General features: G+C 66.1%; 66 protein-coding genes and 1 pseudogene (2 of these 67 only partly in view). 21 read left to right on the forward strand and 46 right to left on the reverse strand.

All coding sequences use genetic code 11. The features are described from left to right. Positions 1 to 486, reverse strand: the 5' portion of a protein-coding gene (modD, locus tag V5F59_RS20920; protein WP_509211132.1) for a ModD protein. The gene continues 357 nt to the left of window position 1, outside the view; only the first 486 of its 843 coding nucleotides appear in the window; the start codon lies at positions 484 to 486; its stop codon lies beyond the left edge, outside the window. 361 nt (positions 487 to 847) lie between these two features. Here modD and V5F59_RS20925 point away from each other — a divergent pair, with 361 nt between their 5' ends. Further along, positions 848 to 1,402, forward strand: coding sequence for a redoxin domain-containing protein (locus V5F59_RS20925; RefSeq protein WP_509211133.1), 555 nt, complete (start codon positions 848 to 850; stop codon positions 1,400 to 1,402). Between the two features lie 14 nt (positions 1,403 to 1,416). Further along, the gene (gene ahpD / locus V5F59_RS20930) at positions 1,417 to 1,962 is read left to right on the forward strand and encodes an alkylhydroperoxidase, AhpD family (RefSeq protein WP_509211134.1); all 546 of its coding nucleotides are present in this window, start codon (positions 1,417 to 1,419) and stop codon (positions 1,960 to 1,962) included. 70 nt (positions 1,963 to 2,032) lie between these two features. On the opposite strand, the gene V5F59_RS20935 is transcribed toward ahpD, so the two are convergent. The 4 genes from V5F59_RS20935 to V5F59_RS20950 form a co-directional block, all read right to left on the reverse strand. Continuing rightward, on the reverse strand, positions 2,033 to 2,824 hold the full coding sequence (locus V5F59_RS20935; protein ID WP_509211135.1) for an ankyrin repeat domain-containing protein: 792 nt from the start codon (positions 2,822 to 2,824) through the stop codon (positions 2,033 to 2,035). Positions 2,825 to 2,897: 73 nt separating this feature from the next. Further along, positions 2,898 to 4,562 carry a nitroreductase family protein gene (locus tag V5F59_RS20940; RefSeq protein WP_509211136.1) on the reverse strand — a complete coding sequence of 555 codons (1,665 nt, stop codon included), beginning with the start codon at positions 4,560 to 4,562 and terminating at the stop codon, positions 2,898 to 2,900. A gap of 3 nt (positions 4,563 to 4,565) precedes the next feature. Beyond that, positions 4,566 to 5,003: an ArsC/Spx/MgsR family protein gene (locus tag V5F59_RS20945; protein ID WP_509211137.1), complete on the reverse strand. Its 438-nt coding sequence runs from the start codon at positions 5,001 to 5,003 to the stop codon at positions 4,566 to 4,568. Positions 5,004 to 5,010: 7 nt separating this feature from the next. Further along, the gene (locus V5F59_RS20950; protein WP_509211138.1) at positions 5,011 to 5,445 is read right to left on the reverse strand and encodes a response regulator; all 435 of its coding nucleotides are present in this window, start codon (positions 5,443 to 5,445) and stop codon (positions 5,011 to 5,013) included. Between the two features lie 578 nt (positions 5,446 to 6,023). On the opposite strand from V5F59_RS20950, the gene nifH (V5F59_RS20955) reads away from it, so the two are divergent. From nifH (V5F59_RS20955) to V5F59_RS20990, 8 genes are all read left to right on the forward strand, one after another. Then, positions 6,024 to 6,902, forward strand: coding sequence for a nitrogenase iron protein (gene nifH, locus V5F59_RS20955; protein ID WP_393981063.1), 879 nt, complete (start codon positions 6,024 to 6,026; stop codon positions 6,900 to 6,902). A gap of 590 nt (positions 6,903 to 7,492) precedes the next feature. After that, a complete protein-coding gene (locus tag V5F59_RS20960; protein ID WP_393981181.1) occupies positions 7,493 to 8,341 on the forward strand; it encodes an electron transfer flavoprotein subunit beta/FixA family protein in 849 nt (282 codons plus the stop codon). 37 nt (positions 8,342 to 8,378) lie between these two features. Continuing rightward, positions 8,379 to 9,488, forward strand: coding sequence for an electron transfer flavoprotein subunit alpha/FixB family protein (locus V5F59_RS20965; RefSeq protein ID WP_393981065.1), 1,110 nt, complete (start codon positions 8,379 to 8,381; stop codon positions 9,486 to 9,488). A gap of 23 nt (positions 9,489 to 9,511) precedes the next feature. After that, on the forward strand, positions 9,512 to 10,819 hold the full coding sequence (locus tag V5F59_RS20970; protein ID WP_393981067.1) for an FAD-dependent oxidoreductase: 1,308 nt from the start codon (positions 9,512 to 9,514) through the stop codon (positions 10,817 to 10,819). A 79-nt stretch (positions 10,820 to 10,898) separates the two neighbouring features. Next, entirely contained in the window at positions 10,899 to 11,189 is a 291-nt protein-coding gene (locus V5F59_RS20975) for a ferredoxin family protein (RefSeq protein WP_393981069.1), read from the forward strand. A 171-nt stretch (positions 11,190 to 11,360) separates the two neighbouring features. Continuing rightward, a complete protein-coding gene (locus V5F59_RS20980) occupies positions 11,361 to 12,128 on the forward strand; it encodes a 4Fe4S-binding leucine-rich repeat protein (RefSeq protein ID WP_393981071.1) in 768 nt (255 codons plus the stop codon). Positions 12,129 to 12,408: 280 nt separating this feature from the next. Beyond that, a complete protein-coding gene (locus V5F59_RS20985) occupies positions 12,409 to 13,170 on the forward strand; it encodes a dienelactone hydrolase family protein (protein ID WP_393981073.1) in 762 nt (253 codons plus the stop codon). A 201-nt stretch (positions 13,171 to 13,371) separates the two neighbouring features. Continuing rightward, entirely contained in the window at positions 13,372 to 13,695 is a 324-nt protein-coding gene (locus tag V5F59_RS20990) for a hypothetical protein (RefSeq protein WP_393981075.1), read from the forward strand. Positions 13,696 to 13,768: 73 nt separating this feature from the next. Here the strand turns inward: V5F59_RS20990 and V5F59_RS20995 are convergent, their stop codons facing one another. Then, positions 13,769 to 14,254: a hypothetical protein gene (locus V5F59_RS20995; protein WP_393981077.1), complete on the reverse strand. Its 486-nt coding sequence runs from the start codon at positions 14,252 to 14,254 to the stop codon at positions 13,769 to 13,771. Positions 14,255 to 14,511: 257 nt separating this feature from the next. Between V5F59_RS20995 and V5F59_RS21000 the strand changes: the two genes are divergently transcribed. Next, the gene (locus tag V5F59_RS21000) at positions 14,512 to 14,757 is read left to right on the forward strand and encodes a hypothetical protein (RefSeq protein ID WP_393981079.1); all 246 of its coding nucleotides are present in this window, start codon (positions 14,512 to 14,514) and stop codon (positions 14,755 to 14,757) included. Positions 14,758 to 14,865: 108 nt separating this feature from the next. After that, positions 14,866 to 15,108 (forward strand): hypothetical protein, encoded by a 243-nt coding sequence (locus V5F59_RS21005; protein ID WP_393981081.1) that lies wholly within the window; start codon positions 14,866 to 14,868, stop codon positions 15,106 to 15,108. Positions 15,109 to 15,178: 70 nt separating this feature from the next. Here V5F59_RS21005 and V5F59_RS21010 read toward each other — a convergent pair whose 3' ends face one another. The 4 genes from V5F59_RS21010 to V5F59_RS21025 form a co-directional block, all read right to left on the reverse strand. Beyond that, positions 15,179 to 15,613, reverse strand: coding sequence for a group II truncated hemoglobin (locus tag V5F59_RS21010; RefSeq protein WP_393981083.1), 435 nt, complete (start codon positions 15,611 to 15,613; stop codon positions 15,179 to 15,181). 103 nt (positions 15,614 to 15,716) lie between these two features. Beyond that, a complete protein-coding gene (locus V5F59_RS21015) occupies positions 15,717 to 15,884 on the reverse strand; it encodes a hypothetical protein (protein WP_393981085.1) in 168 nt (55 codons plus the stop codon). Positions 15,885 to 15,922: 38 nt separating this feature from the next. After that, positions 15,923 to 16,246: a DUF6156 family protein gene (locus V5F59_RS21020; protein ID WP_393981087.1), complete on the reverse strand. Its 324-nt coding sequence runs from the start codon at positions 16,244 to 16,246 to the stop codon at positions 15,923 to 15,925. 51 nt (positions 16,247 to 16,297) lie between these two features. Continuing rightward, the gene (locus V5F59_RS21025; RefSeq protein ID WP_393981089.1) at positions 16,298 to 16,750 is read right to left on the reverse strand and encodes a Rieske (2Fe-2S) protein; all 453 of its coding nucleotides are present in this window, start codon (positions 16,748 to 16,750) and stop codon (positions 16,298 to 16,300) included. A gap of 201 nt (positions 16,751 to 16,951) precedes the next feature. Between V5F59_RS21025 and V5F59_RS21030 the strand changes: the two genes are divergently transcribed. Together V5F59_RS21030 and V5F59_RS21035 are read left to right on the forward strand one after the other, a co-directional pair. Beyond that, entirely contained in the window at positions 16,952 to 17,611 is a 660-nt protein-coding gene (locus V5F59_RS21030; RefSeq protein ID WP_393981091.1) for a glutathione S-transferase family protein, read from the forward strand. Positions 17,612 to 17,689: 78 nt separating this feature from the next. Continuing rightward, positions 17,690 to 17,974 (forward strand): aldehyde dehydrogenase, encoded by a 285-nt coding sequence (locus V5F59_RS21035; protein WP_393981093.1) that lies wholly within the window; start codon positions 17,690 to 17,692, stop codon positions 17,972 to 17,974. A 104-nt stretch (positions 17,975 to 18,078) separates the two neighbouring features. Here V5F59_RS21035 and V5F59_RS21040 read toward each other — a convergent pair whose 3' ends face one another. The 3 genes from V5F59_RS21040 to V5F59_RS21050 all read right to left on the reverse strand — a co-directional run bounded on the left by V5F59_RS21040 (position 18,079) and on the right by V5F59_RS21050 (position 19,948). Next, complete coding sequence (locus tag V5F59_RS21040) at positions 18,079 to 18,474, reverse strand: DUF59 domain-containing protein (protein ID WP_393981095.1); 396 nt, start codon at positions 18,472 to 18,474, stop codon at positions 18,079 to 18,081. Positions 18,475 to 18,553: 79 nt separating this feature from the next. Beyond that, positions 18,554 to 19,033 carry a tetratricopeptide repeat protein gene (locus V5F59_RS21045; RefSeq protein ID WP_393981097.1) on the reverse strand — a complete coding sequence of 160 codons (480 nt, stop codon included), beginning with the start codon at positions 19,031 to 19,033 and terminating at the stop codon, positions 18,554 to 18,556. A 48-nt stretch (positions 19,034 to 19,081) separates the two neighbouring features. Then, the gene (locus V5F59_RS21050; RefSeq protein WP_393981099.1) at positions 19,082 to 19,948 is read right to left on the reverse strand and encodes a xanthine dehydrogenase; all 867 of its coding nucleotides are present in this window, start codon (positions 19,946 to 19,948) and stop codon (positions 19,082 to 19,084) included. 332 nt (positions 19,949 to 20,280) lie between these two features. On the opposite strand from V5F59_RS21050, the gene V5F59_RS21055 reads away from it, so the two are divergent. Both V5F59_RS21055 and grxD read left to right on the forward strand, forming a co-directional pair. Next, positions 20,281 to 20,514, forward strand: a complete 234-nt coding sequence (locus V5F59_RS21055; RefSeq protein WP_393981101.1) for a BolA family protein — start codon at positions 20,281 to 20,283, stop codon at positions 20,512 to 20,514. Between the two features lie 62 nt (positions 20,515 to 20,576). After that, on the forward strand, positions 20,577 to 20,909 hold the full coding sequence (gene grxD, locus V5F59_RS21060) for a Grx4 family monothiol glutaredoxin (RefSeq protein ID WP_393981103.1): 333 nt from the start codon (positions 20,577 to 20,579) through the stop codon (positions 20,907 to 20,909). 275 nt (positions 20,910 to 21,184) lie between these two features. Here grxD and V5F59_RS21065 read toward each other — a convergent pair whose 3' ends face one another. From V5F59_RS21065 to V5F59_RS21145, 17 genes and pseudogenes are all read right to left on the reverse strand, one after another. Next, entirely contained in the window at positions 21,185 to 21,403 is a 219-nt protein-coding gene (locus tag V5F59_RS21065; protein WP_393981105.1) for a hypothetical protein, read from the reverse strand. Positions 21,404 to 21,747: 344 nt separating this feature from the next. After that, on the reverse strand, positions 21,748 to 22,062 hold the full coding sequence (locus tag V5F59_RS21070) for a ferredoxin (protein WP_393981107.1): 315 nt from the start codon (positions 22,060 to 22,062) through the stop codon (positions 21,748 to 21,750). Positions 22,063 to 22,114: 52 nt separating this feature from the next. Further along, a complete protein-coding gene (locus tag V5F59_RS21075; RefSeq protein ID WP_393981109.1) occupies positions 22,115 to 23,314 on the reverse strand; it encodes a DegT/DnrJ/EryC1/StrS family aminotransferase in 1,200 nt (399 codons plus the stop codon). Next, positions 23,314 to 23,577: a DUF6129 family protein gene (locus V5F59_RS21080; RefSeq protein ID WP_393981111.1), complete on the reverse strand. Its 264-nt coding sequence runs from the start codon at positions 23,575 to 23,577 to the stop codon at positions 23,314 to 23,316. Before V5F59_RS21080 ends, V5F59_RS21075 begins: the two co-directional genes overlap by 1 nt. 90 nt (positions 23,578 to 23,667) lie before the next feature. After that, positions 23,668 to 23,997, reverse strand: a complete 330-nt coding sequence (locus tag V5F59_RS21085) for a DUF3024 domain-containing protein (RefSeq protein WP_393981113.1) — start codon at positions 23,995 to 23,997, stop codon at positions 23,668 to 23,670. Between the two features lie 46 nt (positions 23,998 to 24,043). After that, complete coding sequence (locus tag V5F59_RS21090; protein WP_393981183.1) at positions 24,044 to 24,283, reverse strand: nitrogen fixation protein NifZ; 240 nt, start codon at positions 24,281 to 24,283, stop codon at positions 24,044 to 24,046. Positions 24,284 to 24,303: 20 nt separating this feature from the next. Continuing rightward, positions 24,304 to 24,621, reverse strand: coding sequence for a nitrogen fixation protein NifZ (locus V5F59_RS21095; RefSeq protein WP_393981115.1), 318 nt, complete (start codon positions 24,619 to 24,621; stop codon positions 24,304 to 24,306). After that, entirely contained in the window at positions 24,618 to 25,397 is a 780-nt protein-coding gene (locus V5F59_RS21100) for a 4Fe4S-binding leucine-rich repeat protein (RefSeq protein WP_393981117.1), read from the reverse strand. Before V5F59_RS21100 ends, V5F59_RS21095 begins: the two co-directional genes overlap by 4 nt. Next, on the reverse strand, positions 25,390 to 25,929 hold the full coding sequence (locus tag V5F59_RS21105) for a hypothetical protein (RefSeq protein ID WP_393981119.1): 540 nt from the start codon (positions 25,927 to 25,929) through the stop codon (positions 25,390 to 25,392). Before V5F59_RS21105 ends, V5F59_RS21100 begins: the two co-directional genes overlap by 8 nt. Before the next feature lie 97 nt (positions 25,930 to 26,026). Then, positions 26,027 to 26,341 carry a HesB/IscA family protein gene (locus V5F59_RS21110; protein WP_393981121.1) on the reverse strand — a complete coding sequence of 105 codons (315 nt, stop codon included), beginning with the start codon at positions 26,339 to 26,341 and terminating at the stop codon, positions 26,027 to 26,029. A gap of 11 nt (positions 26,342 to 26,352) precedes the next feature. Beyond that, the gene (locus V5F59_RS21115) at positions 26,353 to 26,577 is read right to left on the reverse strand and encodes a 4Fe-4S binding protein (protein WP_348842286.1); all 225 of its coding nucleotides are present in this window, start codon (positions 26,575 to 26,577) and stop codon (positions 26,353 to 26,355) included. 28 nt (positions 26,578 to 26,605) lie between these two features. Then, entirely contained in the window at positions 26,606 to 28,168 is a 1,563-nt protein-coding gene (nifB, locus tag V5F59_RS21120) for a nitrogenase cofactor biosynthesis protein NifB (RefSeq protein WP_393981123.1), read from the reverse strand. 337 nt (positions 28,169 to 28,505) lie between these two features. Then, a complete protein-coding gene (locus V5F59_RS21125) occupies positions 28,506 to 29,384 on the reverse strand; it encodes an SIR2 family NAD-dependent protein deacylase (RefSeq protein WP_393981125.1) in 879 nt (292 codons plus the stop codon). Positions 29,385 to 29,390: 6 nt separating this feature from the next. Further along, a complete protein-coding gene (gene nifT, locus V5F59_RS21130; RefSeq protein WP_393981127.1) occupies positions 29,391 to 29,606 on the reverse strand; it encodes a putative nitrogen fixation protein NifT in 216 nt (71 codons plus the stop codon). A gap of 186 nt (positions 29,607 to 29,792) precedes the next feature. Next, positions 29,793 to 30,995 carry a cysteine desulfurase NifS gene (nifS, locus tag V5F59_RS21135; RefSeq protein ID WP_393981129.1) on the reverse strand — a complete coding sequence of 401 codons (1,203 nt, stop codon included), beginning with the start codon at positions 30,993 to 30,995 and terminating at the stop codon, positions 29,793 to 29,795. Between the two features lie 133 nt (positions 30,996 to 31,128). Further along, positions 31,129 to 31,395 (reverse strand): annotated as a pseudogene (locus V5F59_RS21140) (NifU family protein); the annotation flags it as partial. 74 nt (positions 31,396 to 31,469) lie between these two features. Further along, a complete protein-coding gene (locus tag V5F59_RS21145; protein ID WP_393981131.1) occupies positions 31,470 to 31,790 on the reverse strand; it encodes a HesB/IscA family protein in 321 nt (106 codons plus the stop codon). 489 nt (positions 31,791 to 32,279) lie between these two features. On the opposite strand from V5F59_RS21145, the gene V5F59_RS21150 reads away from it, so the two are divergent. After that, positions 32,280 to 32,867: a hypothetical protein gene (locus tag V5F59_RS21150; protein WP_393981133.1), complete on the forward strand. Its 588-nt coding sequence runs from the start codon at positions 32,280 to 32,282 to the stop codon at positions 32,865 to 32,867. A gap of 368 nt (positions 32,868 to 33,235) precedes the next feature. On the opposite strand, the gene V5F59_RS21155 is transcribed toward V5F59_RS21150, so the two are convergent. Then, a complete protein-coding gene (locus V5F59_RS21155; protein WP_393981135.1) occupies positions 33,236 to 33,703 on the reverse strand; it encodes a Rieske (2Fe-2S) protein in 468 nt (155 codons plus the stop codon). Positions 33,704 to 33,714: 11 nt separating this feature from the next. Beyond that, positions 33,715 to 35,352 carry a flavin monoamine oxidase family protein gene (locus V5F59_RS21160; protein ID WP_393981137.1) on the reverse strand — a complete coding sequence of 546 codons (1,638 nt, stop codon included), beginning with the start codon at positions 35,350 to 35,352 and terminating at the stop codon, positions 33,715 to 33,717. Positions 35,353 to 35,656: 304 nt separating this feature from the next. Here V5F59_RS21160 and V5F59_RS21165 point away from each other — a divergent pair, with 304 nt between their 5' ends. The 4 genes from V5F59_RS21165 to V5F59_RS21180 all read left to right on the forward strand — a co-directional run bounded on the left by V5F59_RS21165 (position 35,657) and on the right by V5F59_RS21180 (position 37,731). Beyond that, entirely contained in the window at positions 35,657 to 36,115 is a 459-nt protein-coding gene (locus V5F59_RS21165; protein WP_393981139.1) for a hypothetical protein, read from the forward strand. 154 nt (positions 36,116 to 36,269) lie between these two features. After that, the gene (locus V5F59_RS21170) at positions 36,270 to 37,127 is read left to right on the forward strand and encodes a sulfurtransferase (protein ID WP_393981141.1); all 858 of its coding nucleotides are present in this window, start codon (positions 36,270 to 36,272) and stop codon (positions 37,125 to 37,127) included. A 19-nt stretch (positions 37,128 to 37,146) separates the two neighbouring features. Beyond that, positions 37,147 to 37,407, forward strand: coding sequence for a hypothetical protein (locus tag V5F59_RS21175; RefSeq protein WP_393981143.1), 261 nt, complete (start codon positions 37,147 to 37,149; stop codon positions 37,405 to 37,407). 6 nt (positions 37,408 to 37,413) lie between these two features. Further along, a complete protein-coding gene (locus V5F59_RS21180; protein ID WP_393981145.1) occupies positions 37,414 to 37,731 on the forward strand; it encodes a hypothetical protein in 318 nt (105 codons plus the stop codon). Between the two features lie 223 nt (positions 37,732 to 37,954). Here V5F59_RS21180 and V5F59_RS21185 read toward each other — a convergent pair whose 3' ends face one another. The 14 genes from V5F59_RS21185 to sufB all read right to left on the reverse strand — a co-directional run. Next, a complete protein-coding gene (locus V5F59_RS21185; RefSeq protein WP_393981147.1) occupies positions 37,955 to 38,614 on the reverse strand; it encodes a nitrogen fixation protein NifQ in 660 nt (219 codons plus the stop codon). Between the two features lie 86 nt (positions 38,615 to 38,700). Further along, on the reverse strand, positions 38,701 to 38,997 hold the full coding sequence (gene fdxB, locus V5F59_RS21190) for a ferredoxin III, nif-specific (protein WP_393981149.1): 297 nt from the start codon (positions 38,995 to 38,997) through the stop codon (positions 38,701 to 38,703). Positions 38,998 to 39,044: 47 nt separating this feature from the next. Next, positions 39,045 to 39,245, reverse strand: a complete 201-nt coding sequence (locus V5F59_RS21195; RefSeq protein WP_393981151.1) for a CCE_0567 family metalloprotein — start codon at positions 39,243 to 39,245, stop codon at positions 39,045 to 39,047. Positions 39,246 to 39,268: 23 nt separating this feature from the next. Beyond that, positions 39,269 to 39,739 (reverse strand): NifX-associated nitrogen fixation protein, encoded by a 471-nt coding sequence (locus V5F59_RS21200; RefSeq protein ID WP_393981153.1) that lies wholly within the window; start codon positions 39,737 to 39,739, stop codon positions 39,269 to 39,271. A gap of 9 nt (positions 39,740 to 39,748) precedes the next feature. Further along, entirely contained in the window at positions 39,749 to 40,147 is a 399-nt protein-coding gene (gene nifX / locus V5F59_RS21205; RefSeq protein WP_393981155.1) for a nitrogen fixation protein NifX, read from the reverse strand. 110 nt (positions 40,148 to 40,257) lie between these two features. Continuing rightward, a complete protein-coding gene (nifN, locus tag V5F59_RS21210; protein WP_393981157.1) occupies positions 40,258 to 41,670 on the reverse strand; it encodes a nitrogenase iron-molybdenum cofactor biosynthesis protein NifN in 1,413 nt (470 codons plus the stop codon). A 9-nt stretch (positions 41,671 to 41,679) separates the two neighbouring features. Next, positions 41,680 to 43,578, reverse strand: a complete 1,899-nt coding sequence (nifE, locus tag V5F59_RS21215) for a nitrogenase iron-molybdenum cofactor biosynthesis protein NifE (RefSeq protein ID WP_393981159.1) — start codon at positions 43,576 to 43,578, stop codon at positions 41,680 to 41,682. 144 nt (positions 43,579 to 43,722) lie between these two features. Beyond that, complete coding sequence (gene nifK, locus V5F59_RS21220) at positions 43,723 to 45,282, reverse strand: nitrogenase molybdenum-iron protein subunit beta (RefSeq protein ID WP_393981161.1); 1,560 nt, start codon at positions 45,280 to 45,282, stop codon at positions 43,723 to 43,725. A gap of 85 nt (positions 45,283 to 45,367) precedes the next feature. Then, a complete protein-coding gene (gene nifD / locus V5F59_RS21225) occupies positions 45,368 to 46,873 on the reverse strand; it encodes a nitrogenase molybdenum-iron protein alpha chain (protein WP_393981163.1) in 1,506 nt (501 codons plus the stop codon). A gap of 85 nt (positions 46,874 to 46,958) precedes the next feature. After that, entirely contained in the window at positions 46,959 to 47,837 is an 879-nt protein-coding gene (gene nifH / locus V5F59_RS21230; protein WP_393981063.1) for a nitrogenase iron protein, read from the reverse strand. Positions 47,838 to 48,371: 534 nt separating this feature from the next. After that, positions 48,372 to 49,634, reverse strand: coding sequence for a cysteine desulfurase (locus V5F59_RS21235; protein WP_393981061.1), 1,263 nt, complete (start codon positions 49,632 to 49,634; stop codon positions 48,372 to 48,374). Next, positions 49,635 to 50,966, reverse strand: a complete 1,332-nt coding sequence (gene sufD / locus V5F59_RS21240) for a Fe-S cluster assembly protein SufD (RefSeq protein ID WP_393981059.1) — start codon at positions 50,964 to 50,966, stop codon at positions 49,635 to 49,637. It lies immediately after the preceding gene. 4 nt (positions 50,967 to 50,970) lie between these two features. Beyond that, positions 50,971 to 51,732: a Fe-S cluster assembly ATPase SufC gene (sufC, locus tag V5F59_RS21245; RefSeq protein WP_393981057.1), complete on the reverse strand. Its 762-nt coding sequence runs from the start codon at positions 51,730 to 51,732 to the stop codon at positions 50,971 to 50,973. 51 nt (positions 51,733 to 51,783) lie between these two features. Further along, positions 51,784 to 52,543, reverse strand: partial view of a Fe-S cluster assembly protein SufB gene (sufB, locus tag V5F59_RS21250; RefSeq protein ID WP_393981055.1) — the 3' portion only. It continues 725 nt past the right edge of the window; the window shows 760 of its 1,485 coding nt (coding positions 726–1,485); the start codon falls outside the window, past its right edge; the stop codon is at positions 51,784 to 51,786.

The following is a 52,543-nucleotide window of genomic DNA, read 5'->3' on the forward strand; positions in this document are numbered from 1 at the left end:
GAGCGTCTCCGACAATCCCAGCCGATGGGGAAAGGCGCCGCCGGCGCGGATGGCGGCGATCATCTGCGCCTTGGCGCCGGGGAAGGTCTTCCGGGTTGTCACCACCGCCACGTCCGGAGCCACGGCGCGGGCTGCCGCGACGATGCCGGCGGTGAGGGTGGCGATGCCGGAGAGATATTCCACCAGCGTCTGCGCCACCTTCCAGGCCCGGAAGATGGGGCCGGCCTCGCCCTCGGCCATGAGGATGGTCTCGCCGGCCGGAACCCGCTCGCCCGAGGTCGCCAGCAGATTGGCGGTCGCGCCGGCGGTGCGGAACAGGGCCTCGGCCACCTCCGTCCCGCAAACCGTGGCATCCGCCCGCATGGCCATGGTGAGGCGCGCGGCGGCGCCGGTCAGGGCGAGAGCCTCGGTGGTGAGGTCGCCATAGGGCGCGTCTTCCGCCAGCAGTTCGTCCAGCGTCGCCTGCGTCCACCACCTGTAGGTCATGCTACGCCCCCTGCCCGCGCCCCGGGCCCTGTGCCGGACCCGATACAGCTCGAAGCCTTAGCCCGTGCGGATCGGCCGGTCCATCCGGGAAAATCGCCGCACGCCATCCGGGACGAAAGCGGCATTGCGCCGCACGCGCCTCACCTCGCGACGCAGCAAATTGCGATTAACTTGCGACCATGGATGGGTGGGGTTCCGCCCCGGTCACGCGTCGCAAAGGCGACAGGTGCGCGGACAGGGACAGCACCCATTCTGGAATGGCTCGCATTTCCGCGGGCGGCCGCCACTGGCGCGCCGCTTGCATCCGGTGCGGGGACCGCACGTTCCAAGCATCCCACATTCCTTTTCGGAGACCACATTCATGCTCGGCATCGGCAGCACCCTCCCGGCCTTCTCCGTCACCGGGGTGAAGCCCGGCTTCAACAGCCACGAAGAGAACGGCGTGTCCGCGTTCGAGGAGATCACGGAAGCCAGCTTCCCCGGCAAGTGGAAGATCATCTTCTTCTACCCGAAGGACTTCACCTTCGTGTGCCCCACCGAGATCGCCGAGTTCGCGCGTCTCGCCGAGGACTTCGAGGACCGCGACGCGGTCGTGCTCGGCGGCTCCACCGACAACGAGTTCGTGAAGCTCGCCTGGCGCCGTGACCACAAGGACCTGAACAAGCTCCCCATCTGGTCGTTCGCCGACACCAACGGCTCGCTCACCGACGGCCTCGGCGTGCGCTCGCCGGCGGGCGTGGCGTTCCGCTACACCTTCGTCGTGGACCCCGAGAACGTCATCCAGCACGTCTACGCCACCAACCTGAACGTGGGCCGCAACCCGAAGGACACGCTCCGCGTGCTCGACGCGCTGCAGACCGACGAGCTGTGCCCCTGCAACCGCGAGGTCGGCGGCGACGTCCTCAAGGTGGCCTGAGGCACGGGATCGACATGTCCATCGATGCCCTGAAGGACCGGATCCCGGCCTTCGCCAAGGATGTGAAGCTCAACCTCTCGGCCCTGCCCCGGGAAGACAGCCTCACCCCCCAGCAGCTCTACGGGCTGCTGGTGGCGTGCGGGATCACCACCCGCAATCCCGACGTCGCCCGCGCCCTCGAGGCCGAGGCGACGCCGCACCTGACGCCGCAGGCCCTGGACGCGGCGAAGGCCGCCGCCTCCATCATGGCCATGAACAACGTCTACTACCGCTTCACGCACCTCGCCTCGAACAAGGCCTACGAAACCCTCCCTGCCAAGCTGCGGATGACCGTGATCGGCAATCCGGGAGTGGACAAGGCGGACTTCGAGCTGTGGTCGCTGGCGGTGTCGGCCATGAACGGCTGTGGCCGCTGCATCGACTCCCACGAGAAGGTGCTGCGCGACGCCGGCATCCGTGAGGACCAGATCCAGGCCGCGGTGCGCATCGGCGCCGTCGTCGCCTCCGCCGCCGTGGCGCTGGAGGCTGCGAGCCTGGGCCTCCAGGCGGCCGCCGAGTAGTCGTTTCCGCTGGAATGAAGACCGAACGGGCCGGAAGCGATGCTTCCGGCCCGTTCCTGTTTAGGGGTTCTCAGGCGGTCACCGCCTCGCGCTTGCGGGCATGGCGCAGCAGCTTCAGGCATTCGATGGTCGAGGCAAGGTCCAGGGCGGAAAAGCCCTCGGGGGTCTCGGGCTCCGGGTCCGCGCCACGGGCGAGCAGCTTTTCCACCACCTCCGCCTTGCCGGCGGACGAGGCATACATCAGCGACGTGGCACCATTGTCGTTGCGGTTGTCGATGGCGATGCCCGCATCCACCAGCCGGTCAATGATATGGAGGTGACCGCCCACGCAGGCGAGCCACAAGGCCGTATTGCCATCCCCATTACGGGCTTCGAGGTTCGCGCCGGCGGCGATCAGCCGCTCGACCATCTCGGCGAGGCCTTCACGGCAGGCCTTCATCAGCGGCGTCATGCCGTTCTCGACCGTCGCGTTCACGCCGTCCGCCGGGAAGCCCAGGCTGGCGAGCCAATTGGCAAGCGCCTCGTCCGGCGTTGCCGCAGGCCCCCGCGCGCTGGTGAAGCTGCGCCAGGCCTCGAAGCCGCCGTCGAGGCTCATCACGTCCGCGAAGCCGAAGTCGGAGAGGGTCTGCGCGTACTCGCGGCTGGCATGCCCGTGGTAGCAATAAATCAGCACCGGCGCCGACTTGGAGGCGCCGCCGATGATCTCGGACAGGCCGGAGAAGGTGATGTTCCGCGCCCCCTCCACATGGCCGGCGCCGTAGGAATTGGCATCCCGCACGTCAAGCAGCAGGGCCGTGCCTTCGGCGACGATGGCGCCCGCCTCCTCCACGCCGATGCAGCGGAAGGGAATGCGCTGTCTCATGCCGTCCTCCAGAAACGATCCCGGGCGAAAGAACTGCCCGCGCCAATAATGAACCGATACGAACCGGGAGCGGTCAGGCCGTGCGGCCGGGATAGGCCGGCTCGGTGCTGATGCGCGTGTCGCCGGCCGGCCGCCCCACCGTGAAATTATAGAGCGACTGGAATCTCAGGCTTTCGAGGCCCAGCAGCCGGTGCAGATCGTCGTCGAAATAGCAGCCGATGCCGGTGCCGCGGAATCCCGCGGCCTCCGCCTCCAGATACAGGACCTGCCCGAGAAGCCCCGCCTCCCAATGCAGCTGGCGATAGCGCCAGGCATCATGCGCGACGGTGTCCTCGAACTCGCTCAGCAGCGTCAGTGCAAAGCTCGAATCGCTGGCGATGGCCTGATGGCAGCTCACGGTGCGGGCGATAGCGCGGCAGTCGGTCTCCACCAGCGTGTAGAGCGGCAGATGCTCCGGGCACCCCTCCGGCGTCGTCCACTGGAAATCGCTGCGCAGGGCCGCACGCAGGGGCTCCACCACGCCGGAGCGGCGCGGCAGGGCATAGAGCCCGGGGACGAGCCCCTCCACCCGGTGCACGAACAGCAGCGGATGCACCCGCGGCGCATAGGTCCAGGCGTCGAAGGGCGCGGCGGGTCGCGCCAGAAGGGCGTCGAGGAGGCCGAAGAACACCGTCTTCGGCATCGTCCCGTCTTTCGCCAGGAAACGCTGGGCGCTGCGCCGGCCGAGGATGACCGCGGAGGCCGGTGCTTCCCCCGCCACATCCCGCGCGGGCAGGTCCGGCGCGACCTCCGGCGCATCCGCCTCCACCGCCTCACCGCCATGGGTCGCGGCGCTCACCTGGTCGATCACCGGCCAGCGGTAAAGGGGATGGCGGTCGAGCACATTGGCGCGGCCGGCCCAGCGCGCGGCCTCCGGCGTCGCCGGCGGCGCCAGCGGGGACTGGGCGATGGCGATGAGGATGTCGGGATCCTCACGTTCCGCCCCGGCGAAATCGGACGCGCGGTCCGCTCCGGTCAGCCGGGCGATCTCGGCGCTGCCGACGCCCTCCACCATGCGCGCCGTCCAGCCGAGGCAGGCGGCAGCATAGCGTACGGCGGCCAGCGCATGGCCGAGGTCCAGCTGGCAATAGCGGAAGGCCCGCTCGCCATATTTCCATGCCTCGCGCCAATGGATCGAGGTGAGGGCCAGCCACACGCCGGCGGGCCCCTCCGCGGCAGGGCCGAACTGCTGCTCATAGGCAAAGCCCGACGCCCCGGCCACCGCGACCGAGGCCCGGGGCGGCGGCGAGCGGCGCTGCTCCAGCACGTGGTCGCGGCTCACATAATGGTGGACGCCATCCGGCAGACCCGCGACGCCCTGCGCCACCACATAAGCCTCGGTGGGGTGAAGATTGCCGCTGGAGGGATTGCAGCGCAGCGCCCAGCGGTCGGGCCCGAACTGCTTCCAGGCCGCCAACCCGAAGGACAGCTCCAGCAGCAGCGCCACGCCCGCGAGGTCCAGCGCCGCCGGCGACACGGAACCGGGCGTGACCATGTCGCGATAGCTGACGCCCAATTGCTCCGCCGCCAGCGGCAGCGACAGGCGCGGCGCACCTTCGAACGTGCGGAAGGGATTGGGCTGCAGGTCCCAATCCAGGGTCTCCGGTCCGGCGGCATAGGCCTTCAGGCTGTGTTTCGTCCGGGCATGATAGGCGAGCGCCACATCGGCGGAACGCGCGGGGGGCAGCGGCGCGTTCATGGTTCAGGACGCCTTCCGTTCGGCAGGCGCCGGGCAGGGATTCGGCTCGTTGGGATGCGAGCAGCCCTCGAGCGGCCGCGCGCCGGGCGCGGCCGGCCCGAGCAGGGAGAGCACCGGCTCCCGATCGAAGCCCGCGCAGCGCGCGCCCTCCACCTCCACCAGCGGGCGGCGGATGAGCAGCGGCTCGGCGAGCATCATGGCGATCGCGTCCTTGGCGTCGACGGAGGCGGGATCCACCGCGCCGGACTTCACCCTCGGCGCGGCGGGGTTGAACCAGGTCGCCACCGGCGTGTCGCCGAAGAAGCCCATGAGCCGCTCGGCCGTCCAGGGCTCGGCGAGCAGGCTCTTCACCACCAGCGCATGGCCGGCATTGGCGAGGGCGAGCTTCTGCCGGGCGTTGGTGCCGCAGCCGGGCTTCTCGTAGAAAGTGACGGTCGCCACGGCCGGATTACTTCAGGACCGAGAGCTGCACGAGCGGCGCGGCGCCGCCGCGGCCGAGCACGGTATCCACCTTCTTGCGCACGCCCTCAAGGGTCAGGGGCTTGACCACCGCGCCGTGGGCGCCGGCCTTCATCCCGCTCACCGCCACCGCCTCGTCCTCCTTGCCGGTGACGATGAGGATGCGCACGTTCGGGAACTTCTCCTTCATCTCGGCGATCAGCCCGTCGCCATGGGTCTTGAGCAGGGACACGCCAAGCAGGATCACGTGCGGCATCAGCCAGCCGGTTCCCTTCTCGTAGGCCTCCTCGGGGGTGGCGAGCTCGTGGGTCTCGATCTCGTCGTGCAGCATGAACTGGAGCGCCGCGCGCGTGATCTCATCCTCATCCACCACGAAGACGCGCCGCTGGTCCACCGCCTTGGAAGTCTCAACGCCGATCTGCATCTTAACCCTCGCTCGTCTTCCCCTCGCGGGGCGTTCACCCGTTCGCTCGCCCGCCCGTTCGCTCGCCCGCATGGGACCATGCGGGCCGGGCGCGCAAAGAACGCGTCAAGCAAGTTCCGTTCCTGCGGCATCCGACCGCCATTCTGGTCCCGCCGCGCGGCATTGTTCACCCTGTGTTTCAACGCCCGCGCACGCGCGAACGCATCCGGACGCCGGCGCCCGTCCGCATGCGCGCGACGGTTTTCAGACACGCGTCCGCCTGCATGCGCCCGCGTTGTTTCGATTCCGACACAGCAAAGGCCGGCTGTCATGTTCGACACAGCCAGGCCTCACCCCGCCCAGCCGCCCGGATTTTGATGCAAATCAAAGATTTGCGGGTCATCGGGGCGAATGGCACGCTGGTTGCTCCTCCTGCTGCGCAACAGCGAGTGAGGGCTGAGTGCACGCCTAGGCCGATCTGCCAGCGATGCGCTCCTTCCCGTAACCCGCGGGGCGTTTCCGACCGATATTGCTGACGAGAGAAACGGCCTCGCGCCAATCGCGCGGTGGTCTTCTGAATAGGTTCGAAGGAGAGCAAGATGTCGCTGCGACAGATCGCGTTTTACGGCAAGGGTGGCATTGGCAAGTCCACCACGTCCCAGAACACCCTGGCTGCGCTTGCGCAGATGGGCCACAAGATCCTCATCGTGGGCTGCGACCCGAAGGCGGATTCGACTCGCCTGATCCTGCACGCGAAGGCCCAGGACACCATCCTCTCGCTGGCCGCGAACGCCGGCTCGGTTGAGGACCTGGAGCTCGAGGACGTGATGAAGGTGGGCTTCGAGGACATCCGCTGCGTGGAGTCCGGCGGTCCGGAGCCGGGCGTGGGCTGCGCCGGCCGCGGCGTGATCACCTCGATCAACTTCCTTGAGGAGAACGGCGCGTACGAGGACATCGACTACGTGTCCTACGACGTTCTGGGCGACGTGGTGTGCGGCGGCTTCGCCATGCCGATCCGCGAGAACAAGGCCCAGGAGATCTACATCGTCATGTCGGGCGAGATGATGGCCATGTATGCGGCCAACAACATCTCCAAGGGCATCCTGAAGTATGCGAACTCCGGCGGCGTGCGCCTGGGTGGGCTGGTGTGCAACGAGCGCCAGACCGACAAGGAGCTCGAGCTGGCGGAGGCCCTGGCGGCCAAGCTCGGCACGCAGCTGATCTACTTCGTGCCGCGCGACAACATCGTGCAGCACGCCGAGTTGCGCCGCATGACGGTGGTCGAGTATGCCCCGGATTCCGGGCAGGCCCAGCACTACCGGAACCTTGCCAACAAGGTTCACAACAACGCGGGCAACGGCATCATCCCGACCCCGATCACCATGGACGAGCTCGAAGACATGCTCATGGAGCACGGCATCATGAAGGCCGTCGACGAGAGCCAGGTCGGCAAGACCGCCTCCGAGCTCACCGCCTGAGCCTCAGACTGACGCAATCCCGGCGGGCCGCACCCCGGCCCGCCGGCCCAAGACGCCCGGCCACGCGGATCTTCCGCGCATATTTCAGACGGCTGCGGCGTGACCTTTTCGATACGCCTTTTCAATCGACGTACCGTCGAGACTTCTCAAGCGTCACGGTCCCTCGCCGCAAGGCGGGGGACCATTGCTGAGAGGCCCCCGCTGCCGCGGCACCCCTTTCGACATTCTCCCCGATCCGGATCGCGCCGACCTTCCGCCGGCCTTGGCTTCTCTTCATATCCATGGACGGGCGACGTCGCGCTTGCGACGTTCTTCTTGTCGGAAGGCGCGCCTCAGCGACAAACACATGGCCACGTCTTGGCCATAACCGACATTCGCGCAGATGCGACGCAATCGCAGCCCTCGACCTGTCGCCTTCCTGACAAGAACGCGGCTGGCCCGCCGCGAGCCCCCGCCAGCCCCCTTGGCGCAGATCCGACAAAAATTTGCAATCGACTGATTTCAAATATCTTTCAGCCCCGCGCCCGGCTTGGTACGCGCTTTGCTAGTCAAGTTCGCAGGAGCCCCGTTGAATGGCTCGGAGCGAATTCATGCATATCGTCGTCTGCATCAAACAGGTCCCGGATTCGGCGCAGATCCGCGTCCATCCCGTCACGAACACGATCATGCGGCAGGGCGTGCCGACGATCATCAATCCCTATGACCTGTTCGCCCTCGAAGAGGCGATGCGCCTGCGCGACAAGTTCGGCGGCGAAGTCACCGTGCTGTGCATGGGGCCGCCCTCCGCCGAGGACAGCCTGCGCAAGGCGCTCACCTTCGGCGCCGATCGTGCGGTGCTGCTGACCGACCGCTTCTTTGCCGGTTCCGACACGCTCGCCACGTCCTTTGCTCTGGCCACCGCCATCAAGAAGGTCGCCGACACCTGGGGCCAGCCGGACATTGTCTTCACCGGCAAGCAGACCATCGACGGCGACACCGCCCAGGTCGGCCCCGGCATCGCCAAGCGCCTCGGCCTGCTGCAGATCACCTATGTGGCGAAGATCGCCGAGTTTGATCAGGAAGGCCGCAGCATCACCCTGGAGCGCCGCGCCGAAGGCGGGACCCAGGTGCTGAAGACCCAGCTGCCGTGCCTCATCGCCATGCTTGAGGGCACCAACGAGATCCGCCGCGGCACCATGATGGATGCCCTGCGCGCCGCCCGCGTCGAGGTGGTGAAGTGGAGCGCCAAGGACGCCGGCGTGGAAGACCTCAGCAAGTGCGGCCTCAAGGGCTCGCCCACCATCGTGAAGCGCGTGTTCGCGCCGAGCGCCAGGGCCGAGAAGGCCAAGTTCGTCGAGGCCCCCGAGGGCGGAAACCTCGCCGAGGCGCTGATCGCCGAGGTGTTCACCCGCCAGCCCGCCCTCGAAGCCGACCTGACCGCGCTCGCGCGCGGCTTCTGACGGCCCCGCGGAACCCAGGAACAGAGAGCCGACCATCATGAGCGAGCCGAAGACACCCCCAGCACCCGCCGCCGGTGGACGCGCGTCCACCAAGAAGGAGCTGCCTGAACACTTCAAGGCGTACAAGCACGTCTGGGTGTTCATCGAGCAGGAGCGCGGCCAGGTCCATCCGGTCTCCTGGGAGCTGATGGGCGAAGGGCGCAAGCTCGCCGACAAGCTGAAGGTGGAGCTCGCCGCCGTGGTGCTCGGCGCCGAGGGGGAGACGGTGCGTGACGCGGTGGCGGAAGCCTTCTGCTACGGCGCCGACCTCGCCTATGTGGTGGCCGACCCGGTGCTGACCGACTATCGCAACGAGTCCTATACCTCGGCGATGACGGATCTGGTGAACACCTACAAGCCGGAGATCCTGCTGCTGGGGGCGACCACCCTCGGCCGCGACCTCGCCGGCTCCGTGGCCACGACCCTGCTCACCGGCCTCACCGCGGATTCCACCGAGCTGGACGTGGACGCGGACGGCTCGCTCGCCGCCACCCGGCCCACCTTCGGCGGCTCCCTGCTCTGCACCATCTACACGCTGAACTACCGCCCCCAGATGGCCACCGTCCGTCCGCGCGTGATGTCCATGCCGCTGCGGGTGGAGAAGCCCATCGGCCGCGTGGTGGAGCACAAGCTCGGCGTCGTGGAGGCGGACATCGTCACCAAGATCCTGAACTTCATCCCGGACCGCGATTCCAACAAGGCCAACCTCGCCTACGCCGACGTGGTCGTGGCGGGCGGCATCGGCCTCGGATCGCCGGAAAACTTCCAGCTGGTGAAGAATCTCGCCAAGGCCATGGGCGCCGAGTTCGGTTGCTCGCGGCCGCTGGTGCAGAAGGGCTGGGTGAGCTCCGACCGGCAGATCGGCCAGACCGGCAAAACCATCCGGCCGAAACTGTATATCGCCGCGGGCATTTCCGGCGCCATCCAGCATCGCGTGGGCGTGGAGGGCGCGGACATGATCGTCGCCATCAACACCGACAAGAACGCCCCCATCTTCGACTTTGCCCATGTGGGCATCGTGACCGACGCCATCCGCTTCCTGCCGCTGCTGACGGAAGCCTTCGACAAGCGCCTGTCCGCCCATTCCCGCGACAAGCTTGCCAGCTGAAGCCAGAGACGAGGAGAGCTCCGATGATCGACGAAAAGTTCGATGCGATTGTCGTCGGCGCCGGCATGGCCGGCAATGCGGCGGCCTACACCCTTGCGACGCGCGGCCTGAAGGTGCTTCAGCTGGAGCGCGGCGAGTATTCCGGCTCGAAGAACGTGCAGGGCGCCATTCTCTATGCCGATATGATGGAGAAGATCATTCCCGACTTCCGGGAAGACGCTCCGCTTGAACGCCACCTGATCGAGCAGCGCTTCTGGATGATGGGCGAGCACTCCCACACCGGCCTGCACTACCGGTCCGACGACTTCAACGAAGAGAAGCCGAACCGCTACACCATCATCCGCGCCCAGTTCGACAAGTGGTTCAACAAGAAGGTGCAGGAGGCCGGGGCCCTCACCGTCTGCGAGACCACGGTGACGGAGCTGGTGCAGGACGCCTACGGCAAGGTGATCGGCGTGAAGACCGATCGCGGCGGCGGCCAGATCCATGCGGACGTTGTCGTGCTGGCGGAAGGCGTCAGCGGTCTTCTCGGCACCCGCGCCGGCCTGCGCAAGATTCCCAAGCCCACCGAGGTCGCCCTCGCGGTGAAGGAAATGCACTTCATGCCGCAGGAGGTGATCGAGCAGCGCTTCAACATCAAGGGCAACGAGGGCGCGGTGATCGAGGCCGCCGGCACCATCTCCGAGGGGATGACCGGCATGGGCTTCATCTACACCAACCGGGAGTGCATCTCGCTCGGCATCGGCTGCCTGGTCTCCGACTTCCAGAAGACCGGCGAGAGCCCCTACCAGTTGCTCGAGCGGTTCAAGAAGCACCCCTCCGTCGCCCCCCTCATCGAGGGCTCCGAGGTGAAGGAATATGCCGCGCACCTCATTCCCGAGGGCGGATACAAGGCGATCCCCCAGCTGTTCGGCGACGGGTGGGTGGTGGTGGGCGACGCTGCCCAGCTCAACAATGCCATTCATCGCGAGGGCTCCAACCTCGCCATGACGTCGGGACGCATCGCCGCGGAAGCCATCTTCCAGGTGAAGTCCCGCAAGGACCCCATGACCTCGGCCAACCTCTCGCTCTACAAGAAGATGCTGGAGGAAAGCTTCGTCATGAAGGATCTGAAGAAGTACAAGGACATGCCGCAGCTTCTGCACGTCCAGTCGCAGAACTTCTTCCTCACCTATCCCCAGCTGGTCAACAAGGCCATGGAGAACTTCGTGCGCGTCGACGGCACGCCGAAGAAGGACAAGGAGAAGATGACGGTGAGGTCCTTCACCTCCGCGCGGTCGTGGGCGGGCCTGTTCGGCGACGCCTTCAAACTCGCCCGCGCCTGGCGCTGACGGCCCTTTCGTCAGGCACAGCGTTCGCAAATCGCGGCGGATCGAGGTCCGCCGCCGCCAACCTTACGGGAGTCACCCCATGGCCGAAGCCGTTCGCGTCGAGGACAAGCTCTTCCAGAACCGTTACCTGGTGGATGCTGGTCGCGCTCACATCAAGGTGCGCCCGCACACCACCCCCTCCCCGGCCCTCAAGACCCTCCTCACCGCCTGCCCGGCCCGCTGCTACGAGCTGAACGACAAGGGCCAGGTGGAGATCACCGCCGATGGCTGCGTGGAATGCGGCACCTGCCGGATCATCGGCGAGCCCTCCGGCGACATCGAGTGGAACTATCCGCGCGGCGGGTACGGCGTGCTTTTCAAGTTCGGTTGAGCAAGAAGCCTCCTGGATTACCGCCCCGCTTTGAATCCGAAGCGGGGCGGACAGCCTTTTGGCGGCACGCTGCGGCGCCACAACAGATGGCGCAGTGCAAATAAGCTCGTCGCGCCGGACGACTGGAATGGTCGCGCCTTCGCTCCTACATTGGACGCGGGAGGTGTGCTTATGTCCGCACGCATGGTTGCAGAGCCTGAAGCACCGATCGAAGCCTTGGACTGGCAGGGACGGCCCCTGCGCTGCCAGGACTGCCCGCACGAGGATATGCACGCCGAGGGGCGTTGCGACCTCGGAAAGGTGTGCGTGGCCGACCGGCGCCGAAAGCGCATCGACCGCTTCTTTTCCAACAATGCTGCGCTCGCCGCGCGCTATCTGTGCCATCCCTATTTCGAGGTGCGCGCCCTCGCCGCCAAGCACGCCAGCATCTTCCTCCTCGCCCCGCTCAAGGACGATCCGGAAGCCGATGTGCGGGTGACCGTCGCCTACCGCCTCCCCCTCGCCCGTGTGAAAGACCTGCGCTTCGATCCGGAGCCGCGGGTGCGGATCGCGGTGATGGATCGGCTGGACGGGGCCGAGATCGTCCCGTTCTTCTCCGACACGGACTACAATGTGCGCGTCGCTGCCACGCGGCGCGCCCCGCCCGATTCTCTCGTGCTCCTGATGCACGATCCGGAGCCGGACGTCCGCCGGGCCGTGGCGCGCAGGCTGCCGCAGCAGCATCTGTCCCGCATGGCTGCCGATGCCGACCCGCTCGTGCGCCTCGAGGTGGCGGGACACCTGACACCGGAAGACCTGAAGATCCTCGCCCAGGATGACGACATGCGCGTGCGCTTCGCGGTGGCGGAGCGGATCGACCCGAAATTCCTCGCCCCCCTGGCCAATGACGAGGTTGCCCCCATCGCCGAGGTGGCGCGCCAACGCCTCTCCCTGGCCTGATAGCGCTTCGACTTCATCGATCACCGAGCCGGCGGGACGCTCCCCATGCGTTCCGCCGGTTTTCTTTTGACCGCCGCCGCGAGTTCCTGCCCGCGAGCTGAAAATCATTCGCAAATATTATCTCATATCTTCCAATTTTTATTTTGCACCGCATCATTTCTCTGAAAATAACTTCAAGCGCCGAAATAAATGGCATCCATCGTGCATGGTAAAGCTGTTGATGAATGGCAGAGCGAGCGCCCCTGCCCCCTTGATCCAGCGCTCGAGAATCGAGGATGCCATGATCGAAGTCACAGCAAACAACGTGAAGTTTTCCGCTTACAGAGCGGATCCGGAAGGCCCGCCCAAGGGTGCCGTGGTGGTTCTCCAGGATGTGTTCGGCGTGACCGCGGACATTCGCAAGATCGCGGACGACTTTGCCGCCGCGGGCTATGTGGCCGTGGCCCCCGCCCTGTTCGACAAGGTGAAGTCCAATATCGAGCTCGATACATCCGCCGCCGAGGAAGGGCGCGGCATCACCACCGAGCTCGGGCGCGAGTGGCCGCTGGAAGCCATCCAGGCCACGGTGGACACGGTGAAGGACGCCGGCAAGGTGGCGCTCGTCGGCTACGCCTGGGGCGGCTACCTGGCCTATATGGCGGCCAACAAGGTGCAAGGTCTCGCCTGCGCCATCGGCTACCACGCCGATGGTCTCCTGGAGGGTGTCCGCGAGAAGCGACGGGTCCCCACCCTGATCCACTTCGCCGAGCAGGACCCTGCCATTCCGGAGGAGGAGATCATCCAGTTCCGGGCCTGGCGGCCGGATGTCTCCGCCTTCTTGTATCCGGGCGCGACCCGCGGCTTCGTCTATTCCGCCGCCCCGACCTACAATGCGGAAGCCGCCGAGAAGGCCAAGGAGCGCACGCTTTACTGGCTGTCCCAATATGTGGTGGGGCAGGGCCCGGTTCAGATGAAGAACGCTGGCGCCTATGCCCAGGCCAAGACCGAGAAGAAGGGCAAGAAGAAGCCCGAGGCCGACGACATGGGCCCGCCCGTCGACTGACACAGCTGGCCGGCGCGCATGGGCCCTTGGCCCGCGGGCCGGCCGCCTTCATTGCCGGACATCTGGTCTTTACCGCAAGTCTCGCCGCTCCCGGCTCCCTTGGCCCGGGGGCGAGCGCTACGGATTTGTAGCTGGATTGATGCCCCCGACTGGTTCAATCTGATAAATACTTCATCGGATCCGGTTCAGCGGGAGAACGCCATGAGCGTGATCGAGCATGACTTCGGCGCGGGCACGCGGAAGAAGGAGCGCAGGTTCCGCAAGCTGCTGAGCCTGGATGCCCTGCACGAACAGAATGTCCGCGCCAATCCGCTGCCTTATCTCGAACGGGCGAGCGAACGGATCTTCCAGCTTGAAAAGGCCATTTTCGAGGCCGCCCTCGCTGGCCGGCCGCCCGCCAGCGGGGAGCTGCAGGACGATGCGGTGACCCTCTCGAAGGCGGAACTCGACAGGCTGCTGGCCTGCCGCGCCATTGTCGACGCCACCTTTGCCCAGATTCAGGCACGAGACGACGAGACCGACTGAATCGGCAGCGGGACGGGCGGAGGGCGGAACCGCGCTTCGATCCCGCCCGCGCCTCACTGCAGGCGCTTCGCGCTCAATTGTGGACGGACGCGGGCGGCATCCATTGATAGAGATCGCCCCACCCGCTGGCCGCCTTCACCTCATGGGTGAAGCCGAGTTCGCCGAGGGCTGTCGCGAACCCCAGTTGCTCCCCGCTCTTCACGCTGGCGAGGAGAGGAACCTTTCTGTCCTGCAGTTCGCCAAGCAGCGCCGGCAGAACCTTTTCCTCCTTCGCCTCGGGCGAGACGGCGGCATAGGCGACGTGGATCGTCTCGCCGTTGCGAAAGCACCATTCGAAATCGTCACGACGCGCCAGCAGCGCGCCGACGATGCCCTTCTCATTGTCCACCAGCAAAGGGGACAGGCCGGAGGTGCAGCAGGCCATGAGCTCGGAGAGAATGCCCTCCTGCTCGCGCTCGTCATCCATCTTGAAGGGGATTTCCGCGGACACCTGGCGGATGAGGCCCCAGATGCCCTGCACATCGTCCAGCGATGCCATGCGACGGGTCAATTCAGACATAACATCAACTCCATTGAATGAAAAAAATATCTTGCGCACTCTAAATGATCGTCCAGAATTTTCAATATTCGTACTCGCTTTTCGCGACTTCACTTGAATGTCGCGAAGCATACGAACGACCTGCTACGCCTGTCGCGGGACCGACACTGTCGCCAGACGAACAGGGACGGTCGCCCGGCCGCGTCTGGCAAGAACCTTGCTCGTCTGCAGTGAGCGGGGGGCCGCGGCGCCTTCCGCCAAACCTGCTGGAGCAAGTGATGTCGGATACACAAGGGTTCTTCATCGACTGGGATGGAAACGCACGGAGCGTTTCGGATCCCGGCGGCGGCTACCTGTGCGAGACGGACCGGGTCGCGAAATACGTGGCTGTGACCACCAAGACCGGCACCCTGGTCCACGAGGGCACGTTCTACAAGACCATGGACGACATCGCGAAGGCCGGCATCAAGGCGGGCTTCGTGCCGGGCTCCCATCCCTGGGGCTCCAAGGAAGACGGCTTCTGATGGGGATGGCGGGCATCGACCGGCCCGCATTCCGCGGCCGCGGCTGCCACCCGGCAGCCCGGCTCGCGCATACTCAAAGACACACGGCACCTACATAGGAGATCGGCGATGCTCCCGACGACGATTCTCATCGACGAGGCCCCCCGCTGCGTCGTGCGCCCCAACGACACGAAGGCCCTCAACCGCTTCCTGCGCAACGCGAAGGATTATCTGCTGGCCGAGAAGCCGGAGGGCAAGATCAGCCACCGCAACGCCTCCGACGAGGAAATGGCCAAGTGGCGCAGCGCCCTTGCCCTGCACCAGGCCTGGGGCGGATCGGACGAGGATTTCTTCGGCGTGCCCCTGTTCTAGCCGAACGCAGGTAGCTCCCCATATATCTCCCGAGACGGCTCCTCCGCGCCCGGCGGCCGAGCCGCGGCCCTCAGGGACGCGCGGCGTGACCCACCGTGTCGTGGGGATTGCCGGCGGTGTTCCGCATCCAGTCAGCGAGCTTCGCCATGGCGGCGAAGACCTCCTCCCGCGCCTGCGCGTCGGCCACCGTCTCGTCGAGCGCCCAGCGCATGCAAAGCAGCCAGGCGTCCCGCTCTCCATTGCCGATGGCAAAGCCCATGTGGCGCTGGCGCAGGCGCGGATGGCCGCGCTCCACGGAATAGAGCTTCGGCCCACCGGTCCACTCGGTCAGGTACCGCTTCAGCACATTCTTGGTGCTGGTCAGGTCGTCCGCATGCATCACGCGGATGCCCTCGGCCTGCGGCAGGGTATCCATCCGGGCATAGAAGGCCTCCACCAGCCGGTCGATGACGACCGCGCCGCCCAGGCGCTCGAACATGGTTACCGTCTCGACGACTTCGGACATCTTCCACCTCGCGGGCTGATCCGGGACACAGGCCGTTCCGGAGGGCGGTGTTAGCGCTTTGCGCCGGGAAAGCCATCCGGACGAATACTGAACGGTGGCCTGCCTACTCTTCCATGTTCGGCAGCAGGATCACCTCCGCCGGAGCGCCGGCTCCCTGCGCCTCCACGAAATCCAGCGCGGAGACCAGCGAAAGACCACCATCGGCCTCCATCAGCACCACCGCCTCCGCCGGCATCCTGCCGAGCGCCTCGATCAGCTGCGCGACCGTCATCGGCCTCTTCTCCTCATGGGCGGCGTCCCGTCGTTCGCTCAGGCGGTGGCCAGCGGCGCACCGGCCTCGTCGAAGGCGACCACCACGGTATCCTCGTCCACCATGGACACCTCTGCGCGTCGCAAGGCACCGTTGGCGTGATACGCGTAGCGGTGCGCCAGCTCCACCTCGCCATAGACCATCTTGTCGAAGCCCGTCAGCTGGCCCGCCCCATCGAAATAGGCGCGGATGAAGGTGTTCCGGTGGTTCAGCTGCTCCGCCGGAATGGCCTCCACCAGCCGGAACGGCATCTTGACCCCCGTGTAGGTCACGAAGAAGCGGCAGTCCGCTTCGTCGCCATCCGAGATCGCTTCACCCGTCATGCACCGCCTGCCATGGAAAAATGCCGTTGCCGCTCCGAAAGACCATGCCGTTCAATCGGGGGAGATCATGATCTCCATGGTGTCGTCGAGATCATCATAATAGGGAAACGGGCGCTCCTCTTCCTCCACCAGCGCGACCCCGCACAGGCACACGTCGTCGCCGACCACGGCGAGGGCGATGGGCTCGAGGCTCTTGCCCTCGCAGGGCCCGTCCACACACGAGCCGCTCTCGATGTCGAACAGGGCGCCATGCCGGCCGCAACGCAGACGCGTTCCGTCCTTGTTGAAGAACTCGCCGCCGCCGATGTTGAGCCACGTCCCCTGGTGCGGGCACGCATTCACATAGCCCACGAAATCCCGAGCCCCCGTGCGCACCACGACGATGCGGAAGGGCCGCGCCCCGCCGTCCTCGGTGATGCGGGAAAGATCGAACGCCTTCGCCTCGCCGGGATCGAGGAAGTCAGTTTCGCAGATCGCATATACTTCGATTTCTTCGGCAGACATCCCGCTTCAGCTCCTCGCCCGGCCCTCCCGAAAAGCGCCGGCTCTGTCGCAAATGGTACAGACCTGTCGGATGCGCCGGCGGTGACCGACGAAACGAACCGAACTGCCCCGATATTTGCATGAAGCATGCCGAGCGGCCGCCTCCCGCCGGCACAGGGCCGGCGCATCGCCGGCCTGCCGCGCCGCAGCCGGACAGACACCATGCCCGCACTGAAGCTCTACATGACGCCCGGTTCCTGCTCGACCGGCATCCACATCATCCTCGAGGAGCTGGAGGAGGCCTTCGAGGCCCATATCGTGAACCTACCGGCGGGCGAGCATTTCAAGCCGGAGTATGTGGCGGTCAATCCCAAATCCACCATTCCCGCGCTGGTGCGGCCGGACGGCACCGCCCTGACGGAGGTGGTCTCCATCGCCTACTGGCTCGCCCGCACCCTCGGCCGCGGCCGGCTCTGGCCCGCGGAGGCGGAGCAGGAAGCCCGCGCCCTGGAGACCATGGTCTATGTGGTCTCGACCGTTCACGGGCAGGGCTTCGCCCGCATCTTCGCGACGGCGAGCTTCGCCGCCAGCGCCGCGGACCGCGCAAGGGTCGATGCACTCGGGCGGGATATCATCAACCAGGGCTTCTCGATCCTCGATCGTCAGCTTGCCGGCCGGGACTATGTGGCGGGGACCTTCTCGGCCGCCGACCCCATCCTCTTCTACGTGGAGTTCTGGGCGGAGAAGACCGGAATTCCGCTCCCGGCGAACCTTGGCGCGCACTATCGTCGCATGCTGCAGCGGCCGGTGGTGCAGCGCGTGCTGCGTGAGGAAGGCTACAATCTGGCGCTGCTGGGCGTGGCGCAAAGCCGCCCCAACTGAACCCACCGTCTCCGCACGCTTCTTGCAGGGCCATTCCCGGATTTCAGGGTGCCCCTGGATGACTCGTGGAGCGATGGCATGGCCGAGATGTTCGTGGTCACCGAGGAGAACCGGGACGACCTCTCCCGCAAGGCGGGGATATTCCTCTACACGGACACGAAAATCTGGATCGAGGACGCGCAGGTGCATCGCGCCGACGGCCCCGCCATCGTCTTCCCGGACGGGGTGGAACGCTGGTACGTGCGCGGCTCGGAAATGACCCGCGCCGTGAAGGCCTTCTTCGCCGAGAACAAATGGCCGCTCACCGCGGGCCTGGACAGCGCGGAAAAGATGACCCGCTTCACTGCGCAGTTCTTCGGCTGAGCGCGGCGCCGGCCCGGGCGACCGCCTCGGGCACGATGCGCCGAAACAGAACGGCCGGCCCCATGGCCGGCCGTTCTTCTTGGCGATGCGCCGCGCCTGACCGTTCAGATAAGGCCAAGCTCCAGCTGCACCTCGTCGCTCATGCGCGATTTATCCCATGGCGGATCGAAGACAAGCTTCATCTTCACGTCCGACACGCCGGGCACGACGCACACCGCCTGCTGCACCCAGCCAAGCATTTGCCCGGCCACCGGACAGCCCGGCGCGGTCAGCGTCATGTCCATTTCCACCACGCCCTCGTCCTTGACCTCAATCCGGTAGATGAGGCCAAGATCGTAGATATTCACCGGAATTTCCGGATCGTTCACCGTCCGGAGCGCGGCGATGATGGCGTCCATGAGAACAGCCTCATCTTCCGCAAACTCGTCGAAGCTCCGCACTTCACCATGGAAGATCATCGTGGTCGGAGCGGCAATGCCGTGATCACTGGAGTGCGTCATGTGGCCCACTGCCTCCTGCCCCCTTATCGTACATCCGAATAGCAAGCAGGATGCCAACGTCAAATGGGGAGCTGTGCGATCAGTCCAATCCCTCGGCCAGCGCCGCCACCACCGGCCAGCCGACGGCCCCGGTCGGATCGAGCACCTTGAGGGCGTCCAGCTTTTCCGCCGCCTCATCCGGCCGGCTCTGGCGCAGGTGGATGAAGGCGAGGGCCTTCAGCGTGTAGAGCGCGAACCGCCCCGCCCCGTCAGGCAGAATGTCGTAGGGAACCCACTTGCGCCAGTCGGGATCCCAGCCGGCCTGGCTCGCCGCCTCCCTCAAGCCACCCTCGGCCGCAGCCTCCGCCTCGTCCAGGTTCCCCTGGTAGGTGTGGATCTTGTAAAGGCAGAAATAGACCGGCAGCTCGGTAGGCGCCGTGGCGAGGGCCTGGCGGAAGAGCGCGTCCGCCCGCTGGCGGTCCCGCCGATAGGCGATCACCCCCTGCTGCAGCAAGGCGTTCACGGTGTCGGAGACTTCGCCGAAATTGATGACATCCGTGTTGGGTAGCAGATCGATCATGGAGCGGCGCCCTTCGGTGGGGCAGGCGAAAGGCCGGGTCGGCTCCTCTCACCAGGTGGGGATGGTGGGGATGGATTGGATTTCGGCGGGCCGGGCGCTGCGGAAGGTCAGCGCCCGGCTCACCGCCTTGGCGATGACCAGAGCGCGAGCGTCGAGCCCGGTCCAGTCGGCGCCGCGGCCGCGGGGATCGATTTCCAGCAGCTTCACGCCCGCCGGCACTTCCGTCCCATCACGCACGATACCGCGGACGATGCCGTCGAACGGCGCGCAGATGGGATCGTTGCCGAGGAAGCCCAGGTGAAAATCCTTGTAGACGCGCGTGCCGATCTCAATGGCCGTGTGCCAGCGGCCCGGCAGCTGCGAATGCACGAAACGCTCTGCCGTCACCGGACCCAGGGGCCGCGCCACGCCATCGGGCGCATCGGTGGGGCCATGCTGGATGATCTGGCCTTCCTTGCCTGGGCGCGTCTCGATGGCGAGATCGCAATTGTTCCCGCCGCTGAAGCCCGGTCCGAGGCCGATGGTGAGCTTGGCCAGACGGCGCAGGTCCGGCGTCACCTGGTACTTATTCATGCGCGCATCGACCAGAAGGTCGATGGCGCCGATGACGATGAGATCCAGAAGCCCCAGGTTGGTCACCATAACCCGATTATGCGACAGACCAGCTCGGATCTCGAGCCCGGTGTCCACCCGCTCGGCGCGCACCCCGTCGACGGTCGCCGCATCCTCGAACAGGGCATCATGGAATGCCATCTTGCGCCGGATGACCGGCGGCATGGGATCATGGGAGAGGACGACGCCGTAGCCACCCCGATGCAGCTGCACGGCAACGGCCGACGCGATCTCGTTGGTGCCGAGAATCGTCGCGAATGCGGGGCGATGCCGCTCTCGGCCCTGCTGTTGGAAATCGCTCATGTTCGGTCTCGTCCTCGTCGGGGCGAACTGGGGAAAGCAAGAGCCGGGCCGATTGGAGACATCCAAAGGTAATGGGGGCTGGAACGGGAGAAACCCGTTGTTACCAGGCGGGAATAGGAAAAAGGCGCGTGCACCTGGCGGGAGACGACGCGCCAATCCGGACGTCATGTGGAGCGCAGCGAAAGGTTCGAGACGCCCGCCCGCCCATGCTGTCGTAAACGCGACAGCATGGGCACATGCGCGCGGCAGCGGTGGCCACATCGGCGAAGGTGTCCAGACCGCAGTTGGTGCCGACCTTGCATGGTGCGCCGCCGAAACGAAGGAGACACACCATGGCCATGGCTGCATCGGAGATCGAGCGCCTTCTCAAGGAGGCGCTGCCGGACTCCCAAGTGGTAATCATCGATCTCGCCGGGGATGGGGACCACTACGCCGCGCGGATCACCTCGGAAGCCTTCAAGGGCAAGAGCCGCGTGCAGCAGCATCAGATGGTCTATGCCGCGCTTCAGGGGCACATGGGCGGCACGCTCCACGCCTTGAAGCTCGAGACCCTGGTCCCGAAGTAGGCCCCGGCGTCCACCGAGGAAAACCGCTTTCATCTCGTCATTTTTCAACCGGAGTTCGTGCCATGTCCAATTCAGCCGAGCGTATCGAGGATATTATTGCTTCGAGCGATGTGGTGCTGTTCATGAAAGGGGTGCCTGCGGCTCCGCAGTGCGGCTTCTCGGCGGCGGTGGTGCAGGTTCTCGCCCAGGTGGGCGTGCCCTACCGCGCGGTTGATGTCCTGCAGGACCTGGCCATCCGCGAGGGGATCAAGGCCTATTCCAACTGGCCGACGATCCCGCAGCTCTACATCAAGGGCGAATTCGTGGGCGGCTGCGATATCGTGCGCGAGATGTTCCAGTCCGGAGAACTCACCGCAATGCTCGCCGAAAAAAGTGTGGCCGCGCCGGCCGCCTGATCCTCCCCGGGAGGACACTCCCCGCAGCGCGACGAAACAGCCAACACCAGGAGCCCGGGCCGCGTCAGCATCCCGGGCTTTTGCGTTCCATGCGCCACCCTCCACCGCTCCAGCCGCGTCCCCTCGCCCCTCATCTTGATTTCAGGAAACAATATTACGCACATACGCAAACACAACCGGCCGCCTCCCGCAATTATTCTGCAGAAGTCGGCCGGTTACGTATTTGACCGGATTGCGCCAGCTCCATCGTCCGGCTTCAATGCCGGGGGTGGTTTTCAGGCGGCCTTGGCGGTTGCGTCAGCCTTGAAGGCGTCGATATCGGCGCGGGAGAGGCGGAACACGCCGCGGCCACCGGCCAACGCCTGATAGCTGTCCGCCGCACGGTAGGAGAGGAAATCGAACCAAGCCTGCGGGTCGAGGCCCGTGGGACGTTCGCTGATCTCGACGATCGTTCCGTTGGGAGCGAACCGCGCATGAATGATAACCGTGTCCATCTTGCTCCTCCTCGTTAACCTTCGCCGCGCCGACAGATCCCCATCCTTAGGTCGCAGCGAACCATGAAATCCTTCGCGAGACGCCAATCCGTGGAGGATCGACGGCAGGCGCAACACCTCAAGCCTTCCGCCCATGGCGGGAGGCTTCCATCCGGACAATCGCTGCACAGAGGCAGGCCGGCTGCCGGATCACCAATTGATCCCTGACCTGTAATGCGCCGCCGCCGCGGCGCCCGCAGGCGCGTGCCCGGTGGCCGAGCGGTGCAGGCCCTGATCCCGAGCCAGCTCCCTCCACGCTCCGCAGACGGGAGGCGCCCCGCATGGAGGCGCCTCGCCTATACGGATCAGAGCCCGGAGAACTCGCCCAGGAGCTCCACCGTCACGTTCTCGGTGCCGAGCACCGTGACATAGGCCGCCAGCCGGGACTTGGAGCCGACGCCCACGATGGCATCGAGCTTCTCGTTTTCCTCACGGCTGGTCTTGGACAGGCCCTTGCGGCCTTCCTGAACGAAGACGTGGGAAGCGCTGCCGTCCTTGTCGCTCTTCTGCTTGTCGGCCAGGCCCGGAGCGACGGTGATGAGCGCCTCAAGGAGGTTCGTCCCTTCCGCGACCTCGATCGTCTTGTCGACGGGCAGGATCTTCAGCGTAACCGTGGACATCAAGAACTCCTGTCGTTTCTGCTTTGTGGTTGGGGTGCGATCTTGTTTGCCTTCAGTAGATGGCGGCGCCCGCCCCTACATTGATCGAGGCATCCTTCATCGTTGCAACGATGAACTCGATTTCGTCCTCACTGAGATGCGTGTGGAACGGAAGGGCGACAGCACGATCCGCCACCTTTTCCGTCACCAGGAAATCGCCCCGGCGATACCCGAGGTCGAAATAATGGCGCTGCAGGTGCAGCGGATTGCTGAAGGCGGCGGATTCGACATTCTCCACCTTCAGATCCTCGACGATGGCGTCGCGGCTCGACTTGGAGAACCGCGTGCCCAGATGCACCACGTAGAGGAACCAGTTCACCTCGGTCACGTCCGGCCCGATGAACGGATCCTTGATGCCCTCGAAAGACTGGACATACTTGAGATAGAGGTGCTCGACGGTGCGCCGCTGCTCCAGGATCTCCTCCAGGCGGCGCAGCTGGGTCAGGCCCAGGGCGGCCGTCACATCGCTCATGGCGCCCTGGTAGGGGGCGCTCATGCTCACCACCACCGACGAGCGCTCGTCGAGCTTGTGCGAGCGGAAGCGGCGCAGCGCCACCGCCACGTCGATATCGTCCGTCACCACCATGCCGCCTTCCCCGCACACGATGGGGAAAGGCTGTGAGAAATCGAACACCGACGTGTCGCCGAAGGAACCGACCAGCGCCCCCTTGTAGCGGGAGCCGATGGCCTCGGTGGAATCCTCGATGAGGGCGAGGCGATGGGCGCGGGCCAGCTCCTGAAAGGCGGTCCACGGCGCGGGATGGCCGTTGGTGTTGCCGGCGACGATGGCCCTGGTCTTCTCGGTGATCTTGGCGGCCGCCTTGTCGGGAACCAGCGTCCCGGCCCAATAGTCGATGTCGGCGAACACCGGGCGCGCGCCGGAGAGGCTGACGGCGTGCACGGTCTCGCGGAAGGAGTACGGCGAGCAGATCACCTCGTCGCCCGCCCCGATGCCGTAGGCCTTCAGGGTGTAGAGCAGCCCGAGGGTGCCGCTTGGCACCGCCACGGCATATTTGCGGCCGAGATAGGCTGCGAACTCCGCCTCGAACGCTTCCGCGGCAGGCCCGCTCGACAGGCGCGGCGCCTGCAGCGCCTCGGCCACCGCCTGCAGCTCGATGACGGTGATGTCGGGATCCGACAACAGGATGCCGGTGGCTTCGCCGCCCTCGTCCTCGGTCAGCTCGGCGTCCAGCAGGAGGTCGGTCTCGCTCATCATGCGCTCCGCCGGGCCAGGATGACGCCGGTCGCGCGGCCGGGATCGGAGGTGATGTGCGCGCAGTGGTCCGCCGTGTCGAGCAGGTGGATGTCGAACTTGGAGTAGGTGCGGAACGGATCCTCCGTCACGTCGGATGCGTCGCATTGCGTCCACGACAATGTCGGAAAGCGGCGGCGCAGCTCCCCGAAGACAGGCCCCTGCAGGTCCTCCGCGGTGAGGAGCTTCTCGATCTCGCTGAGGTCGTTTTCGCTCAAGGCCATGGCTTCAACTCTCCCCTGTCGGAGGACACACCCGTCCGCGATCCTGTCGCGTCTGGAATGGCTCCATGCAGGAACATTGCCAATGTCGCGTCACTGCCAGAACTTGCGCTCGGAATCGTCGTTCAGCAGATCCAGGGCCGCCGCGAGGCGCGGATGCGTGCTGTCGAGCTCCCACAGGCGCGTGCCGTGGTTCTTCCGGAAGAGCTGCCAGGTTCCCTCTTCGGCGTCGAACAACATGAGGGCGATGTCGACGACACCACCCTCCGGGTCGATGTTGCGGGAACAGCAGGCGCTCTCGATGCGATACCCCCCTTCGGTGCCCAGCACCCGGGGGACGACATAGCGATAGCGCTTGCGCGCCTTGAGGGCGCGCTCGATGCGCTTCTTGTCGAGATCGTTCGGATGAGTGGGCAGCCTCATCGTCGACATCTCTTCGCGGGGCCGGCGCGCAGGGCGCCGACGCGGCTCACAGGGGGGAGATCTCTTCCTCGAGGCAGCCCACCACCAGGCGCTCGTTGAATTCGATCAGGTAGATGGGCGTGTTCGTATCCGTGTGGGTGCCCACCTGGACGATCTCGCCCGTCGCGCCGAGGCCGACGAGCAGCGCCTCTTCCGGCACGTCCGGGTAGGAGCCGTCGTTGTAGAGGTCGATCAGCGTCTTGACCTTCTGGCCCCACTGATACTTGGGCAGTCTCGGTTCGAGGATCATCTAAAGACTCCGGCAACTCACATTCCAGGGACGGGGGGCAGGGGAATATCTTCTTCCTCGCGCGGAATGGCGCTCTCGAGCTCTTTGCGCTTCATGCCCACGCGATTGCCGCTCTCGGTGAACTCGACGCCGTAGATGTAGAATTGCTGAAGGAACGTTCCGATGCTGACGACGTAACCGATCTCGCCCTTCTTCGCGAGGATCTCGCCGATTTCCTTCCCAGCATAGGTTCCATCGTTACGGATGACGCGCTTGGCCTTCACCCGCTCGCCGAAATTGAAGTACGGCGGCTCCGAGACTTCAACCACATCACTGTCGCGGACAATGTTGCTCATAGCGGCATCTCCCTCACAAGCTCCCCTCCCGCCTTGACCCGGGAGCGGGCGACCTCGCGCACGAAGTCGTCGTCGTCGTCGATGAGATGGGATAGCTGGGCGGCTGCGATGCGGCTCGCCACCTCGTAGCGCACCCGCCAGTCCGGATCCGCGACGAGCGCGGACAGGAGATCCGGGGCGAGGCGCTGCGCCACCTCGAGCCGCACCTGAGGGCTCTCGTCATGAGCCATGCGCAGCAGCCATTCTGCCGGCAGGCGCTTGGCCACCACCTTGCGCACCTCCGGCTCCGGATCCTCCACCATGCGCGAGAGCAAAGGCGGCGCGAGCCGGCGAGCCACCACCAGACGGACGTAATAGTCCTCGTCCGACATCATGGGCGTGAGGTCGGCATCCTCCAGCAGCGAGACGATGCGGATGCGCACCTCGCGATGCGGGTCGGTGCGCAGGGGCAGGATCATGCGCTTGGGCAGGCGACGCGCCGCGTTCCAACGCACCGTCTCCTCGGGATCGTTGAGGAGGGGGCGCAGGAAGAAGATATCCGCGTGCTTCGCGGCGATCGCGCGCACCTCGAAATGCTCGTGGCCCACGTAGGAATTGGCGAGATCCGTATTCCAGTTGAAGAAACGATCGATGCGCCGCGCATAGCGATCGTTCACGCAGGCCCGCCGGAGCTGGCATTTGCCCGCGGGCAGAAGATCCTCGTGGTGGGCGCACGAAGAGCAGTCGATGTCTTCACCGAGCCAGTTCTTGGCCTCGTCGATGTCGTCATCAGTCATCGTCGTCCTGCCCCGCTCTGTTCAGCACGTCGAGCAAGAGCTTCGCACCGATCTTGTCGGTGGGATCGAGCTCGAGCAGCTTCAACACGGCGGCCCGCCCCTCCTCCAGATCGCCGAGGCGCATGTTGAGGTAGGCGTAGCCCTTCAGGGTGAACAGAAAGAAGCGCGGCATCAGCCGGTCGTAGCGGGAGAACTCGGCATCCTCGCGCCGAACGTCCCGCCAGTCGGCCGGCAGATTGGTCTCCCGCTGCGCCTTGGCCAGGCACTCCCGGGCCACCTCCAGGCATTCCCTCAGGCGGCCCTTGTAGAAATAGAAGCGATAGAGACCGATCAGCACCGCGGCATGCCCGGGCGCGAGCGCCTCGGCCTGCCGCAGGTGGCCTTCCGCAACTTCATCCTGCTGGTAGGAGAGGCCGGCTTCCCACAGATGATACTGTGCGTCGTCCGGCAGCCCTCCCCCCATCACGGCACTCGCGAGGAGCGCCTCGGGGGTGAGGAAATCCGGCTCGCCCGTGGCGTGCGATCCTTCCATTCCCACCCCTTTCAAGTCCATCGTGTGCCGCACCCGGAACGCGCTTCGGCACGACGCGCGTCCGGGGCGGACGAACCGCCCCGGACCGTGCACACCCTCAGTGGGCGTGCGACGAGCAGGTGGTCGCCTTGGGGTCCTGGAACACCAGGCCCGTCTTGGCGGCCGTGTCGGTGAAGTCGATGGTCACGCCGTCGAGCAGCAGGCGGCTCTCGGCGGGAAGGAACAGCTTCACGCCGTCCTTCTCCACCACCGAATCTCCCGGCTGAGGCTCCGGGAGAACGGCGATGTCCGCGTTGAGGCCGGAGCATCCGCCGGGCGTCACGTGCATCCGGAAGCCGGCGGTGGGGCCGCCGTCCGCCATGATCATCATGCGCATGAAACGCGCGGCTGCACGGGTCATCGTGAAGTTCATCGTGCGCCTCCTCAGGCGGTGGGCTGGTAACGGGGATACGAGGTGTCGATCACGCACGTATCGTCCACAGGGCACACCGCCGCGCACTGCGGCACGTCGAAGTGACCGATGCATTCGGTGCACTTCTTCGGGTCGATCACGAACGTCCCGTTCTTCTCCGAAATGGCCACGTTGGGACATTCCGGCTCACAGGCCGAGCAGCTCGTGCACTGCGACGCCACGATTTTCAAGGTCATGGGGATGCTCCTTCGATACCTTCGCCGCTCAAGCCGCGTTGATGAGCGCGCCCTGGCGGATTTCCGCGTCGCCGCGCACGATGTGCTCGATTTCGCCGCCCTTCACCTTGTTCAGGTATTCCTTGAACCAGGTGATGGCCGACTTCTCGATGAACTCGTGGGCGAAGCCGTCCACCGGCTCGATGCCGGCCTTGATGAGGTCCGCCTTCGGGCAGCCGCCGATCTTCGCCACGAACACCGCGTGGCAGTCGTTGATGGCGCGGATGATGGTCTCGAGGCTGTCCTCCTCGCCGTAGCCGCCCTGGCAATACAGGTCGACGCGGCGATGGCCGACGAACTTGGCGCCGCCGGTGGAGAGCTCCCACACCTGGAACTCCTTGGCGTGGCCGAAGTGCTCGTTGATGAGGCCCGAGCCCTTGGTGGCCACGGCGACGAGGAGCTTGATGTCGCTCTGCTCGCCGGCGAGAGCCTCCAGCTCCTCCTGCTTCGCCGCCACCTTGGCGACGCGCTCTTCCTCGACCAGGGCCTGGTAGGCCTTGCGGCTCTCGAGGTCGTAATTGACCTCCATGGCCATGATCTTGTCGGTGGTGAACTCGGCGGAACGGTCCTCGCCCAGCAGGCCCACCGCGTCAGCACGACACTGGCGGCAGTGGCGCATCATGTTCATCTCGCCCTCGCACTCGTCCTGGAGCGCCTTGAGCTCCTGGGCGGTCGGGCCGCGCTGGCCGTTGAGGCCGAACACGGTGCCATGCTCGGGGGAGGAGATGAGCGGCATGATGTTGTGGAGGAACGCGCCGCGGGACTTCACGGCCCGGTTCACTTCCACGAGGTGCTTGTCGTTGATGCCGGGGATCATCACCGAGTTCACCTTGCAGAGGATTCCCCGCTCGGTGAGCATCTCGAGACCCAGCATCTGCCGGTCGGTGAGGAGCTTGGCCGCCTCATAGCCGGTGTAGCGCTTGTGCTTCCAGAACACCCACGGATAGATCTTCGCGCCGACTTCCGGATCCACCATGTTGATGGTGATGGTCACGTGGTCGACGTTGAAGCCGGCGATGGTGTCCACGTGGTCGGGCAGGGCCAGGCCGTTGGTGGACAGGCAGAGCTTGATGTCGGGCGCGGTCCGGTTGATCAGCTCGAAGGTCTTGAAGGTCTTCTCGGGATTGGCGAGCGGATCGCCCGGGCCGGCGATGCCGAGCACGGTCATCTGCGGGATGGTGGAGGCCACCGCCAGCACCTTCTTCGCCGCCTGCTCGGGGGTCAGTTTCTCGGACACCACGCCGGGACGGCTCTCGTTGGCGCAGTCATACTTGCGATTGCAGTAGTTGCACTGGATGTTGCACGCCGGGGCAACGGCAACATGCATGCGCGCATAGTGGTGATGGGCTTCTTCGCTGTAGCAGGGATGGTTCTTCACCTTTTCCCAGATCTCGGTGGGCAGGTCGCCCTGGCCGGCCGACGAACCGCAGCTCGCCTTGCCGGAGCCGCCGGAGGTGCCGCAACCCTGGTGTTCAGCCTTGGCCTGCATGATGTCGGCCAGCTTGTCGGCAACGCCGACCTCGTTTGCTTCGTGCTGTGTAGACGCGTGCATAAAACTGCTCCTCGCTTCCAGCAGGATCCTCAAAAAATCCTTAGCTCTTCTGGAGCAACAGCCGTGCCAGCCACATTCGACCGGAATGCCCTCGGCTTTTCAGCAGCTTAGCCGTTTGGCGATCTGTCAGCTTGCGAACACGCCACCGCGACAGGAATGACATGTTGGAAAAGTTACACGCTGTTTCGTCGAGTTTGGCCGGATTCGGCGCCAACTTTGATTTCGATCAATGCAGCCGGCCGCCATGGTCCCGCAGTCGCAGAAACGAAGAGAGCATGTCCGTTCCCGGACATGCTCTCAAGGATCCAGCCGGCCCTGCCGCAGCCGCGGGAAAGCCTCAGGCGGCGCTCCCCGCGGACATCACGATGTCCACCGCCTTCTGCAGCGGCATGGCGATGGGCGTGATGCCGTGGCTGAGGAGGAAGCGCAGCTCGTTCTTGGTGAGGATGTCTTCATCCACGACCGCGAAATGCGGCACCCGGGAACGCTTGATGATCTGGCGGGCATAGGTCCGCAGCAGCTGATCGTGGAACCGGCAGCCGAGGAAGAGGAAGCTGCGCTCGGTGCGACGGTTCTTCACCACGTCGGGGATCGGCGTCTGGATGTCGATCTCGGTCAGGACCTCGACATAGTCCGCGTCGGAGATCAGCCAGTTCTTGGCCGGCGCGATGCTGCCGTGGGGCTTGTAAAGCAGCGTCTTCCAGGTCTCGGCCGCGGCCCGGTCGGCTTCGGCGGCCGCGGAATCATAGAAGCGGTACCAGCGGTCCTCGCCGATGCCGGCGCGGGTGTTGCCCTGGACCTCTCCCCAGTCCGTGCGGCCGGCGAGCGCGGCACGCATGGCGCTGTCGTACCAGGTGTCCACGATCATCGCCAGCGGCAGGCCGGCGAGGAAGGTATGCAGCGGCAGCGGCGCAACGGCGGGAGCGAACGCATCGCCCATGAGCGCCGAGACCGTGGAACGGTGCTTCATGCTTTCGATGTGCTGGGCGGCCGCCCACACATTGCCCTTGGCCCGCTTGGGAAGGGCCACCTTGGTACCGAAGAAGGCCGCGAGGCCTTCCGGCGTCACCGGGATGGTCGGCTGCGACAGGGCGATGAGACCGGGCCCGAGATAGGGCACGACTTTGTCCGCGACGAGCTCCGCCGCCACGTCCTTCAGGACGCCCTCGGCGTCAGCCAGCTTCAGCGTCTCGATATTGGCGACGGAAACGTTCATGTCAGCTCACTCCTCCTCGCCACGCTTCTTGGCGTTGACGGTGATGGGAAGGGTCGTTCCCTCGGCCATCTCCGGCAGTTCGAGCACCCAGCCGTTGGCGATCTTGATCCAGCCACCCCAGAGGGTTTCGTGTTGGGTTTCGACGATGGGCTCCTCGAGGTCCTTCTTGGGGACATAGATGGACAGGCCCATCTCCGGGGAACGGCGAATCATGACTTTCATGCGGTTGACTCCTGGAAGGGTTTTGCTTCGCCGCTGTAACCCGGCCCGGCGCCACCTCGGCGCCGCCCGGGGACGTGCTTCAAGCGTCCGGTGGCCGCGCGGGCGGCCGGCATCGGGCGCAAAGGGTCCTGATCGGACACCCGGGGTTCAAGCGCCTGCATCCTCGACATGCGGAACCCGGACGGCTCAGACATGGCCAGCCGCATCCGCCATCGGGGCGCCTTCGCGCGCCTGCCAGGCCGGCGACATGGCGCGCAGGCGGCCGACGATCTCGGGCAGCACCTCGAGCACCCGGTCCACGTCCTCGCTGGTGTTCTCGCGGGAGAGAGACAGGCGCAGCGCGCCATGCAGCGCGGTCGCCGGCAGGTTCATGGCACGCAGCACATGAGACGGCTCGGTGGAGCCCGACGTGCAGGCGGAGCCCGTGGAAGCGGCGACCCCGGCCTTGTTCAGATTGTGCAGCACCGCCTCGCCGTCGAGATACTCGAAGGCGACATTCGCCGTGTTGGGCAGACGGTTGTCCGCATCCCCATTGAGCAGCGTGTGGCTGACCTGCTGCAGGATGCCCTGCTCCAGCCGGTCGCGCAGGGCCTTCACCCGCGTGCGCTCCTCCTCCATGTGCCGCTGGGCCAGCTCGGCCGCGGCACCGAGGCCGATGATGCCAGGCACGTTCTCCGTCCCGCCGCGCCGCCCGCGCTCCTGGTGCCCGCCGCGAACGAGGGGCCGGAACTTCACCCCCTTGCGCACGTAGAGCGCACCGATGCCCTTGGGGCCGTGCAGCTTGTGCCCGGAGAGGGACAGCATGTCGATGGCCGTGGACTTCAGGTCCACCGGCACCTTGCCCACGGCCTGCACCGCATCCGTATGGAACAGGGCGCCGGCGCCGTGCGCCATTTCGGCGAGCGCGGCCACCGGGAAGACCGTGCCCGTCTCGTTGTTGGCCCACATGACGGACACGACAGCCGTCTTCGGCGAGAGGGCGCCGGCGTAGGCGTCCATGTCGAGCCGGCCCTGCCGGTCGACGCCGACGAGATGCACCTTGATGCCCCGCGTTTTCTCCAGATGCGCCACCAGGGTCAGGATCGCCGGGTGCTCCACCGTGGTGGTGACGATCTCGTCCCGTCCCTCCTGCACGTCCAGAGCGGAGAGAATGGCAGCATTGTCGGATTCCGTACCGCCGGATGTGAAGACGATCTCATGATCGAAGGCCGCGCCGAGGAGCGCCTGCAACTGCTTGCGCGCCGCCTTCACCGCTTCCCCCACCTTCTCGCCGAAGGCGTGGGTGGACGAGGCGTTGCCGAAGTGCTCCGAAAAGAACGGCAACATGGCATCGACCACCGCAGGGTCGGTCCGGGTCGTCGCGTTGTTGTCGAGATAGACCGGCCGCACGGCAGCACCCCTTCAGCTCAGGAACCTGTCCTTCCCTCTGCCGTCACTCGGCGGGGGACGGCGCGGGGGCGGGCTTGGCCGGAGCGGGGGCGAGGCCCTGCGTCTTCAGGCTCACCAGCGGCTTGTTCTGGGCGCCGGCCACGGGGATCAGGCGGATCAGCTCGCCGAGACGCTCGACGATCTTGGTCTGAATGCCCTCGATGGTCTCGCTGGCCAGCTTGCAGAAGACGCAGGCGCCGGTCATCTTCACCATGACCTTGTTGCCGTCGATCTCCACGAGCTCGCAATCACCGCCGTCCCGCTTCAGGTTCGGGCGGATCTCCTCGATCACCTCGCGGATGATCGCCTCACGCTTGGCTTCGCGGGTGAGCGGGACGCGCTCTTCGGTCTCGACCAACATGGCATTGTCCTCTCTGGTTTGGTTCGGCCCTGGGCGCGGGTCCCCGGGCGTGCGGGCGATCGGCGCGGAGCCGGTCAGCCGAAGGACTTGCCGCAGGAGCAGCTGGAGGTGGCGTTCGGGTTTTCAAAGGTGAACCCGGAGCCTTCCAGGGCGACCACAAAATCGATCGTGGTGCCGGCGAGAAGCTCGTGACTCTTGTTGTCCACGAACACCCGGACGCCTTCACGCTCCACCACCGTGTCGTCCGGCTCGCTGTCGGAGACCAGGCCCATCTTGTACTGGTAGCCGGCGCAGCCGCCCGTCTCGACCATGATCCGCAGGCCGCTGACGGGCTGGTCCGCGCCCAGCATGGCGTCCCGAACGGCATTCAAGGCGCTGTCGGTCAAATTGATCATCGCTCGACCTTCGCTTGAGAGACCCAATTGCCCAAGGACGGGAGCAAGCGTCGTGCCAGACGGCAACAGACTGAATTACATCGCTTTTCCCGGACACATCTGTTGTCTTTGCGACGCGTGTCCGGTTTCGGACACGCCGCCCGCCGCCAATTCGGGGGCGAACCGGACGGCACGGGGGCGTCGAAGGCGAACCGCCTGCATCGGGTTCATGGCAGCCCCCGCCACCTGCGGCTTTCACAGGGGCCACGAGGCCTGCCCGCGGCCGGAACGGGGCCGGGAGCGCACCGCGGGTCGGGCCGATTGTCGCTCCCCCCGACTGTGGGGCGGCGACGGCGGGCAAGCGGCAAAGGGCTTGCATGAGGGCTACGCCTGCCCCTCGCGCGGGCGGCATGCCGAACGGGATTCGGCGGAGAGCGAAGCCTTCGAGCCAACGAGGGCGCGCCCTGCTCGCGCCCGCCTGAGAGTTCTGAGCTGAACCGGAGACCATTGATGACTGCGATCGAGAACACCCCCCTGGGCCGGCTGGATAAAGAGGGGCGACTCCTGAATGCCGTTCTGAAGCAGCCGACCAAGCCGGGCCGCTTCGATTTCCGGGGCGACATCGCCCTGAAGTTCCAGCAGCAGATGGCTGACGAAAAGCGGCCGCCCGAGTATACGATGGAACAGGTCCTCACCTTCGCCGAAGACGGCAAGGAGACCATCCCCGTCCTCGCCGGATACCTGCAGAATTTCGCCTTCCTCTCCGACGTGGCGGACGTGCTCGGCGACGCCCTCGGCCCGGACGGAAAGTACTTCCTCTTCTGCAATAACATCGACATCCTGGCGAAGTATCGCGTCACCTACAACGGGAAGGTATTTTATGTCCTTCCCTGTGACGAATCCACCGTGTGGAAGGAAATGACCGACCTTCTCGGCATCGACAAGAACGATATCAAGAAGCTCGACACCGGCGGCAAGACCGATGTGGTCCTGGACAAGGCCCGGGGCTGGCACGAAGATTATGAAGAAATCACCTATGAAAAGGGGCTCTCCGTCATGGAGCCGGTGAAGAACCGCAACGAGAACCGTCCGGTCTGATCGAAGGACCTGCCGAAGGACTTGCGCGCGGCGGGCCCTCCCGGAGTTTCCGGCGAGGGCCCGGCCTGCCGATGGCCTGAACCGGTTCCAGACCTTCGCGGCCTTCGGCACCCGGCGTCAGGAGCTTCGCCGCCTCATTCGAGAGGATCTGGACCTTCGGCATCGGGACCGGCCAGCCCCGGCGGCTGCGGGACGGCCGCGTACGCAGGACGCGCCTCACGCGTCAGCCCTCACGCCAAGGTCCTATCCAGATACCCCCACCAGCCCGCGACGCAGCATCGCGGCCCGGCTCCATCCCCGGCCCATGCCCCAGGCGGCCCCGCCGGTGGCGCGGTCCCCACCCGGAGCGGGGACCGCCTGCGGCCGACTCAGACGCCGCCGCCCTCGTCGGAGCAGGAGGTGATCTCCTCCTCGTCGTCGTCCTCTTCCTCCTCGGCCAGGGTCACGCCCACGACGCAAATGTCGTTGTCGATGACCGCGAGCTGCACCGGGCGCAGTCCCTTGCCCTTGCAGGGCCCCTCGATGCAGGTCCCGGTGCCCAGCTCGAACAGGGCGCCGTGCTTGCCGCACATGAGGCGGATGCCGTTGGGATCGAGGAACTGGTTGCGCTCCCAGTCCAGGTTCACCTGGTCGTGGGGGCAGATGTTCTCATAGCCGAACACCTGCCGGCCCCAGCGCACCACCACGATCTTGAACGGCTGCTCGGTGCCGTCCTCCGCCACGCGCGAAAGCTCGAAGCCGCGCGCGCGCTGGCTCGGAATGTCGCTCATGGAACAGATGGCATAGGCGACGCCGGCCACCGGTCCGTTCTCGTCTTCTGCGATGCTCGGTTCCATCTTGTCCTCGTTCACGATGCGCTTGTCAGGATCGGTCCGGAGCGGGGGCCGGCTCCGGGGGGCAGGGGGGCGCCGGCCTCCGCCTTCGCGAGCAGCCGGCGATTGGCGGCGAGGCAGAAGTCGCGCCAGGCGGCGGCGACGTCCCTCAGGATCGTCTGCACATAGTCCCTGGAGAGGTGATGCTCCCCCGGGAAGTTGGAAAGGGCGCAGGAGGTGCGGTTGAAGGCGATCACGTCATCCAGCAGGGTCTGGATGAAGTCGCGGAACGGCAGCTGCACGTCGCTCATCAGGGCCGAGCGGCCCTTCTCCACCGGCACGTCCGCCATGTCGAAGGGCAGCGTGTCGAGGAGGTCCGCGGCGCGCTCGTAGATCTCCTCGATGGCGCCCAGCATGGCCCTCTGGGTCAGCTGCTCGCGCTGCTGGGTGGCCAGCGCCCGGTTGAGGCGCACGCGATAGGCCTCGAACGCCTTGTCGTTCTGCGCCGCCACCCAGGCGGCATAGCGGGCGAGGCTCGCCGCGTTCACGGAAAGGCCTTCCGGCAGGCCCGGCTCCTCCGCCTCCTCCGAACGCTGGCGGGCGAGGGCGCGGTCGATGCGGCGGGCCGCCTCCAGCGCGCCCTCCAGGTAGCCGGCGCCCTGGGTCGCCGTCTCCGAACCGCCCAGGTGCAGGCGGCCGTCCCACAGCGCCCGGCGCAGCAGGGGGTTGGAGAAGGCCACATGCTCACCCTGCGGCTCGTCGCGGTCGCGGGCGGAGCAGGTGAAGGGCTCCAGCGCCCAGTCCTGGTAGAGCTGCTCCCCGCCCTCGGCCGCGCTGCCGAACACCTGCACCATCTGGCTGTCCATGAGCATGGGCAGGCCGGCGGCGAAATCCGCGCGCAGCTGCGGCGGGAAGCTCAGGAAACCGCCCAGCGCCGCCTTGGAGCCGGTGGCGTCGCAGGCGTCGAAGATCTCGCCCACCACCGCCTGCTCATGGGTGACGAAGGCGTTGCCGGACTGGCCGGCGAGCCGCCAGAACGGCGAGGCATAGGCCACCATCACCTTGGCCTGGGCCGCCATCCACGTGGGGGCGGCGCCCATGGCCTCACGGGTGGGGGCGTCGAGGTCCGGCACGAAACGCACCGTCTCCGCCACCAGGCGCGGCGGCAAGGCGATCACCGCGTGGCGCGCCTCGAGGATCAGCAGGGCATCGTCCACCCGGAAGGCGAGCACCACATGGTCGCCCTTGTCCTCCACGCCCACCAGCACGTGGCCGAGGCGCACCTCGTCCTCGGCGAGGCCGTCGGCAAGTGTGGCGATGAGGCGCGAGACCCCGCCCGCGACGCGCCGCGCGCCGCCATGCACCGCCTGCGCGAGCGCGCCCGGGTTCTTGTCGGCCTCGGTGAGGTGCAGCACCGCGCCCTCGTCGTGCTGGGAAAAGCTCGCAAGGCCGAGCTCCGACACGAAGGCGGTGACAAGGGGCTGCGTGTCCGGCCAGAACCAGGTGGGGCCGAGGTCCAGCGCCTCCCCCGTGGTGGCCGACACGGCCGAGAGAACGCGCCCGCCGAGCCGCGCGCGGGCCTCGAACACAGTGAAGCCGCGGCCCGCCTTCTTCAGCTGCCGCGCCAGCGCGAGGCCGCACAGGCCCCCACCGATGATCGCCACATCCAGCATGGAACTCATCCCCTGGCTGTCGTTCTTTTTGGAGCCCTTGCAAGATTCGCGCACAGCGCCGCCGCATCGGCGTTTCACGCGGCCGATGGGGGATTTGCGGCATCGCCCTGCGCGCCGCGTCGGATTTGCCGCGCGGCGCGAAACATTTCCGACACGGCGGATCCGACACATGGGCCGCCGACGCCGCCCAATCCTGCGCCGGGCCCGGCATTTTCAAGGGCGCGGGGGGCGCCGGCGGAAGTGGCACGAAACTTGATCCGCAGGGAGGACCGTTCGTCAGAATTGTTTTCTTCTGGAGATTGAAATGATCGTCGCGTCGGAATTCGCCCCCCGCTCCCTTGAGGAGATCAAGGAGCTGCTGGCGGGCGGCACCCTCACCGTTTATTCCGTGGCCCGCCCCGTGAGCGCCGACCATGCGGTGGACCGCAGCGGCAAGCTCGCCGTGTTCACCTTCGCCGCCCCCGCCTTCGGCACCCCGTCCGAGGATGGCTCCGAGGTTCCGAGCTTCACCGCAGCGGTGAGCGCGACCGACGTGGGCACCCCCGGCTTCGCCCGCGCGGTGACCGCCGACGGCAAGACGGTGGCCGACTTCTCCGTGGGCCCGGGCGACCGCGAGATCAAGCTCGCCGAGGTGTCCTGCTCCGCCGGCGCGCCGGTCAAGATCGTCAAGTTCAAGTTCAATCCCGAAGGCGGCTGGCCGGAGCGGGCGGACTATTACGACGCCCATCCGCGCCCCGGCTACAGCCTGCCCAAGGTGCGCTGAAGCCTTAGCCCGGCGCCGGACGCGCCGGGCCTGTTCAGGACGGCGGGTCCGCCCGCCTTCCCCCTGTCCGCCGCCCCCTGCCCCGGGCTGTCCCGCGGACAGGCCGTTTGAAGATTTCCGGATGTCGCAACCTCGTCAGGGAGACCCTTCAGTCATGTCCTCCGCCCTTCCCGGACCGCTGGTGAGCACCGATTGGCTGGCCGAGCATCTGACTGACCCGGATGTGAAGATCCTGGACTGCACCTGGCTCCACGAGAGCTCCAACATGGACGGGCGCACCCAGTATCGCGGCCGCCACCTGCCCGGCTCCGTGCACTTCGACATCGACGCGGTGGCCGACAAGTCCACCCCCCTGCCCCACATGCTGCCTCCCGCGGCGGAGTTCGCCAAGAAGGTGGGCCTGCTCGGCATCGGCGACGGCGACACGGTCATCGTCTACGACCGCATGTGCGGCGGCGCCGCGGCCGCCCGCGTGTGGTGGATGTTCCGGATCTTCGGCTACGACAGGGTGGCCATGCTGGACGGTGGCTACGGCAAGTGGACCAAGGAGAAGCACCCGACCGACATGTCGCCGGTGCGCCCCGAGCCCAAGAGCTTCACGGCCGCCCTCAACCCCGCCCTGGTACGGGACATGGGGCAGATGGTGGCGAACCTTTCCGCCAGAACCGAGCAGGTGATCGACGCCCGCGGGCCGGCCAAGTTCGCCGGCAGCCAGGACGACGTCTTCCCGGTGAAGAAGAAAGGCCACATCCCCGGCGCCATCAACCTGCCGTGGGGCGACCTCGTGGTCGAGGAGACCGGCGCGCTCGTCACGCCCGAGGCCATGGCCGCGCGGTTCTCCGCGGCGGGCATCGACCTCGGCAAGCCGATCGTCGTCACCTGCGCGTCCGGCACCATCTCCTGCGTGGTGATGCTGGCGCTCTACCTGCTCGGCCACACGGATGCCGCCCTCTATGACGGCTCCTGGGCGGAATGGGGCCGCGCCGACGACACCCCCGCGGCGGCCGCCTGAAGAGGGCACGGAGGACACCATGGCGGAGCTGGACACAGTGCTCAGCCTCGTCGCCGACGGCGACGAATACAGCCTGCATGCGGCGGCGGACCAGAGCCGCTTCGTGCTGCGCTACAAGCCGGACGACCTCGCCGCCGACCTTTCCGGCGAGGACGCGGAGCGCTTTCGCGGAGACTACGAAACGGTCAAATCCCAGCTTCCGGAGGGAAGCTCGGATCAGGTGCTGGCGCAGCTCTGGGATCAGGGCGGCTACAGCTGGCTCGCAGGTCAGGACGGGTGAAGAACAATGGCTACCACGCTGATCAAGACCACTTCCGACGGGCGCAAGCTGGAGGTCTCCGGCCTCGCCATCCTGTTCGACGGGCAGCTCGAGGCCTTCGACCTCATGGAGGTGAAGCTGCATCCCAACCGGCGCAAGATCTGGGAGGTGCATCCGGAGGCGACCCACATCGCCGGCCGCGTCACCCTCACCAGGGAAGAGGCGGAAGCGGTGGAAAAGGCCTTCAAGGAGGCCGAGGCGGAGATCCTCGCCAGCCCCACCGCCATCAACGAGCGCTTCCGCATCGCCATGATGTGGCGAGCCCGCTCCGAAGGCATCGAGTGAGCCATCCACGCCGGCGTTGACCCGCGCCGGCGGTCACGACCCGCACAGCGCCCGGCCGCCCCTGCGACGCGCCGGGCTTTTGTTTGTCCGGGGACGAAGGCGGCGGCGCGAAGAAGGTGGCGGCGCGTCGTGCGTAGCCACCGGGTGCGCCCCCGCCGCCGCGACGGACGCGAGTCGCTGCCGGGCAGGCGCCTTCGACAAAGGGCAGGGTTTCGGGAAGCGCCTATTCGGCGGCTTCGGGCAGGTCGACGGTGCCGGGGCGGTTGCTGTTGGCCGCGCCGAAGCTGCGGTTGCGGGCGAGGCGGGATTCCCCGTCCTCGGCGCCGAAGCAGATGTGGAACTCGTCGCAGTCCGAGCACACCGGCGCCGCGCACAAGGTGAAGCCCTCCGAGCCGCACACCATGCGGTAGAGGAACTTCTTCCACTTCATGTCCTGCTTGTTCTTCAATGCCAGCGGCTGGAAGCGGCGCGTCATCAGTTCGCGCAGCTCGCCGCGGTTGCGCAGGCCCAGGTCCTGCCACAGATGGTGCGGGGACTGGCAGCGCCGCGCGATCATGGAGATGAAATGGGCCTGGAGGCGGCCGGCGTCGGAGGAATAGATGCCGAGGATGTCGCGCACCGACTGCTCCTCCGCTTCCACCGTGATGGCACGCGCGTCCACCTGCTGGGCGAGCACCGCCACCGCGCCGGGAAACAGCACGGCCGCGAGATCGAGGAAGGCGCCGCGCTCCAGGCCCAGGGCATCGAGGCAGTCGCGCCCGTCCTCTTCCGCCTCGGCGAAGGCGACCGCGACGATGGAGGCCGCCACATGTACGTCGAAGGCATCGCCGGCCGAAGAGGTCGCTGACGCGATCAACCAGTCATAGACCTCTTCGGCGGTCATGGCGTGTCTCCGTGCAGCCTCCGGAGCGCGGTCCGATCGGATTGAATCCATCTGATCGGCGCGTGCTCCAAGGGGCGGGTCCGCGGTCAGGCCGCGGCCTTTTCCTGGCCGTGGATCTGGCAATTGGCCGGGCAGACACGGGCGCACGCACCGCAACCGATGCAGGCGCCGATGTCGTTCATGACCATCACCTTCTTCTCGACCTCATCGTCCTCGTCATCGTCGAGGGCGATCACGTCGCCGTCCTCGTTGATGCCCTTCAGGGTCATCACATCGCGGCCGCAGACCTTGAAGCAGCGTCCGCAGCCGATGCACTTGTCCTTGTCGATGTCGAGCAGATAGTCTGGCTGCCAGGCTCGACCGTCACGCGTTTCGTTCGACATTTCGAAAAAGCCTTCCCGTTCAGGCGGACAGGATCGGGCGGCCGAAATCAGGCCGCCTCGAGTGCCTTCAGGTCCGCGCGCTTCTTTTCCAGATCGGAGAAGGCGCTGTGCGCCTTCTTGGCCACATCCATGATCTGCTCCCAGTTGATCGGGAGCTCCTCCGACAAGTCGTGGAGATCCATCTTCGCCTGGGTCGCCTTCGCGGACAGCTTCTTGATCTCGGCCTTGAGTTCTTCCACGTCGCTCATGGGTGCACCTATTCTTTTCGGCGTCAGTAGTTGGCCACGTCAGGGAACTTGCGGATCATCTCCACGCCCTGGGTCACGAACTTCGTGCCCTCTTCGGCGAGCTTGGCGAGATTGTCGAAGCCGAAGCGGTGGACATCACGCAGCTGCTTGTTCACGACGATGAGGCGGCCGCCGATCAGCACCATGCGGCCGAAGCCCTCGTGGCTCATCTTCAGCATGGGGGAGATCATCACCCGCGTCTCCTTCTCGATGAGAAGGCACACGGCGTTGAAGAACAGCTCCAGGCGCCAGATGGTCTCCGGGTCCGGGTCGCCGATGAGCGGCAGCGCGCGGCGGGCTTCCTTGTCGATGATGTAGGGCTCGATCAGGTCGAGGTCGTTCTTGCCCTCCCAGGCGCCGTGCGTGTCCTGCGCGCGCCAGACCTTGATCAGTTCCTTGATGAACGGGGTGTCAGCGGCAGCCGACGGTTCGATGATTTGCGCTGCTTCGGCCATGACAATCCCTCACTCGTCGTCGAAATCGAATTTGCGTTCCTGGCCCTTCGACATCACCTTGCGCAGCCAGGGCGGCGGATTACCCTGCAACACCTGTTCCAGCTTGCCGATGAGGTCGGAAATTTCTTCCGGCTGGCTCACCTTCATGGGGTGGATGTTGTTGGCCACCACGCGCGCCGCGCCCGAGCCGCCGATGGCGGCCACGTAGAGGATGGCGCAATCCTTGATCGCGTCGATCTTCGGCGCGAGCTTGTCCTCGTTGCCGTCTTCCTTCAGGTCGCCGTCGAACTCGATCGCCTCGACGAAGTGGTGCCCTTCCGGCCCCACCTCGTAGATGGCGATGTTCTTTGCCCAGCCGAAATGGGCGTCGACCCGTTTCAAGTCCTGTGTAGCGAATGCGACTTTCATGGCAGGGTTCGCCTCTGTTCGGTCTTGGAGCCGGGGCCGATCGGGGGTGAAACGATCAGGCCCGGCCCTGGCTCTGGGAAGAAGAACGCGTGATCCGGCCGGATCGCGCGCTAGTGGTGGGCCGTGCTCGAGGTGGGGGCGTGGGCCGGGGCGGCATGGCCGTGCCCATCCCCGTCCCAGGGGCTCGCCCAGGTGTCGGGCGTGACCTCGTGGTTTTCCTCGTGGTCGGCGATGCACATGTTGGCGAGCGCGAAGATGAGCTCGCGCGTGCCGCGGTAGCCCACGGTCATGCGGTGGCCGGAGCCGATGCGGTCGAACATGGGAATGCCGATGCGATAGAAGGGGATCTTCAGCCGCGACGCCGCCTGCCGGCCGTGGGAGTGCGTCATCAGCAGGTCGCAGCCGCGCTCCTTGGCCAGCGTCTCCAGATCCTCCAGGTCGCCCAGGAGCACCTCGTCGCACGGCAGCTTCTCGAACACCGGCGACTGGGTGGTGGTCACCGCGGCGGTGATGTGCGTGCCCATCTCGTGCAAGGCGGACGCCACGTCGTAGAGCAGGTCCGGCTCGGCGCCGATGGCCAGCTTGCGCCCGCCCAGGTGGAAATGGGCGTCCAGCATGGCATCCACCAGCTGGCCCCGCTGGCGCCGATACTTGCGCGGCACCTCGCGGCCGGAGATCTCGGACAGGAACATAAAGAAGTCGTCGTTCGGCCCCAGGCCGCACAGCCGCTCGAACAGCCGATAGGGCACGCCGGCCTTCTTCTGCATCGCCTCGGCGGCCGTCTTCATCTGCGCGCCGATGGCGATGGTCCAGGCCGCCTCGCCCATGGTCGCCACCTCGTCCACGCCGATGCCGCCGATGGTGGTGGGGGTGAAGTCGTCGGGGATGTGACCGTCCAGCGATCCGGCGAGGTCCGGCAGGAATGAGCCTTCCAGCCCGAAATCCTCCAGGATGCAGCGCAGCTCGTCGAGGTCGCCCGGCTGCAGGTGGGAGCCGGGCAGCACGTTCACCCGCTTCGGATTCTTGGGCGCATCCGGCTCCGGCGTCTTCACCAGAACGTCGATGATCTTGGCGACCGTCTTCTCCCAGCCGTCCTGGAAGGCGTCCTTGAAGTCCGGGGTCGAGACATAGACCAGCGGGAAATCGGCGAGCTGGGGATACTTGTCGCGGATCAGCTTGATATAGCCGTCCACGTCGTCGCCCTTGGTCTCGGTCACGCCCGTGGAGCAGATGCCGATGATCTCGGGCTTGGTGCGGTTGTAGATGTTGAGGATGGCCTGCTCGACATTCTCATAGCCGCCGAGCACGGTGGCGACCTCGCTCATGGCCGTGGTCTGGAGCGGGATCGCCTCCTTGAAATGGCGCACGAACAGAACCAGGCCGAACGAGGTGCACCCCTGCGAGCCGTGCAGCAGCGGCATGGCCCCCCTCAGGCCCATGAAGGCGAGCGCGCCACCGATCGGCTGGCTCATCTTCAACGGATTGACCGCGCAGGACTTCTTCGCCTGGACGAACTTTGCCATGGCCGCCTCCTATTCCGCGGCCACGAGGGTGGCCGGCGCACCGGGCGGGGCGACCAGCTCGTCCAGCATCTCCTCGATGCGCTCGCCGCACTTGCCGCAGCCGGACGCCGCGGTCGTGCGGGCCGTGACCTCAGCGAGGTTGGAAGCACCGGCGCGCACCGCATCCTCGATGGCGCCCACGTCCACGCTCTTGCAATTGCACACCTTCTTCGCCCGGCGCGCGGCCTCGGCAAGGACGGGATCCGCCGGGACCGGCTCGCCGGCGACGCCCAGCGCCTCGAAGATCTCCTCGATGCGCCCGCTGCATGCCCCGCAGCCGCCGGACGCGTTGGTGTGGGTCTTCACGCCCTCCACCGTGGTGAGGGCGTGGGCCGCAATGGCGTCCTCGATGGTGCCGAGATCCACGCTCTTGCAATTGCAGATCTTCTTCGCCCGGCGCGCCTTCTCGGCCGCCACCGGATCAGCGGCCAGCGCCGCGGCCTCAGCCTCCATCTGGGCGATGGCGCGGCTCTGCCAGTTGTTGGCCGGGTTGTCCCACGGAGCCGGCCGGCGCACCTGCTCCCAGATGGGGTTGTAGAGCGCCTTGTCGATCTCCTCCACGAGCTTCACCATCCCGATGTAGCCCATGTAGGCGTGGTGGCGCTCCTGGTTGATGTCGAGCCAGGGCATGGACGCCTTCAGCGCGATGAACTGTGAGCGACCGCCCGAGAGCATGATGTCCGCCTTCGCGTCCTTCAGCATCTTGTACATTTCGCGGGGGGTCATGTCGTCGATCATGTGGGCGTCCTGCCCCATGAGCTCCTTGATGCGCTCCTTGTCCTCCTTGGTGGACTTCTTCACCGAGGTGCCGACCAACTCCAGACCCGCCTCCTGCAGCGCCGCCACCACGGACCAGGACTTCACACCGCCGGTGATCAGCAGCACCTTCTTGTCCTTGAAGCGCGGCTTGTACTTGGCGATGGCCGCCCAGGCCTTCGCCTCCTCACGCTCGATGATGGCCTCGGTCCGGTCCATCAGCTCCGGATCGGCGCCGCGCTCGATGAGCATGCGGGCGATCTCGCGCAGCGAGTCGGACGAGTCCTGGATGCCGTAGAAGGACCCCTCGAAGAAGGGGATGTCGTAGCGCTCCTCCATCTTGCGGGCCACGTTGATCATGGCCTTGGAGCACACCATCATCGCCGCCTTGGCGCGATGGGAGGAGGCGACATCCTTGTAGCGCCCGTCGCCGGAGATGCAGGCGAGGATGCGGATGCCCAGCTCGTCCAGCAGCGGCTTCACCTGCCACAGCTCGCCGGAGAGATTGTATTCGCCGATGATGTTGATGTCGTAGGGCGTGGTGTACTCGGGCTCCTCGGTGCCGATCACGTGCTGCAGGATCGCCTCGCCGGCGAGCTTGTTGCCCAGGTTCTTCGGGCCCGCGAAGCCCGGCGAGTTGATCGGGATCACCGGCGTGCCGAACTTCTCCTTCGCCGCCTTGCAGACCGCGTCGATATCGTCGCCGATCATGGCGGGGACGCAGGTCTGGTAGACGAAGACGGCGGGGGGATTGTACTTCTCGATGATTTCCTTGATGGACTTGAACAGGCGCTTCTCGCCGCCGAACACCACGTCGGTCTCATTGATGTCCGTGGTGAAGCCGGTCCGCCAGATCTGCGATCCCGAGGAGCGGGCGCCGCGGTTGTCCCAGGAGTTGCCCTCGCAGGCGATGGGGCCGTGCACGAGGTGGGCGACGTCGGTGAGGGGCTGGAGCGCGATCTTCGCGCCGTCGAAGGCGCAGCCGCCGGCGGCGCCGCCGGGCTGCAGCTGCTTGGTGCAGCCCTTCTTCTTTTCCGCCTCCGATTTGTTCTGGTTCTTCGTGCACCCTGGCTCGTTGAAGACCTGCTGGATCGTGGCGGAAAGCGAGCTCATGGATCTCTCCTTCAACGTGCGGGCTGTGCAAAGATCTCGGGCGCAAAGATCTGGATCTGCAAGATATGGCGGACGGCTGGAACGCTCCCTGTCGGGCCGGCCCGGGCGGGGCCCCGGGCCGGATCGATTACTTCTTCTGCTCGATCAACGGATGATGTCGAACGAGTAGTCGGTCTTCGCGGGCACGATCGTGTTCTGATCGATGGTGTCGAAGATCTTGTCCAGGATGGTGATCAGCACGTTCATGCCACCCTGATAGCCCCACACCGGACGGCGGTGATGGTGGTGACGGTCGAACACCGGGAAGCCGATGCGGATCAGCGGGGTGCCCGTGTCGCGCTCGAGATACTTGCCGTAGGTGTTGCCGATCAGGAAGTCCACCGGGTCGGTGAACAGCAGCGAACGCATGTGCCACAGGTCACGGCCGGGATAGACTTGGCAGTTCTGGCCGAACGGCGAGGAGTCGAACAGGGCCTGCATCTTGTCGGCCCACTTCTTGTTGCCGTTGGTGGCAAGCACGTGGGTCGGCTCGGCGCCGAGCTCGAGCAGGAAGGCCGCAAGGCCCATGCAGAGGTCGGGATCGCCGTAGATGGCGAACTTCTTGCCGTGGATGTGGGCGTTGGAGTCGGCGATGGCATCGACCAGGCGGCCGCGCTCCTTCGCCAGCGCCTCGGGAATCTCCTTGCCGGAGATGCGGGAGATCGCCATCAGGAACTCGTCGGTGCCCTTCACGCCCACGGGGTGGTTGAAGGCGACGACTTCCTGGCCGTGGCCGGCGATGAACGGCAGGGTTTTCTCGGTGCAGTATTCCTGCATGGAGATGGTGGCCTTGGCGTGGAGGGCGTCGGTCGCCTCCTCCAGCGTGGTGCCGCCGTCATACATGCGGAACTCGCCGTCGGTGGGGGTGTCCCACACTTCGGAATTGTCGGCGAGGATGGTGTAGTCCACGCCCATGATGCCGAATAGGCGCTTGACTTCGCGGATGTTGCCGACGGTGTAGCCGTCGAAGCCGCCGATGAAGTTGATCTTCTCGTTCGGCACGCGCTCGACCTTCGGCGCGGTGCCGGCCTTGCCGTCCCAGAAGTGCTCGAAGATGCCCTTCATCACGTTGTCGTAGCCGGTGATGTGGCTGCCGACGAACGCCGGGGTGTGGGCGAAGGGAACGTCATACTCGGCCGGGACCGAGCCCTTTTCCTTCGCGGTCTTGATGAAGGCGTTCAGGTCGTCGCCGATGACTTCCGCCATGCAGGTCGTCGACACCGAGATCATCTTCGGCTTGTACATGTTGTAGGTGTTGGCGAGGCCGTCGATCATGTTGTTGAGGCCGCCGAACACCGCCGCGTCTTCCGTCATGGACGAGGACACGCAGGAGCTGGGCTCCTTGAAGTGACGCGAGAAATGCGAGCGGTAGTACGCCACGCAGCCCTGCGAGCCGTGCACGAACGGGATGGTCTGCTCGAAGCCGACGGCGGCGAACACGGCGCCGAGCGGCTGGCAGGCCTTGGCCGGGTTCACGGTCAGGGCTTCACGGGCGAAGTTCAGTTCCTTGTACTCGGGCGTCTTGGCCCACTCGCGCACGCGCTCGACTTCGGCGGGATCGCGGGGGTTCTCGAACAGCTTCTTCTTGTTGGCCAGCATCTGCTGGTACTCGGGACCGCGGAACAGCTCGAAATGATCGAGCACGTTGTCTGCATTCTGTGGCATCTCGAACCCCTGAAATAAGTGGGTCAAATATCCGTGCCGGGAGCTCGCCCCTCCCCCGGAAGGGAGGGGCGCTCTCCTCAGGCGTTCATTCGGCGGCGAGCAGGCCCGGCTGCGCGGGAGCCTGCTTCCACGGAGCCTTGGTCATCTTCCAGACGGGGGAGTTGATGGCCATGTCCATGTCGCGGGCGAAGATGGCGAAGCCGTCGTAGCCGTGATACGGGCCGGAGTAGTCCCAGGAGTGCATCTGCCGGAACGGCACACCCATCTTCTGGAAGACGTACTTCTCCTTGATGCCCGAGCCGACCAGGTCCGGCTGGATCTTCTCGACGAACTTCTCGAACTCGTAGCCGGTCACGTCGTCATAGATGATCGTGCCATCCTTGACGTAGTGCTGGGCGGTGCGCTGATAGTCGTCGTTGTGGGCGAACTCGTAACCCGTGCCCACCACTTCCATGCCGAGGTCTTCGTAGGCGCCGATCACGTGACGGGGACGCAGGCCGCCCACGTACAGCATGACGGTCTTGCCCTCGAGGCGCGGACGATACTTGGCGATTACCGCATCCATGAGGGGCTGGTACTTGGCGATGACGCGCTCGGCGCCTTCCTTGATCTTGTCGTCGAAGTAGCCGGCGATCTTGCGCAGCGATTCGGCGATCTTGGAGGGACCGAAGAAGTTGTACTCGCACCACGGGATCCCGAACTTCTCTTCCATGTGGCGGGAGATGTAGTTCATGGAGCGGTAGCAGTGCAGGACGTTCAGCTTCGCCTTCGGGGTCGCCTCGAGCTCGGCGAGCGAACCGTCGCCGGACCACTGGGCGATCACGCGCAGGCCCATCTCCTCGAGGAGGATACGGGAAGACCAGGCGTCGCCGCCGATGTTGTAGTCGCCGATGATGGCGACGTCATACGGAGACGGGTCGAAGCGGGGGGCCGCGTTCGGGTCCATCTTGTCGAACACCCAGTCACGGATCGCGTCGTTGGCGATGTGGTGGCCGAGCGACTGGGACACACCGCGGAAGCCCTCGCAGCGGACCGGCACGATGGTCTTGTTGTCGTATTCCTTGGACTTCGCCTTGGACACGGCCTCGATGTCGTCGCCGATGAGGCCGATCGGGCACTCGGACTGGACGGTGATGCCGTTGTTGAGCGGGAACAGTTCCTGGATTTCGTCCATGATCTTGGCGAGCTTCTTGTCGCCGCCGAAGACGATGTCCTTTTCCTGGAAGTCCGAGGTGAACTGCATCGTCACGAAGGTGTCGATGCCGGTCGTGCCGATGTAGTAGTTGCGGCGGGCGGCCCAGCTGTACTGGCCGCAGCCGACGGGGCCGTGGGAGATGTGGATCATGTCCTTGATCGGACCCCACACCACGCCCTTCGAGCCGGCGTAGGCGCAGCCGCGGATCGTCATCACGCCCGGGATGGACTTGATGTTCGACTTCACGCCGCAGTCGGACTTGCCGGCCTCGTGGACGTTGAGGTGCTTCGCGCGGCGCTTCGCGGTCTTCTCCGGATAGACCTTGAGGACTTCGGCGATGAGTTCCTTGTTACGCGCCTTGATTTCAGCAACGCTTTGCGGTTGGGCCAAGCTCATTTCGCAATCTCGCTCTCGTTTGGGATGCCGTGGGCAGGCCGACCCCGAAAAGGGGCCGGCCCGGGTGACAGCGTCAGTCTGAGGCTCAGGCGGTGAGCTCGGAGGCGGTCTTGCCGACCTGGCTCTCGTCGACGGCCTTCATGATGCCGTGCTCCATGAGCATGTCTTCGAGCTCGTCCATGGTGATCGGGGTCGGGATGATGCCGTTGCCCGCGTTGTTGTGAACCTTGTTGGCAAGGTTCCGGTAGTGCTGGGCCTGCCCGGAATCCGGGGCATACTCGACCACCGTCATGCGGCGCAACTCGGCGTGCTGCACGATGTTGTCGCGCGGCACGAAGTAGATCAGCTGCGTGCCGAGCTTGGCCGCCAGGGCCTCCGCCAGCTCGAGCTCCTTGTCGGTCTGGCGCTCGTTGCACACCAGCCCACCCAGGCGCACGCCGCCGGAGTTCGCATACTTCAGGATGCCCTTGGAGATGTTGTTGGCCGCATACATGGCCATCATCTCGCCCGACATGACGATGTAGATCTCCTGGGCCTTGTTCTCGCGGATCGGCATGGCGAAGCCGCCGCACACCACGTCGCCCAGAACGTCGTAGGACACGTAGTCGATGTCCTCGTACGCGCCGTTCTCCTCAAGGAAGTTGATCGAGGTGATCACGCCGCGGCCGGCGCAGCCCACGCCCGGCTCCGGACCGCCGGACTCCACGCAGCGGATGTCCTCGAAGCCCACCTTCATCACGTCCTCGAGCTCCAGGTCCTCAACCGAGCCGGCGTTCGCGGCCAGCGAGAGGATGGTGTCCTGGGCCTTCGCGTGCAGGATCAGGCGAGTCGAATCCGCCTTCGGGTCGCAGCCCACGATGAGGATCTTGTGGCCCATCTGCGCAAGCGCAGCCAGGGTGTTCTGGGACGTGGTGGACTTGCCAATGCCACCCTTGCCGTAAAACGCGATCTGTCGCAGCGACATCTTGCTCTCCTTCGAACCTTGCCGAGATTCGGTTCTCGTCCGGGCCGGGCGTGAGGCGAGCACGCGACACACCCCGCGGACATTGCACTCCGGCGCGGATGCTGACGTGGGCCTTTCAACGCCCCACAAAGCCAGCAACCAGGCGCCCGCAATACAGCTAGCAACCAGCGTGCCAGCGATTTTCGATTCGAATTTTCAAATTATTTCAATGTGTTATTGGCCACGCCGCAGCCCTGTCCGCCGTGTTCCGAACCCGACACAGGCGCCCTTGCGACGACAGGCCAGTTTAGGGCTGTTTGAAACAGGACACTCCCCGGGCCCCTTCGGAGGGCGGGGAGAAATCCGACAAAGGCCGCCGCCGCGGCCCCTTGTCGGATTGTCAACGCGGGGCGTGACGGACTTCTCCGGCGGCCCCCGACCTTCAGCCCTGCCCCGGAAATGCAAACGGGCCGGCATGGCCGGCCCGTTTCCAAACACCCGACGAAGCAGCCGCTCCCCGCGCTGCGGGGGTGCTGACCCGCCTGCGACCCAGGCTCAGCCGATCAGCTCCTGGGCCTTGCTCAAGGCGGCGACGAAGCGGTCCACCTCGTCGCGCGTGTTGTAGAGGCCGAAGGAAGCCCGGCAGGTGGCCGTCACGCCGAAACGCTCCATCAGCGGCATGGCGCAATGGGTGCCAGCGCGCACGGCGATGCCGTCATTGTCGATCAGCGTCGCGAAGTCGTGGGCGTGGGCGCCCTTGATCTCGAAGGAGATGATGGCCCCCTTCTCCTTCGCCGTGCCGATGATGCGGACCGAGTTCATCTCGCCCAGCCGCTCCTGCGCATAGCGGGTCAGCTCCGCCTCATGCGCCCGGATGCGGGCCTTGCCGATGGATTCGATATAGTCCAGCGCCGCGCCGAGGCCCGCCGCCTGCACGATGGCCGGGGTGCCCGCCTCGAACCGATGGGGCGGATCGCCGTAGGTCACCGTGTCCTGCCGCACCTCGCGGATCATCTCGCCGCCGCCGTTGAAGGGCGGCATGGCCTCGAGATGCTCATACTTGCCGTAGAGGGCGCCGATGCCGGTGGGCCCATAAAGCTTGTGGCCGGTGATGATGTAGAAGTCGCAGTCGATGTCCTGCACATCCACGTCGAGGTGCACCGCGCCCTGGGAGCCGTCCACCAGCACGGGAATGCCGCGCGCGTGGGCGATCTTCACCACCTCCTTCACGGGAACGGTGGTGCCGAGCACGTTGGACATCTGGGTGATTGCCACCATCTTGGTGCGCTCGGTGAGCAGCGCCTCGAATTCGTCGAGGAGGAAGTTGCCCTCCTCGTCCACCGGCGCCCACTTGATCACCGCACCCTGGCTCTCCCGCAGGAAGTGCCACGGCACGATGTTGGCGTGGTGCTCCATGATGGAGAGGACGATCTCGTCGCCTTCCTTGATGCGGCTCTTGCCGAAGGTGGCGGCGACGAGATTGATGGCCTCGGTGGCGCTGCGGGTGAAGACGATCTCCTCCGGCCGCGCCGCATTGAGGAAGCGCTGCACGCGCGCGCGGCCGCCCTCATAGGCCTCGGTCGCGGCATTGGCGAGATAGTGCAGCCCGCGGTGCACATTGGCATATTCGGAAGTGTAGACCTGCTGGATGCGGTCCAGCACCTGCCGCGGCTTCTGCGCCGAGGCACCGTTGTCCAGATAGACCAGCGGCTTGCCGTTGACCTTCAGGTCGAGGATCGGGAAATCCTCGCGCACCTTGAGGACGTCGTAGCTGCCGTTCGATACGGCGGGATGAAGGGCGGGGGAAGGCAGCATCATTCACTCCCGGCCCAGGAGCCAGGCCCGGGTCGCATCCGTGAGGGCGGTGCGCACGCCTTCGCTGCCGATGGCGTCGATCACCTCGCCGACGAAGGCCTGGATCAGCAGCGCCTCGGCCTCCTTGGCGGGAATGCCGCGCGCCATGAGGTAGAACTTCAGCTGCTGGTCCAGCGTGCCGGTGGTGCAGCCATGGCCGCACTGCACGTCGTCGGCGAAGATCTCCAGCTCCGGCTTGTTGCAGGCTTCCGCCGTCTCGGTCAGCAGCAGGGCGCGGCTGAGCATGCGCGCGTCGGTCTTCTGCGCCGCCTGCCGAACGGCGATCTTGCCCTGGAAGATATCCTGGGACGCGCCATCCAGCACCGCGCGGAAGGATTCCCGGCTCTCGCAGCCAGGGGCCGCGTGATCCACCGAGAGCATGGTGTCGGCATGCTGCTTGCCGCCGAGCAGACTCACCCCGCCCATGCGGGCGCTGGTGCCTTCGCCGGCGAGGTGGATCAGCAGCTGATTGCGCACCACGGCGCCACCGGTGGTGAAGAAGGTGTTGGCGAAATTGGCCTTCTCCCCCACCCGCACCAGCAGGGTGGCGAGATGCACCGCATCCGACCCCTCGCCGGTGATCTTCATCCGCTCCACGTGCGCCCCCGCGCCAACCACCAGCTCCAGCGCCGTGTTCACCTGATAGGCGACGCCCGCCGGGCCCTCATGGCTCTCGATGAGGGTGAGGCTCGCGCCGTCCTCCACCACCACCAGCGAGCGGGTGAAGGTCGCCACCGGCACCGCGTCACAGGTGACGCTGACCAGCTCGACGGGGCGGCTGATCACCGCTCCCTTCGCCACCTGCACCACGACGCCATCGCCCATGAGGGCGGTGTTCAGCGCCAGCACCGCATCGGAGGACGGCACCGTCTTGCCCAGATGCGCCGCCACCAGCCCGTCGCCGGAGGAGAGCGCTTCCGCCATGGAGCGGATCGACAGGCCCTCCTCCAGGCCGGCGAGGTCGGACAGCTCCGGCACGAAGGTGCCGTTCAGCACGAACAGGCGGCGCGCACCGAGGCCCGCCAGCAGGGCGCCGGCCGCACCCGCCCGCGCCTTCGCGTCCGCATCCGGAGGCGAGGCCAGCGGCTTGGCGTCGCGCAGCAGGGCGCGCAGGTCCGTGTACTTCCAGGATTCGACACGCCGGTGCGGCAGGCCCGCATCGGCGAAGGTGTCGAAGGCGGCGGAGCGCCGGGCCGCCACGTCCGGGCCGCCGGGAAGGGCGGCGCGGACGGCGGCGAAGGTGTCGGCAAGCGCGAGCTCCGCGCTGGTCTTCATGGGGCGGACGTCTGCGGCCATGGGATCACGCCGCCTCGTTCTGGTATTGCGCGTAGCCGGTGGCCTCGAGCTCCAGCGCCAGCTCCTTGCCGCCCGAATGGACGATGCGGCCGGCGGCGAAGACATGCACCACGTCCGGCACGATGTAGTCGAGCAGGCGCTGGTAGTGGGTGATCACCAGCATGGAGCGCTCGGGGGAGCGCAGGGCGTTCACCCCGTTGGAGACCACCTTCAGCGCGTCGATGTCGAGGCCGGAATCCGCCTCGTCGAGCACGCAGAGGTACGGCTCCAGCAGCATCATCTGGAGCGTCTCGTTGCGCTTCTTCTCGCCGCCGGAGAAGCCCACGTTCACCGGGCGCTTGAGCATCTCGGCGTCGATGCCCAGGGTCTTGCCCAGCTCGCGCACCTTGCGCACCAGCTCGGGAGAGGTCAGCTCCACCTCGCCGCGCTTCTTGCGCTGGCTGTTCACCGCCGTGTGCAGGAACGCCATGTTGGAGACGCCGGGAATTTCCAGCGGATACTGGAAGCACAGGAACAGGCCCTGCGCCGCCCGCTCGTCCGGGGAGAGATCGAGCAGGTTCACACCGCGGAAGATGACCTCGCCGCCGGTGATCTCGTAGCCCGGCTTGCCGGAGAGCACATAGGACAGGGTCGACTTGCCCGCGCCGTTGGGGCCCATGATGGCGTGAACCTCGCCCGGATTGATGGTGAGGTTCATGCCGTTGATGATCTTGCGACCCCCCGAGATCTCGGCATGGAGGTCCTTGATTTCAAGCAGGGGAGCCATGGTGAAGAGCCTCTGGTTATTGTTGCCCGGCAGATGAACCTTGAGACAGCGTCAGCCGACGCTGCCTTCGAGGCTGATGGAAATGAGCTTCTGTGCTTCCACGGCGAATTCCATGGGCAGCTGCTGGAGCACGTCGCGCACGAAGCCGTTCACCACGAGCGCCACGGCATCCTCCTGGGAGAGGCCGCGCTGCATGCAGTAGAACAGCATGTCTTCCGAGATCTTCGAGGTGGTCGCCTCGTGCTCGAACTGGGCCGTGGGATTCTTGGCCTCGATGTAGGGCACGGTATGCGCCCCGCAATTGTCGCCGATGAGCAGCGAGTCGCAATTGGTGAAGTTGCGCGCCCCGGCCGCCTTGCGGTGGGCCGAGACGAGGCCGCGGTAGGTGTTGTTGGACTTGCCGGCCGAGATGCCCTTGGAGATGATCCGGCTGGTGGTGTTCTTGCCCAGATGGATCATCTTGGTGCCGGAATCCACCTGCTGGCGGCCATTCGAGATGGCGATGGAGTAGAACTCGCCCGAGGAGCCCTCGCCGCGCAGCACGCAGCTCGGATACTTCCAGGTGATGGCCGACCCCGTCTCCACCTGCGTCCAGGAGATCTTGGAATTCTTGCCGCGGCAGTCGCCGCGCTTGGTCACGAAATTGTAGATGCCGCCCTTGCCCTCGGCATCGCCGGGGTACCAGTTCTGCACCGTCGAATACTTGATCTCCGCGTCATCGAGGGCCACCAGCTCCACCACCGCGGCGTGCAGCTGGTTCTCGTCGCGCATGGGCGCGGTGCAGCCTTCCAGATAGGAGACGTAGGAACCC

This window comes from Xanthobacter nonsaccharivorans (assembly GCF_043194755.2).
GTDB classification, from domain to species: domain Bacteria; phylum Pseudomonadota; class Alphaproteobacteria; order Rhizobiales; family Xanthobacteraceae; genus Xanthobacter; species Xanthobacter autotrophicus_G.

What these genes read in the sequence shown, in the direction of transcription:
- V5F59_RS20925 (WP_509211133.1), top strand. Translation starts at nt 848, where the DNA reads ATGCTCGGCATCGGCAGCACCCTCCCGGCCTTCTCCGTCACCGGGGTG.
- ahpD (WP_509211134.1), top strand. Translation starts at nt 1,417, where the DNA reads ATGTCCATCGATGCCCTGAAGGACCGGATCCCGGCCTTCGCCAAGGAT.
- V5F59_RS20935 (WP_509211135.1), bottom strand. Translation starts at nt 2,824, where the DNA reads ATGAGACAGCGCATTCCCTTCCGCTGCATCGGCGTGGAGGAGGCGGGC.
- V5F59_RS20940 (WP_509211136.1), bottom strand. Translation starts at nt 4,562, where the DNA reads ATGAACGCGCCGCTGCCCCCCGCGCGTTCCGCCGATGTGGCGCTCGCC.
- V5F59_RS20950 (WP_509211138.1), bottom strand. Translation starts at nt 5,445, where the DNA reads ATGCAGATCGGCGTTGAGACTTCCAAGGCGGTGGACCAGCGGCGCGTC.
- nifH (WP_393981063.1), top strand. Translation starts at nt 6,024, where the DNA reads ATGTCGCTGCGACAGATCGCGTTTTACGGCAAGGGTGGCATTGGCAAG.
- V5F59_RS20960 (WP_393981181.1), top strand. Translation starts at nt 7,493, where the DNA reads ATGCATATCGTCGTCTGCATCAAACAGGTCCCGGATTCGGCGCAGATC.
- V5F59_RS20965 (WP_393981065.1), top strand. Translation starts at nt 8,379, where the DNA reads ATGAGCGAGCCGAAGACACCCCCAGCACCCGCCGCCGGTGGACGCGCG.
- V5F59_RS20970 (WP_393981067.1), top strand. Translation starts at nt 9,512, where the DNA reads ATGATCGACGAAAAGTTCGATGCGATTGTCGTCGGCGCCGGCATGGCC.
- V5F59_RS20975 (WP_393981069.1), top strand. Translation starts at nt 10,899, where the DNA reads ATGGCCGAAGCCGTTCGCGTCGAGGACAAGCTCTTCCAGAACCGTTAC.
- V5F59_RS20980 (WP_393981071.1), top strand. Translation starts at nt 11,361, where the DNA reads ATGTCCGCACGCATGGTTGCAGAGCCTGAAGCACCGATCGAAGCCTTG.
- V5F59_RS20985 (WP_393981073.1), top strand. Translation starts at nt 12,409, where the DNA reads ATGATCGAAGTCACAGCAAACAACGTGAAGTTTTCCGCTTACAGAGCG.
- V5F59_RS20990 (WP_393981075.1), top strand. Translation starts at nt 13,372, where the DNA reads ATGAGCGTGATCGAGCATGACTTCGGCGCGGGCACGCGGAAGAAGGAG.
- V5F59_RS20995 (WP_393981077.1), bottom strand. Translation starts at nt 14,254, where the DNA reads ATGTCTGAATTGACCCGTCGCATGGCATCGCTGGACGATGTGCAGGGC.
- V5F59_RS21000 (WP_393981079.1), top strand. Translation starts at nt 14,512, where the DNA reads ATGTCGGATACACAAGGGTTCTTCATCGACTGGGATGGAAACGCACGG.
- V5F59_RS21005 (WP_393981081.1), top strand. Translation starts at nt 14,866, where the DNA reads ATGCTCCCGACGACGATTCTCATCGACGAGGCCCCCCGCTGCGTCGTG.
- V5F59_RS21010 (WP_393981083.1), bottom strand. Translation starts at nt 15,613, where the DNA reads ATGTCCGAAGTCGTCGAGACGGTAACCATGTTCGAGCGCCTGGGCGGC.
- V5F59_RS21015 (WP_393981085.1), bottom strand. Translation starts at nt 15,884, where the DNA reads ATGACGGTCGCGCAGCTGATCGAGGCGCTCGGCAGGATGCCGGCGGAG.
- V5F59_RS21020 (WP_393981087.1), bottom strand. Translation starts at nt 16,246, where the DNA reads ATGACGGGTGAAGCGATCTCGGATGGCGACGAAGCGGACTGCCGCTTC.
- V5F59_RS21025 (WP_393981089.1), bottom strand. Translation starts at nt 16,750, where the DNA reads ATGTCTGCCGAAGAAATCGAAGTATATGCGATCTGCGAAACTGACTTC.
- V5F59_RS21030 (WP_393981091.1), top strand. Translation starts at nt 16,952, where the DNA reads ATGCCCGCACTGAAGCTCTACATGACGCCCGGTTCCTGCTCGACCGGC.
- V5F59_RS21035 (WP_393981093.1), top strand. Translation starts at nt 17,690, where the DNA reads ATGGCCGAGATGTTCGTGGTCACCGAGGAGAACCGGGACGACCTCTCC.
- V5F59_RS21040 (WP_393981095.1), bottom strand. Translation starts at nt 18,474, where the DNA reads ATGACGCACTCCAGTGATCACGGCATTGCCGCTCCGACCACGATGATC.
- V5F59_RS21045 (WP_393981097.1), bottom strand. Translation starts at nt 19,033, where the DNA reads ATGATCGATCTGCTACCCAACACGGATGTCATCAATTTCGGCGAAGTC.
- V5F59_RS21050 (WP_393981099.1), bottom strand. Translation starts at nt 19,948, where the DNA reads ATGAGCGATTTCCAACAGCAGGGCCGAGAGCGGCATCGCCCCGCATTC.
- V5F59_RS21055 (WP_393981101.1), top strand. Translation starts at nt 20,281, where the DNA reads ATGGCCATGGCTGCATCGGAGATCGAGCGCCTTCTCAAGGAGGCGCTG.
- grxD (WP_393981103.1), top strand. Translation starts at nt 20,577, where the DNA reads ATGTCCAATTCAGCCGAGCGTATCGAGGATATTATTGCTTCGAGCGAT.
- V5F59_RS21065 (WP_393981105.1), bottom strand. Translation starts at nt 21,403, where the DNA reads ATGGACACGGTTATCATTCATGCGCGGTTCGCTCCCAACGGAACGATC.
- V5F59_RS21070 (WP_393981107.1), bottom strand. Translation starts at nt 22,062, where the DNA reads ATGTCCACGGTTACGCTGAAGATCCTGCCCGTCGACAAGACGATCGAG.
- V5F59_RS21075 (WP_393981109.1), bottom strand. Translation starts at nt 23,314, where the DNA reads ATGAGCGAGACCGACCTCCTGCTGGACGCCGAGCTGACCGAGGACGAG.
- V5F59_RS21080 (WP_393981111.1), bottom strand. Translation starts at nt 23,577, where the DNA reads ATGGCCTTGAGCGAAAACGACCTCAGCGAGATCGAGAAGCTCCTCACC.
- V5F59_RS21085 (WP_393981113.1), bottom strand. Translation starts at nt 23,997, where the DNA reads ATGAGGCTGCCCACTCATCCGAACGATCTCGACAAGAAGCGCATCGAG.
- V5F59_RS21095 (WP_393981115.1), bottom strand. Translation starts at nt 24,621, where the DNA reads ATGAGCAACATTGTCCGCGACAGTGATGTGGTTGAAGTCTCGGAGCCG.
- V5F59_RS21100 (WP_393981117.1), bottom strand. Translation starts at nt 25,397, where the DNA reads ATGACTGATGACGACATCGACGAGGCCAAGAACTGGCTCGGTGAAGAC.
- V5F59_RS21105 (WP_393981119.1), bottom strand. Translation starts at nt 25,929, where the DNA reads ATGGAAGGATCGCACGCCACGGGCGAGCCGGATTTCCTCACCCCCGAG.
- V5F59_RS21110 (WP_393981121.1), bottom strand. Translation starts at nt 26,341, where the DNA reads ATGAACTTCACGATGACCCGTGCAGCCGCGCGTTTCATGCGCATGATG.
- V5F59_RS21115 (WP_348842286.1), bottom strand. Translation starts at nt 26,577, where the DNA reads ATGACCTTGAAAATCGTGGCGTCGCAGTGCACGAGCTGCTCGGCCTGT.
- nifB (WP_393981123.1), bottom strand. Translation starts at nt 28,168, where the DNA reads ATGCACGCGTCTACACAGCACGAAGCAAACGAGGTCGGCGTTGCCGAC.
- V5F59_RS21125 (WP_393981125.1), bottom strand. Translation starts at nt 29,384, where the DNA reads ATGAACGTTTCCGTCGCCAATATCGAGACGCTGAAGCTGGCTGACGCC.
- nifT (WP_393981127.1), bottom strand. Translation starts at nt 29,606, where the DNA reads ATGAAAGTCATGATTCGCCGTTCCCCGGAGATGGGCCTGTCCATCTAT.
- V5F59_RS21145 (WP_393981131.1), bottom strand. Translation starts at nt 31,790, where the DNA reads ATGATCAATTTGACCGACAGCGCCTTGAATGCCGTTCGGGACGCCATG.
- V5F59_RS21150 (WP_393981133.1), top strand. Translation starts at nt 32,280, where the DNA reads ATGACTGCGATCGAGAACACCCCCCTGGGCCGGCTGGATAAAGAGGGG.
- V5F59_RS21155 (WP_393981135.1), bottom strand. Translation starts at nt 33,703, where the DNA reads ATGGAACCGAGCATCGCAGAAGACGAGAACGGACCGGTGGCCGGCGTC.
- V5F59_RS21160 (WP_393981137.1), bottom strand. Translation starts at nt 35,352, where the DNA reads ATGCTGGATGTGGCGATCATCGGTGGGGGCCTGTGCGGCCTCGCGCTG.
- V5F59_RS21165 (WP_393981139.1), top strand. Translation starts at nt 35,657, where the DNA reads ATGATCGTCGCGTCGGAATTCGCCCCCCGCTCCCTTGAGGAGATCAAG.
- V5F59_RS21170 (WP_393981141.1), top strand. Translation starts at nt 36,270, where the DNA reads ATGTCCTCCGCCCTTCCCGGACCGCTGGTGAGCACCGATTGGCTGGCC.
- V5F59_RS21175 (WP_393981143.1), top strand. Translation starts at nt 37,147, where the DNA reads ATGGCGGAGCTGGACACAGTGCTCAGCCTCGTCGCCGACGGCGACGAA.
- V5F59_RS21180 (WP_393981145.1), top strand. Translation starts at nt 37,414, where the DNA reads ATGGCTACCACGCTGATCAAGACCACTTCCGACGGGCGCAAGCTGGAG.
- V5F59_RS21185 (WP_393981147.1), bottom strand. Translation starts at nt 38,614, where the DNA reads ATGACCGCCGAAGAGGTCTATGACTGGTTGATCGCGTCAGCGACCTCT.
- fdxB (WP_393981149.1), bottom strand. Translation starts at nt 38,997, where the DNA reads ATGTCGAACGAAACGCGTGACGGTCGAGCCTGGCAGCCAGACTATCTG.
- V5F59_RS21195 (WP_393981151.1), bottom strand. Translation starts at nt 39,245, where the DNA reads ATGAGCGACGTGGAAGAACTCAAGGCCGAGATCAAGAAGCTGTCCGCG.
- V5F59_RS21200 (WP_393981153.1), bottom strand. Translation starts at nt 39,739, where the DNA reads ATGGCCGAAGCAGCGCAAATCATCGAACCGTCGGCTGCCGCTGACACC.
- nifX (WP_393981155.1), bottom strand. Translation starts at nt 40,147, where the DNA reads ATGAAAGTCGCATTCGCTACACAGGACTTGAAACGGGTCGACGCCCAT.
- nifN (WP_393981157.1), bottom strand. Translation starts at nt 41,670, where the DNA reads ATGGCAAAGTTCGTCCAGGCGAAGAAGTCCTGCGCGGTCAATCCGTTG.
- nifE (WP_393981159.1), bottom strand. Translation starts at nt 43,578, where the DNA reads ATGAGCTCGCTTTCCGCCACGATCCAGCAGGTCTTCAACGAGCCAGGG.
- nifK (WP_393981161.1), bottom strand. Translation starts at nt 45,282, where the DNA reads ATGCCACAGAATGCAGACAACGTGCTCGATCATTTCGAGCTGTTCCGC.
- nifD (WP_393981163.1), bottom strand. Translation starts at nt 46,873, where the DNA reads ATGAGCTTGGCCCAACCGCAAAGCGTTGCTGAAATCAAGGCGCGTAAC.
- nifH (WP_393981063.1), bottom strand. Translation starts at nt 47,837, where the DNA reads ATGTCGCTGCGACAGATCGCGTTTTACGGCAAGGGTGGCATTGGCAAG.
- V5F59_RS21235 (WP_393981061.1), bottom strand. Translation starts at nt 49,634, where the DNA reads ATGATGCTGCCTTCCCCCGCCCTTCATCCCGCCGTATCGAACGGCAGC.
- sufD (WP_393981059.1), bottom strand. Translation starts at nt 50,966, where the DNA reads ATGGCCGCAGACGTCCGCCCCATGAAGACCAGCGCGGAGCTCGCGCTT.
- sufC (WP_393981057.1), bottom strand. Translation starts at nt 51,732, where the DNA reads ATGGCTCCCCTGCTTGAAATCAAGGACCTCCATGCCGAGATCTCGGGG.